A 57671-nucleotide genomic window follows, 5' to 3' on the forward strand; every position below is an offset into this window, starting at 1 on the left:
TGCAATATCCGCTAATGGTTTCCCTGGTAATCTTGTAGAACCATAACGAGCAGGAATAACGCATCCAAACTTCACAATAAAACCCCATTTCTGTTATTCGTGTATCTTATTATTATACACTAAATCTCTAAATTTTCTATGAATTCTTGCTTTCCAGCGATAAACTCAATTCCTATAGATAGCACTAGAATCGGTATTTTTAAGTCTTCAATTGCATGCAATTGACTCAACTTCACCGCATCTTTTTCAGTAATGCAAATAGCGTCTGCCTGATAAGCAAATGCCTCTTTCCAAATATTTACAACATCATCATTTTCAAAATTATGATGATCACCAAAAGGCATTGTATGTACAACATTATATCCAATATCGGTCAATGTTTGTGTAAAAGATTGTGGATTTCCAATCCCACTAACAGCCATAATTCGATGTTTTTGATACGCATCCACAGGAGAACCATTTCCTCCATTAGCCCATTCATCTAATGTATACATACATTGAGGCTTGTGAATCGTTTCATATACAGGTGTATTTGGTAACATATGAGCTAAACGCTTACGAATTCCAGAAACAACACCTGGTGCCACCTGATCAACCTTTGTCAGTATTATAATATCGGCCCTCTGTAAACCACTAATAGGCTCGCGTAATAAACCGCGAGGCAATACATAATCAAAGCCAAATGGATTAGATGCATCAAGCAGAACGATATCAATATCTCGAGCTAATGCACGATGTTGAAAACCATCATCCATAACTAAGCAGTCGGACCCAAGCTCATCTATAGCAATTTGTGCCGATATAGCGCGCTCACGACCGATAATCACATTGGACTTTTGTAATACCTTAGCCAACAGCCAAGCCTCATCACCACTAATGGATGGTTCTACCAACATCGTACCATCTTTAGAAATAATTATATTTTTCTTATTGTCCTCAGCTCGATAGCCACGGCTAAGTACCGTAGGATGAAGCCCTTTTCGGGCGAGTATATCACATATAAATCTCACCATTGGCGTTTTACCAGTACCTCCAGCGGTAATGTTACCAACACTGATAACAGGTACGGTAACTCTAGTTACCCCTTTTCCCGCATCAAAGCGAGCATTTCGTATTGATACAGCCTTTTCGTAACCTTTACTTAGAAAGCCCAAGCTAGAACGAGCTATATCACCTAATATGGATTGATTTTCACCACTAACAATGGATTTGAATAATGCTTCCCCACTCATAGGTGACTCCTCCTATTATGTAATATCATGAATTAATGAAATAAATCATATCTATCTTATGGAACAATATGATGTTTTTCGAATAATTGACGCAACTCTTGTGTATTACGTTGAGTAGCACCTCGATTTTCACGAATAATATCAAGACAATTTTGACCCATTTCCTTCGCCAAGCCTTTGTCTTTACATAAACGTAACACCATAGTGGTTAACTCTTTACCATCCTTTACTTGCTCACAAGCATGACGAGAGTTTAATAAACTAAAAATCTCTTTAAAATTAAACATATATGGTCCTACAAGAATTGGTTTGCCATGTGCTGCAGGTTCAAGAATATTATGGCCCCCAGTTTTTACAAGAGAACCACCTACAAAAATGATATCCCCTAAACTATATAAACGACCTAGTTCACCAATAGTATCTAAAACAACTACAGGTATCCCTTCATGAACTGGCTCTGTCATATCACTACGACAAATAGCATTCAATTCATAATGTTTTGCTAAAGTTTGAACATCATGGCCCCGATATATCTCACGAGGTGCAATTAGCAATCGAGCCTGCGGATATTCTTGCAAGACTTGTTTAAATGTCTCAAAGATAGTTTCTTCCTCACCCTTATGTGTACTACCTGCAATGATGATAGGGTGATTATTGCCAAAGCCAAACTCTTCAAGAAGAGACTGTTTCTCTTCATCTGATACGGTAGCATACGTTTGATCATACTTCATATTACCTGTTACTGTAATATCAGATATTTGGGCACCTAACACTTCAATATGTGCCTCATCAAATTTTGATTGCATACAAAAACGTTCAATAGATCGCAACATTTCCTTTGTAAAAGCACTAATATATTTATAGCGTTTCATACTACGATCAGAAATACGACCATTAACCATCATAACAGGAATATTTTCTGACTGCGCTATACGCAAGAAATTAGGCCAAATTTCTGTTTCTACAAGCAAGATAGCAATAGGTTTAATAATATGTAAAATCTTACGTGTCAAATAAGGCAAATCTAAAGGAAAGAAAATAATTCCTTCCGCCTCAGGTATAATGCGATGTGCCATTGCATGGCCTGTCGCAGTTACAACAGAAACCACTACAACCGCTTCAGGAAATTCCTTTTTTACCTCTTTTACCAACGGACTAGTAGCTACTATTTCCCCTACAGAAGCAGCATGAATCCAAATGGCACGACGTCCTTCAATTTTCTTTAATAATGAGGCGGGCATATAGCCTGCACTCTGTTTAATACGCTCATAAAATCCATCTTCAAAGGCAAGTCGATATAAAATAACCGGAATCAAGCCAATCCAATAAAATATGAGCAATACATTATATATCCAGTACATGGTTATCCTTTGTTGGAGAATTGAACGGAATAGAGATGATTGTACAATCCGCCATCAATAGCTAATAGCTCTTGGTGAGTCCCCTGCTCTACCAAGTGGCCTTGATTAAGTACAACAATTTGATGAGCATTTTGAACCGTGCTCAATCGATGGGCAATAACAAATGCAGTACGCCCTTTCATTAGACGATCTAATGCCTCTTGTACAAGCTTTTCACTTTCTGTATCTAAGGCAGATGTCGCTTCATCTAGAATTAGAATGCGAGGGTCTTTTAAAATAGCACGTGCAATAGCTACGCGTTGACGTTGGCCGCCAGATAAGGAGCTACCTCGCTCACCTACAACTGTATCAAGACCATCAGGCATTTTTTCTACGAATTCAAGTACATTCGCAGCCTTGGCAGCTTCATATACTTCTTCATCACTAGCATCTAAGCGACCATACAAGATATTCTCTTTAATTGTAGCATTAAACAATACTGTTTCTTGTGGTACAAGCCCAATTTGTTCACGTAAAGATCTAAATGTAACGTCTTTAACGTCATAATCATCAATCGTAATAGATCCACCCGTTACATCGTAGAAGCGAGGTAACAAATTCGCAAGAGTCGTTTTACCAGCGCCAGATGGACCAACAAGGGCTACACTTTCACCAGCCTTAACAGATAAAGTAAAGTTTTCGAGCGCCGTTTTCCCCCCATCATAAGAGAAAGAAACATCTTTAAACTCTACATTACCCTTGATAGATGGTAATGTAATAGCATCCTTTTTTTCCACAACATCAGTTTTAGTATCTAAGATTTCAAATACACGATCAGCTGCAGCCAATGCTTTTTGAATATTACCGTAAACTTGGCTTAAGCGTTTAACCGGATTAGACAAGTTGATAGCATAGATCAAGAACGCAATCAAAGAACCAGCTGTAATAGTTCCTGTTACTACAGAGTACCCACCATACCAAAGAATGACTGCCACAGCAATTGCCGCGGAAAACTCAACCATTGGGCTTAGCAAGCTAGTCAACTTAGTCGCTTTAATAACAGCTTTAAAATTTCGATCATTTTCATCTTCAAAACGCTTGCGTTCAAAATCTTCTCGAGCGAAAGATTTTACTACTCGAATAGCGCTGATGACCTCTTGTAAAAGTGCCGTAATGTCTGCTACACGGCCTTGTACATCATGACCTGCTACGCGAAGCTTTTTACCAAATACATTGATAATCAGCAATACCACAGGGACAGTAATGAAGGTAACAAGTGTCAATTTCCAGTCAATGAGAAGCATAGACACGAGAGAACCTATCAGTGTTACAGATTCCGTAATAAAGGAAATTAAATTATCCACTACAGCGGACTGAAGCGCAGCAACGTCATTTGTAAGATTACTCATGATAACGCCTGTTTTACGGCGATCAAAATAAGATAGACTTAATTTTTGTAAATGATTAAAAATGGCTTCCCGTACATCGATGATGACACGCTGTCCAATGTAGGACATATTATAGGTTTGACCATAAGTAGCAAAGCCACGAATCAAGAATATAAGAATAATAGCCCCTACAATAAGGTTCAGCATAAACATATTCTTTTCGTCTAGTACTTGGTCTACTACATTTTTAATAAGCCAAGGAACTACCAAGTAGGCCGCGGCAGCGACGATCATACAGAACACTGCAAAAATCATGCGTTTATAATAAGGCTTTACAAAATATAAGAGCCTAGAATAACTATTCATTACATTTCTCCTTACCGAGATTATATACCAGTTCCGCTACACGCTTCACGGCGCCGGGTTCGCCTAATTTATGATGTACTTCACGCAATTCGCTACGCATAGCTTTGTTGCGCTCAACATCAGTGAGAAGAGGTTCCACCAAAGATACAATAGCCTCAGGTGTTACTGCATCTTGTAAAAGTTCTGGAATCACTTCTTTGCCTGCCACAATATTCGGCAAGCCTACATGCGTCACATTAACAACCATCTTACCAATACCATATGTGATTGGAGATACCCGATATAGCAAAATAGTTGGTAACTCCATCATAGCCGTTTCTAATGTAGCAGTACCCGATGCGGCAAGACATACATCACAAATCTGCATCAAGTCATAGGTATGGTCTTCTGTAATCGTCACAGGCACCTTATGAGCATCAATAAAAGTTTCCAGTTCACTACGGTCGATTGTATGTGCTCGAGGCAAAAAGAATTGGATATCCTCATGGTTAGACATCAATTGCTCACCACTCTTTAACATCGTGTCAAGCAAGGATAAAACCTCTTGTTTACGACTACCAGGCATGAGTAAAACCTTCTTAGCTTCTTTACGAGCTTCAAAATATTCCTCAGCCTCATCTTTAGTCATTGTAGGATGTACAATATCCACTAAAGGGTGCCCTACAAAGTCTACATCACATTTATATTTGCGATACGCTTCTGCTTCAAAAGGAAATATAGATGCCACTTTAGTGACATACTTGCGAATCGTATTACCACGGCTACTATGCCATGCCCAAATTGTAGGAGCAATGTAATATAAAACAGGAATCCCTAATTCATGGGCTACAGCGGCAAGTTTCATATTAAATCCAGGATAGTCTACGCATACGAGAATATCTGGTTTTTCCTTCATCATAACGCGTTTTAAATATGTACGAAGTTTAAAGAATTTGGGTAGTGATTTAACAATCTCTACAATCCCTATAACACCTAGATTTTTAATATCATATACGATGCGAACGCCAGCGCGTTCCATCAAGGTTCCACCCATACCAAACATATCGACTGAAGGATCTATTTCTTTTAGTGCATTAGCAACGCTGGCCGCATGAGTATCACCGGATGCTTCACCGGCGGAAAACATGACTTTCATTATGCATCCTTTCTGGAATTTACAAACTCTTGATCAACAGCACAGATAACAATACCATGTCGATTTGCCAAATCAAGTACATCTTGTTGTTGAACAAATATAGTTTTTTCAGCCTCTACAGCAAGGACTTTACAGCCGCTATCAATCATAGACATTAATGTTTTAATTCCCACAGCAGGTACATCAAAACGCACATCTTGATTTGGTTTTTCTGTTTTAACCACAACAGCCTCACCACGGCCTAATTCACCGCCACGCAAAATGCACTTATCAGTACCTTCAATGGCTTCAATAGCCATAGCCGCTTTGTGTTTAACAACTACGGTTTGTCCAATATCAAGGCCGCCCATTTGTTTTGCTAGTTCAAAGCCAAAGCAAATATCCGCCCATTGCTCATCAGTGGGTTGTGTTTTTGAAAGCACTCCCACCTTTGGCATAAATGGTTTAAGATATACAGTTTGATCTAACACTTTAAACCCTTCTCGCTCAATTTCATCTACAATAGCGAGCATAATAGTATCATCTTTACGATTTTTGAGCCGTTTAAGCACACCTAATGTTTTTAAGTCAGGAAATGTAAGACCTTTAAAGAGAATCTCCTTAGTCACCTTACCTAACATAGTCAGTTCTTCAACATCTTCTTTTTTCAAGGTTTTAAAGATTTTGCCTAGTTTAGCAACACCAATATCATAGAAAGCATCGGCCTCAGCCTTTAAAGCCGGGTCTACATCCGGAACTACGCCGATAACGACTACCTCGTGACCTAACACATGAGCGGCGCGCATGAATTCTACAGGCAAAACTCCAATGCCTGCAATCAATCCTACCTTTGCCAAGACTATACCTCCTAGATGACCTCGTGGTCTATATATCAATTAGTGATTACAAATTTACAATAAATAATGCCTCAAAAAAGACATAATCATATACAATATATTGTACTATAAATGACTTCTTTTTACCATTAAAACACCATGTTTTATGCCTATTTCTTCAACATTTTAGCAGAATTATTTTATTCCCATTTTTACATTTCAAGAACGTAAAAAATATACAAATATTTTTATCTAAATATTTTGTATTTATGAACTACTATAATTTTCATCTAATAAGAAAATATAAAATTCGTAGTCCATAAAAAATAATATCTATGGATTACACAAGGATTACATAAAAAGACCTCGTACGTTGTACGAGGTCTTTAGAATTAGTCGCGACGTGTACGCATAATTCCACGATCGGCATTGCGTAAGAAGCGTAATAAATTTTCAATTTCTACAGAAGAATCAAGTTGCATTTCCATTTCTTCAATAGCCTTGGATAAACTAAAGCCAGAACGATAAATAATACGGAATGCTTGTTTTAAATCTCGGCGTACTTCTTCTGAAATGCCCGCACGAGACAACCCAACAGAGTTAAGGCCAATAACACGTGCCGGTTGACCATCAGCAATAACGTATGGTGGAATATCTTGAACCACCTTAGCCATGCCGCCAACCATAGCATTTCGACCAATTTTAACAAACTGATGGATACCTGCAAGGCCACCAATAACTACGCGATCTTCAACGATAGCGTGACCAGCTAAGCCTGCACAGTTACTCATAATAACATTATTGCCAACGATACAGTTATGAGCCACATGCGTACATGCTTGAAGCAAGCAATTATTGCCCACACGTGTTTCCTCACCTTCTCCAGTAGCGCGGCTAATAGTTACGAATTCACGGATAACCGTTTCATCGCCAATATTACAATAGCTTTTTTCGCCTTTGAATTTTAAATCTTGCGGTTCCAACCCAATAGATGCGTTAGGATAAATCTCACAACGCTTACCAATGGTTGTCCAACCACCAATTACAACATGTGCACCGATTTGTGTGCCATCGCCAATTTCGACGTGTTCGCCGATTACAGCGCCAGGACCTACGATTACATCTTTGCCCAATTTAGCATTTGGATGGACTATGGCTGTACTATGGATGTTGGATTCTGCATTTTCCATGCCTACAACTATCACTACAATCACTCCTCAATTATTATACAAGGGCAAACATGTATTCACCGCTAGCGCACAATTTATCGCCAACATAGGCACGGCCTTCAACCTTACCCATTTTACCTTTGATTTTTACAATATCCACTTCCATACGCACTTGATCACCAGGTTTTACAGGATGACGGAAACGTACTTTATCAATACCTGTAAACATAGGTGTAAGACCACGGTTTTCTTCAGGATATAGCAAAGCTATACCGCCGACTTGTGCAATAGCCTCAGTCAACAATACACCTGGCATCACTGGATTACCAGGGAAATGACCTTGGAAGAACAATTCGTTGAATGTAGCATTTTTTATGCCCACAGCACGTTTCATAGGTTCTAACTCAACGATGCGATCTACTAAAAGCATAGGATAACGATGAGGTAAAATTTCTAAAATGTCTTCGTGATTAAGAATCATGGCTGTGTCTCCCTTATTTCTTCCATTATACTACGAGCCAATCTTGAATTTAATTCATGACTCGATTTCAAAGCAATTACATGACCTTCGATTCGTCCTAACAAGAATAAGTCGCCTACTACGTCTAATGCCTTATGACGAACTAACTCGTCATCAAAGCGAGGTACAGACAAACACTTCTCATCATCATAAACTAATGCATTATCTAGGCTGCCACCTTTTGCAAGACCCATGGCCTGTAATTGTTCTAATTCTTTCATAAATCCGATAGTCCTAGCAGCACTAATATGCGCTTTAAAGTATTCTGGTGAAACTTCAAAATCACAATGTTGCGTACCAAGTAACGGATGACTGTTAACCGATGTAAATGTAATGCGATAGCCATCGTATGGCAAAATAACTACAAAGCGATCCCCATCATAAATAGCATGGGACCGAGTTATTTTATATACATGACATGGCTCTGTTTGTTCTTGAATGCCAGCCTCTTCTATAAGACCTACAAAAACAGCACTACTGCCATCACCTACAGCAGGTTCAGGAGAATCCATCTCGACATAACAGTTATCAATATTCATAGCACTGAACGCAGCCATCACATGTTCTACAGTGAAAACCTTTGCTTCACCATTTTCTAATGTAGTAGCGCGCATAGTGTTCGTCACATTATCAATGTGTGCTCGCACAGAAGGGTTGCCTTCAATGTCCGTGCGGACAAACACAATTCCTGTATTTTCAGGTGCAGGTTTAAAAACCATATTTACTGGTTCACCGCTATGAAGGCCAATCCCTTGATATGAAATAGCCTGTTTAATTGTTTGTTGTGGCTTACTCATAAGAAAGTCCTTTCATAATCTGAATTCACGTTTACTATACACCAATATGTATTATACCCTATTTGCATAGGTGATACAAGAAATTTACCACATATTCAATATGTTAAAGGCCTTTTCACACTGTAAAACTTATATTAATTTGATTATAAATATTACATTATATATAGAGAGAATAAAAAGAGACTTCACAAAACCTAATTCATACGACATGTATAAAAATGTCATGCGAATAGATATGTAAAATCTCTTTATATTAATTAATGATATACGTCTGGCGGCGTTTCAATTTGATCGCCGTAGAAACGACGAGTCCACTTCCAACGGTTATGAAGCCAAAACCAATCTTCAGGGTATCGCCTAATGTAATCTTCAATAAACTCATTCAGTAAAGTTGAAGTTACCGCTATATCACGCTTTTTATCATCTGTACGCTCCACATAAATTGGCGGGTGTACTTCAATCTCATGTTTTTCAGAAAATGGACTATAATGTATAGTCACAAAAATGATTGGTACATCTTGCATTCGAGCTAGTACAGCTGGACCAGCAGCCGTTAATGTTTCATAGCCAAAGAAAGGTACAAGAACACCATCATCACCTGGATCCTGATCCATAATAAGCCCTAAAAAAGCACCTTTTTTAAGTTCATTAATCATTTCACGTACACCAGTTTTATAGGTTACATGTTGATGCATAATCCGACGATATTCATTGATAAACTTATCGGCATCACCATTCTGTTTCATCGCCACAGAAATCAATGGATACCCTTCGGAAGCAAGAACACCGCCAAGAAGTTCCCAATTGCCACTATGAACGGCAGCTAAGATAGCACCTCGACCATTTTCTAGGGCATCATCTAGATACTCTCGATTAATAAACTCCACCATATCTTTGTATTCGCCATCTTTAATTTCTGGATAGCGTAGTACATCAATGATCATACGACCAAAGCGAGTTGTACTAGCTTTCGCAATACGTCGGGCTTCATTAGGATCATCTGTAATATTACAGAATAGAATTTGTCCTATCGCTAAGCGTTTGCGTTTAGGCGGTACCGCTAACCACGCAACTTCACCAAGCAATGTACCAATAGCATATTGCAACCCTTTAGGTAATAAGCAAATAAAGGCACTAAAGATTTTCATAAACCTATACATGGATTATTAGCTCTCCTTAAGCTGTGCTTTCAAAGCGTCAACTTCTTTTTGTAATTGTTTTACAGTTTTCACCATATCTGGCAAACGATTTTCATAAGCAGCCAATTTTAACCATTCTTTATGCGGTCTCATCGGATATCCTGCCATAATAGAGTTGGATGGTACGTTACCAGTAATACCAGTTTTCCCAGCAAACTGTACATTATCTCCAATCGTAATATGACCAGTACAACCTGTTTGTCCTGCAAAAATAACATGGTTACCACATTTAGTACTACCCGCAATACCTACTTGGGCAATCAAAAAGCAATCTTCACCAATTTCAACATTATGACCAAGATGAACTAGGTTGTCAATCTTCGTGCCACGACGAACTAATGTAGACCCCATTGTAGCATTATCAATAGTTGTACAAGAACCAACTTCAACATCATCTTCAAGAATAACATTACCTACTTGCGGAATATGTGTATGCACACCGTTTTCAGTAGCAAAACCAAATCCTTCGCCACCAATGACTGCTTTAGCACGCAATACAACACGTTTGCCTAAAATACAGTTTTCATGAACAATGGCACCAGCATAAATGTCAGAACCTTCACCTACACGCACATTGTGTCCAATATAAACATATGGACGAATGGTTACATTATCACCAATAACTGCATTATCATTAATAACACAATAAGCACCAATGGCAACATTTTGTCCAATTGTTACATTTTCGCCAATAATAGCTGTGCTATGCACTTCTCTAGGAACAACAACAGGTGGATGGAAGAGTTCTAACACTTGTGCAAATGCTACTTTTGCATTATCAACTACGATTTGTGCCATCGGCGCCTCTTTCACTTCAGATTCAACGATGACAGCACCCGCTTGACATAATGCAATATGTTCAACATATTCACCTACTGCAAAAGTTATGGATTGTTTTGCGGCTTGATCAAAGCTACGTGTTTCTGTAATAACAATAGATCCATCGCCTATAACATGACCGCCTACTAATGTTGCGAGTTCCTGTAAAGTTTTTTCCAAGGTAAACTCCTCCCCCTGTGATAATCCTTAATTATTGTGCGCTTTCAGTATTAACCGCTGTAGTTTGACCTGATTGTTGATTATTTTGTTGAGCATCTTGTTGCTCTTGAGCTTTAGCCGCATTTTCAGCTTCTTTAATTTGATCATCAGAAGCTTTACCCATCTTAGTAATCAAATCTTCAGTTACATCAGATCCGCCACCAACAATAGCACCTTTTTCAATAACAACATCAAGTTTTTTCTCTTTTACAAGCTCACCAACTTTTTGTTCTTGATATTGACGATATTCTTGAGCTTTTGCATTGGCAAAGGCATTTAATTCTTGATTAGCTTGATTAAATACATTTTGTTTAGATGCTTCATCTGCAGCTGCAATTTTGGCATCTAGTTCAGCTTTTTTAGCATTAATTTCCTTAGTAATTTCAATACCTTTTTCAGTGCTGTTTGCTACTTTCACGCTATCAACATAACCAATATTGTTAGAACCACAACCACCCAAGATAGCCATAGAAGCTACTAAAGATGCACCTAATACTAAAGATTTAATACGTTTATTCATAATATAACTCCTTATTCAACTCGATAGGACGCCTTGACGGCATCAGTAATATCAAGTCCCTTAATATTACCACCATCATCGATGATGACTAAATCTAAATGTTGTTCCTCTGCAATAATTGCTACGCGCATACGAACATCTTCTAAAATGGCCTCATGAAGTGCACTCACTTCAGCCTCTTTATCCGATAGCTTTTTGGCCCAAGAATCATTCCAATCCTGTGCTACAGGCAAGTTATTATTAGCAATGATAGATTGTGCTTGTTGTTGTACCATTGTATCCCGCTTTACAGCTAATTCCTTTTGCAAGGATGCTGCATATTGGTTAAGTTCTTCTTGACCTTTTTGTTGCATAGGTGCTAGCTCAGCTTGTACCTTAGCTTTAATAGAGTCTACATCAAGATTAGAAGGCTTTCTCTTAGCCAACAGTTCCTTTAATCGCTCTTCTTTCTTAGACTTCTCTGCCATAGCTACCTGTTTTTGTGCATCATCAATATATACACGAGCATCATACGCATATAAATCTAATTGAAGATTTACAATTTCAAGATCATATTCATTAGCACTAACTTTTAACTGGGCTAAATACTTCTGAGTGAGTTCATTTCGCTTTGCATTTAATTGCTGATTCAATTCATTTTCTTTTGTTGCAATACGAGTTTGCAATTCCACCGTAAGTGCATCAGATAAAGTTGAATCTAATGCAAGAGATTTCAACTGTTCCTCTTGTGTCTCTGACTTAGCATTTAGAGCTTGTTGTTCAACTTCATATTGACGTTGCAAAAGATCTAGCTCATTTTTAGCTTGTTTATAATCCTCATAAGAGGGATTAAACTCTAATACATCGTCAATCCGTACAACACCTATTGATACCCCATCAGGACTCTGCTGACGATTTGTCACAAATCCATAGGCCCAAACCATAGCACATAATGCAACAACGAGAAAGATGACAAATCCAATATATCGTTTTTTCCCGTTCATTGTCGTTCTCCCTTACATAGAACTACATTTTATTTTTTTGCATCATTAGCTAATTTTTTCAAAACTTGATCTGTAATATCTACACCACCGTATAATACAGTGTCTTTAGTCATAACCACACTAAGACCTTTAGCATCGCCAACTGCTTTTGCGGCTTCCATTGCTTTATCTTGAACAGATTTAGCAATTTCTTGATCTTTTTTTGCTAGGTTTTGACGAGCTTCTTCAGCAAGTTTTTGTTTAGTAGCATCATCTTGTGCTGCATCTATTTTAGCTTGTGTTTCTTGTTGTAATTGACTTTGATAACTCATATATTCTTGAGCTGCAGAGATATAAATTGGATTATCTTGAGACATCATACGAGATGTATCGATAACACCAATTGTACTATTACCGCTATTTCCACTTGGCGTAGCCATTTGTGTATACGCTAATGCGCCAATACCAATAATAAAAATAGCAGCAATGACGATGGAAAAAATCTTCACATTCGCCTTGTTGTTCATCATTCGCATCATAATAGAGTGCCCTCATTTCCTTAAATTACTACATCAAAGAATGCCATATAGAGATATTGGTGAAAGCCTCTTTAGAAAAGAGGCCTCCACCATATACATTTACTATATTAGAATTGTGTGCCGAAGCTGAAGTGGAATTTATTTTTATGTTTACCCACACCATAATCAAGTTTAACTGGACCAATAGGTGTAGTAATACGAACACCAGCACCAACGCCATAGTTGAATGTTTTCTTGCTATTGTACCAAGAAACATTTGGTGCATCCCATGCATCACCGATATCAGTGAACAATACACCACTAACCTTTTTAACGATAGGGAATCGGAATTCCAATGTAGCATTGTACATATACTTACCACGGAATTGATCATCTTCGTAACCACGTAAGGAATCAGCGCCACCCAATGTAAATAATTGGCTATAAGGTGCATCGCCTTGGATAAAACCACCACGTGCGCGGAATGCCAAAACATTCTTAGCGCCTAGTTTTTTATACATACGTGCTTCAGCTGTAAATTTATAGAAGTCGAAGTCGCCACCTAAACCATGACCAGCCCATTGTGCTGTATAGGAAATACGACGGCCACGTGTTGGTTCATAAATATTATCACGGGAATCGTATACTTTTTGCCATGTAATGGAATTGATACGACCAAAGTTTTTATCTACATATTTGTCATTTGCAAAGTTATAGGAACCATTGTCCCAGTTTTGGCCTTTGCCAGCATTTCTATCATAACGGAAGCCAGAGCTATCGTCATCATCCCATTTGTAGGAATCTTTACGAGATTCAAGGGTCAAGTAATCACGAGTATATTCCCCTGTTTGACGGCCGAAGGAAATATTGAAACCACGAGATTTCTTGTTATATTCAGCTACTTCATTACCATCTTCGTTGTAATCAGTGTATTCATCTTCACGGTTGAAGAAGGAGAAACCAAGGGATGTACCTTTGCTATCGATCCAAGGTTTCAAGTAAGAGATTTGGTAGTTTTTATATTTTTTCTTACCACCAATTTCCCAGTGAACTTTAAATTTATCACCAGTGCCGCGGAAGTTATCTTCACCAAATTCAATGATACCCATCAAGCCATCAGATTTGGAGTAACCAGCACCTAATGTAATAGTACCTGTTTTATGTTCCAAAACATCGATTTCAATGATTACATTATTAGTATCTTGATCACCAGGCAACATACGAACATTTACATCATCAAAGAAGCCAAGGTTGTATACGCGTTCTACAGAACGACGTACCAAGAATTTATTGAAAGGTTTACCTTTCTTTTGAACGAATTCGCGAGTAATAACTTTATCGCGTGTTTTCTTGTTACCAGCAGGAACGATATCTTCTACAATACCTTCTACGATATGAATATGAAGCACACCTTGATCATCTACACGAATACCATCTACATGTGCCAACATATAGCCATCACGAGCATATGCTGCGTTGATACCTTGAACTTTTTGGCCTACATATACAGAGTTAAGAACTTGACCTGGTTGTAAATCCATGAATTTAGTCAACACTTCAGAAGTATAAACTGTATTACCTTCAAAAGCTACACCTGTAGTAATTGGATTTACTGTAACAGCAAAGTCCAATTTAACGCCTTCAGGTACCGTAGTGAATACAGGATTTACTTCAGAGAAATAACCAGTGTTACCAAGATTAGTCACATCTTTAAATACACCGTCAACAGATACAGCATCGCCGATTTTTTCTGTTAAGATAGGCAATAATTGTGCTTGTTGTTCAGCTGTTACGCCAGAAATAGATAAACCAGTAATCAATTTACCTACATATGGATTAATAGACTCTGCATTTGCAGATGTAACATATTGAGCCTCTACAGTTGTAACAGCTTGAGTTTGGCCATTTTCAGCAGCCTTGTCAAGGTCAGTACCACCAGTAGTTTTAGACACCATTTTTACTTGTTTATCATCTGTTTTCAAAGCAGCATTATTTACTGTAACTGTTCCATCAGAACCTTTAACTACAGTGCCATCACTAGATACAGTTGTATCACCACGAGCAGCTAAAATAGCTGCATCAGTTTCATCTTGTGTTGTTGCAGGTGTAGCTGCATCAGCATTGTAAACAGCTTGTGTAGTAGCAGAATCATTAGTAGTTGCTGCACTAGTCGTTGTTGTGTTATTTAAATCTGGAGTATAGCCAGCTTGTACCTCTGCAGCAAATACACTGCCTGTCCCCATGACAGCAGTCAACACAGATGCTGCAAGCATACTTTTATAGGCTTTTGGTTTAAACATAAATTCCTCCTAGAACTCATCCCCATAAAAAGTTTACATCTTGTTTTATAAAGACTAATAAATCTTTATTATTATAGCATAAAATACTGGGAATGAGTACTATATTAAGCAAATTTTATGAAATTAATATGACTAGAATGTGCATATCTATGGGATTTGCACACTCTAGCCATAAACTCAGAAGCTTCTTGTCCAACGGCCACCTAAATAATTGTTTCCTTGCGATGTATGCCATGCAGTGAACTTGAGATTTCGTTTAACAGAATACTCCACACCATATTTATTTTGTTTATTATTAATACCTTGAGAATAAGTAAGCATAACTTTCGGAACAATATACTTGCCAATTTCAATATTATAATTGCCTGCCGTTTCTCTATTAGTTGGTTCATCAGGATCAATGGAACCCGTCGTAATATTGATTCGATCTAGTCCCAATGTATTTTGTAATGCATCTTGTACATAGCCAAAAGCAAACATCTGTAGACCTGCTGTAGCAACCGCATTCACATCATCGTTTGTTAGTGTACTACTATTAGAATCCGCACCACGACCAAAGGTCAACATAGAAATAATTTGCTTTCTAGATAGACTAGGATTAGACGACAAGGTTAAATCCATATGGTCTACGGTACCTTTTACACCAAGCATAATATTATAGTTACCTACATTAGTTTCTGCCTCTAATTGTAAATTTGGTAAATAAGAGCCACCTACAAAGTGTGCATCCCCCTTAGTAATATTAAACACATGGTTTAAATACTTAAACGTACCGGTCTTAACATCAAACTGACCACTAGCAGTTGGATTTTGCAATGTACCACCAAAATGAACATCCCCACCAATAAACATGTTATATAAAGTACGATCATATAGGCGCACTCCCTTGCCAGCGTGAACAGTAACATCAACCCCCATATTGGTATTACTTTCACTAGATTGTAATGAAAGAGGAATTTTGAATTGAATATTCTCGAGATTTAAATTTCCCATTAACGTAGGTAACCCATCACGCTCAGCAATATAAAGTTCCCCATTTAATGGTCCCTTAATATACTCACTACCGATTTCTAAGCCATCTAATTGAACTGCCGCCTTATAATTTGTAAGCTCATGACCAGACCAATTTACCTTAGCAGCTAAACCTGCAGTACCTTTCCCCATTGTAATTCGAGATTGGAAGTCCCCTTGTTGTCCAGAGAATATCAAATCCCCATCAATGTTTGTAATTTCACTATACGCATCAGCAAGCTTCACTGTGCCATTTCGTACAGAAACAGTACCATAAGCCTCAGGTTGATCTATTGTCCCAGTGAGTCTAATAGCCCCTTTCAACGGACCTGTAGCATCCTTAACACGCGTTGTTACTAAAGGAATAACCGCCATGTCTGCTTCGTTAAAGTCAATCGTTACATCCATAGATTTAGCATCACTAGCTTCTAAATAACCAGATGTATAGAGTGCAGCCAATGGGATTTTACCATAAACACTGAGTTTATAGCCTCCCTTTGCACCTTGGATGCGTTGAATCTGAATAACATGATCTTGCATTGTCGCTAATGCAAAGCCCTCATCAATACCAATGCCATTGAAAGAACCAGATTCTACCGCACCAGATAGTTCAACCTTTGGATTTTTGGTTTCTCCAGTAACATTCACAACGCCGGTTACCCACCCAGTAGCTTGAATATCCTTTCCTATAAGTGGCAAGAATGGTACTATATCAACATCCTTCAAGGCAACTTGTAAATCAGCTTTACCATCAAGATCCAATGTACCACCCATGGCAATGAGCCCTTCATCTACAGGTAGTTTCAAGGTAGTAATTTTAAACTTCCGATTAGCTAAACTAGCATCGATAGTCGCATCGCCTACAATCTTATCATCAATACTAACATCATTAATTTTACCGTTAACAGTAACACTTGGATTATCCTTTGTACCACCAATTTCAACAGATCCGTTTAATTTACCATCAAGATGCTCATTTTCACGCTCTAAAAGCGCTAGTAAATTCTTAACACTACCATTAGTAACATCTAAAACACCAAATAGCTGCTTGCTATCATCAAGCTTCATACCACCCTTTGCAACATAACGTCCACCATTTGATTCAGCAAAAGAAAAATCTTGTACATTTACAACAGATTTATCTGCATAGACATGACCATGTATATCTGTCAATAACTGGCCATTGATAGATAAAGCATCAGATAAAATATATCCATTAAACTGAGGGTTATCCATAGAACCTGTTATAGTGCCACGACCGTCTAATAAACCATCTACCTTGTAGTCAGTATTAATGAGTAGTCTACCCATATCAATTTTTTTACCTTCAAAATCAATATTGATAGCATCTTTTGATACAGTACCGCCACCGGTAATAGTCGCACCGTAGCCTTCAATATCGAAACGATATAACTCTAATCTTTCATTTTTATAGTTATATTTTGCAAAAGCATTAGTTACAAGCTTGCCATAGGCAGACCCATCCCACAAATGAGCTCGTCCTTCTACAATAGGATTAGCCGCAGTCCCTGTTATATGGTTATCGGTTTCAAACCATCCTGTAATAGGAATGTCAGTTACAGGGCGAATTAAATTTTCAATACGTACAGCACGAGCTTTAGCATTTAAATCTAATGCATCAGTATTGATATTATACCAACCGGTAATATCATAACCGCCACTACCGTCACCAATATGACCATTGGTAATCGTCAAGACATGGTTATCTAATGTAATATCGCCATGAATATCATTAAAATGAGCGCCCTTATAGAGGACCTCTTGCCCCCATACAGTTCCAGTCACATTAGGGTTATCTAAGGCTCCTTTTACATTAATAGAAGTGCTAACTGTGCCAGCTACATCTTCACCTATGATAGGACTAAGTGATGTCAACGGTAAGGCATTACCAGAAATCGTGGCATCCACTTGACCATTTTGAATCGAACCATATCCACTAAAGGATCCAGTTCCCATATTTCCAACCATAGTTATATTGGTAAGATTATCACTATGGGTCAAATCCGCTTTTACAGAATCAATAACTACACCGCGTACACCAATCTGATGGCCTTGTACAGCCCCTACAAGATCTGTAAGTTGATTATTCTTACCCAAAACGTGGATTTCTCCATCAATGGTTCCCGTAATAGGCATAGTCATATCTTGTGTGAAAGTATCCAACGATAAGGCATGAACATTAGCAACGGCGTCAAAATCACCTGTATCTACGACGTATTGACCTTTAACTTTAGCATTACCAGCGCCAATAGACAATTGGGCATCATCGATACGAACCAATCCATTATCGTATACTACATTTCCTTGTACTCGGTCCACATGGTACCCTTTGTAAGAAATACCATCACCACCGATTGTCGCATCTACGCGAGGCGCTATAGTGGTGCCACCAATATGGGCACGGCCACCAACAACACCAGAAATTCCAACATCGGTAATGGCCTCTAAATCCACTTTATCCGCTACAACACTAAGATTTAAATATTCTTCCTTTTTTCCCAATGTAATGAGACCATTAAGCTTTGCTACCTGATCATTAATACGCCAAGAGCTATGACTAATGACAATTTGGTCGTGATTCAACATAATACGACCTTCACCATCAGTAATAGAATAAATCGTGTTGCCCCGTTTATAAGTACCCGATAGGCCTTTAAAGCCTACATTGCCACTCATAACATATTGTCCATCTTCACTTTTAATATTAAGATGTAAATCTTGTAATTTCCCTTTTGTTACAACTAAATCTTTGCGTAACGGAACAAGGCTCATAATACCTGCCATGTCAATTTCATCAGCTTGTACAAATACGTCAAAATTGGACACATCGTCCATATCTATATTCCCATTTACAAGAACAGATGAACCATCTATATCAGCAGTAAAAGCCCCTTTAGACATACCACTCATATTGAGCGCAACGGTACCATCAAGGTTCTCAACATTACGTTTGATGCCATCTTTAGTACGTAGCACTACACGACCATTATTGAGAGTAATATCGCCATCAAAACTGCCCGACTTATTCGGATCAGATGGTTTTACTAACTTTTCTACACTCCAAGATCCATCGACCAATTGCCATATGTGAAGATCAGGTGACTCCACTGTAACACTCGATATAGCTGTTGCCCCTGATGTATTACCACTAATTATACTTGGCAACGCTGATAATTTAACCCCAACAGATACATCTTGTGCAGTTCCGACTAAATGACCATCCCGATCTTTAATCACCACATCGGATAGAACTACATCGCCATTCCAATTGATACGAAGAGAATCATAGTCCACAGATCCGTTTATGGCATTATTTACTTGTTCTTTAACCATAGGCGCAACATAGGTCCGAGCTATAGGATTTACACTAGCACTAACTGCAGATAATCCTAAAATTGCAGCCCCTATGAGACACCATTTTTTACGGGTCATAATGATCTCCCATACATATTATGAATACTATAAATATATATACTAATCTTACCACAGACGAAGTAATAACTATAGTATTTTAAGGGTAAATTTTATAAAACTAATATAATTTTTTATTAATCATTTTTAGCAATAATGACATATAGAGTCATATTAAATATTACGATGATAAAGAAATAAGAATATATAATGCATCTATATGTAAAAAAATCTATTAAAAAAAAGACGACCGAAGTCGTCTTTTTTATTATATTATTGATTGCCACCAAGTTGTGCTAATTGTTCAGCTGCACCACTGTTTGCAATGATTTCTGCGCCTTGGCCAACTGGTGTATTCAATGGAACACCGGTCAATTGTTCAAGAGCTGCAATGCTAATATTGTAATTATAAAGAGCTTGTACATAGTTATTACGAGCATCTGTTAATTTAGTTTCAGCATCGAGTACATCAAGATTTGTACCAACCCCAGCGCGATAGCGAAGTGTAGCAATACGGAAGCTTTCTTGACCTTGAGCAACTGCAGTTTGAGTGCTTTGGATTGTTTGCTCTGCAGACCGCAAGTTCAAGTATGCTTTTTGCACGGCTAATAATACAGCATCAACAGTAGCTAAATTAGCTTCTTTAGCTTGTTCAAGTTGTGCATTCGCTTTTTTAATCGCATTTTGCGTAGCTCCGCCATCCCATAAACTCCAAGATGCAGTAGCACCTACACTCCAAGATTTTGTACTTGTTCCAAAGTAACCATCTGGATCAGCATAGCCACGACCTGCTTTTACAGCTACAGTTGGTAAATAACCAGATTTAGCGGATTTTACAGCTTCTTCTGCGGATTTTACATCAAGTGCAGATTTCACAAGAGCAGAACGATGAAGCAAAGCATATGCTTTAGCTTGTTCCAATGTAACATTGTAAGGTTTATATTGTAAATCATGTTCCGCTGTATTAATAGCTGTTTGCGCAGGATAAGCAATGACTTGATTCAAGCTAGCCTCTGCTAAATTAGCAGAATTTTGAGTTTTTACAAGGTTTGTTTCAGAGTCAGCAAGATTTGTTTTAGCCGCCAACACATCAGAACTTGCTACCAAGCCAACATTATATTGAGCTTGAACATTTGTTACATGACCTTGATAGTCTTTAACAGCTTGTTGAGCCACATCAACAAGATTACGATTCATAATCAAAGTATAGTAACCACTGATGGCATCATATTTTGCTTGTTGCAATGCTTCTTCATAACTAGCGCCAGTACCTTCACGTGTATAACGTGCAGAATCAATACTTGCATCAAGTTGAGGATTAAATACTGGAGCACTAATGGAGAAGTTATGACTACCGGTTTTACCGCGACCAGTGTCACCGCCTGATTTTTCAGCAGACCAACCATAACTAACGCTAGGATTTTTACCTGCTGCTACTTGACTAACTGCAGATTTAGCAGCTTCATACCCCCATTTAGTTTGTTTTGCAGTACGATTATTTGCTAATGCTAACTCAATCGTACGAGACTCATCGAGATCCAATTTACTCTCATAAGTTTTGCTATCTTGCACAGATTTTTCAGCTAATTGCTTTTGTGTTAATTGAATAGCTTCTTTTTGATATTTGCTTAATTGATCTCCATTATTAACGGAAGTTGTAACTACATCAGCAGCCATTGCACCTGTAGTAGCCAAGGAGAGCATTACACCCAAGGATAGAACCTTTTTATTCATAATATATACCTCCATACTCACCTAACGTGAATGTATTAGTCTTTAAAATACTTGTTTGATACCAAAGTAGGTACCGCCATTCGTGGAACCGAACGGCCTGGTCATTTGAATAACCCCATAAGTATCTTTATGTAAACGTATATCACTACGAATACGATATTTATGATTGTTAAGGTCATACACAGCTGCGGATAATGAAACCGGACCACGTAAATTATAATCAACGCCAATGCCCAATTCACTTTCAAAAATACCGCCACGTACTAGCCATTTAGAGCTAATAAATCGACCTGCATTTAAATCGAATTTAGTGCCATCACCGATATTGGAAAGGCCAAGTTCAGCCATTCCTTTATCGTTGAAAGCACGAACACGACCATTAATGCGGAATTCATCATCTGTTGTGTTATACAACAAATCTACAGATGGCTCAACTTTAGTAGATGACTTTTTTTCAACGTTATTTCCGTCTACAACATTACCATTTACATTGGTTTGATACGCTTTACCACCCATCAATTTATTAATACGAGCTGAAATTTGTGCCGTATTATGTAATGTTTCTTTAATATTTTCTTGTGCTTTAGGATCTGTTACCGTAGATTCCATAGAACGAGCCATATTATCTACACGATCCGTAGTTTGTTTTAAGTTGGTCAAAATAGCTCGCATATCATTGCCTGCATTACCATCCGCATTAAATTGCTGTGCCGCTTGATTTAGCTGTGCTGTTACATCAGCCATATTTTGTGTAATCGCAACAGCATTATCAGCCATCGTCGCAGTAGATTGTAGGGAATATTTAAGTGCATTTTGCGTTGCAGGATCACCAATAATATTATTGATAGACTGCAACATTTTTTCGGTACCATCCATTAACTTTTGAGCGCTTTGCATAGCTTTATCCATAGCATCTGCACCTTCGCCCTTAACAGAATCACCATCTTGTAAATATACCTTAGATTGACCTGGTGAAATTTGAATAAATTTATCACCTAAAAAACCATCTGAGCCTAATGTAAAAGTAGAGTCACTTGGAATTTGTGTTTTTTCATCAAGCTTCATTTTTACTGCCACACCATGCGGCGTAATTTCAATATCAGAAACATTACCGATTGCTACACCAGAGTATTTAACTTGATTACCATTTTTTAAACCATTAACTTGAGCAAAATCACCAGTAATTGTCATTTGCGGCTTAGCCCATATATCAATGCGACCTACAAAAAGTATGCCTGCAATAAATAAAGCTATACCTATAATCGTGAAAGCCCCTACCTTGGCCTCCGTCGTCCACTTCATTATACCTCTCCCATCGCAGATACATTAATTGGTTCTGCTTCACCATGAATAAACTGTTGTACCTTTTTATTTGTAGAATTCTTAAAGTTTATTGTATCAGAAATTTCCACAAATTGCCCCTTATCAAGTAAAGCTATGCGGTCTGCTACATAAAATGCGGATTGCATATCATGCGTTACAACGATAGAAGTACAACCGAGCCGCTGCTGCATTCCCTTAATTAGCATACTAATCGTACCTGAAGTAATAGGATCTAACCCGGATGAAGGTTCATCATAGAGGATTAAACTTGGATCTAACGCTATGGCGCGAGCTAAACTAACACGCTTCTTCATGCCCCCAGATAATTCGTTAGGCATATAGGATTCATACCCTTTTAAACCGACCCAATCTAGTCGTTCTGCTACAATACGTTTTATTTCATCTTCCCTTAAGTCCGTATGCTGCCGTAAACCAAAGGCTACATTTTCACCTACTGACATAGAGTCAAACAATGCAGAGTATTGGAATACCATCCCCATTTTTCTACGTACTGTATTAAATTCATCTTCGGATAATGTTGTAATATCTATGCCATCTACAATAATCTGTCCCGATGTAGGTCGCTGCAATCCAATCAATAAGCGAAGTAGTGTACTTTTACCACTACCGCTACCACCTAATATAACTAACGTCTCCCCATCATCTATGGTGAGATTAATAGAGTCTAGAATCACACGCGACTCATAGGCAACTACAACATTGCGTAGTTCTATCATAAAGTCCTCTAACGTATCTACTAATATAACAAGGTAGATAAAAAGTAATTTAATACAAACACTAAAATAATACTAGTTACTACCGAACTAGTTGTGGAGAAACCCACTGCTTCTGCTCCCATTTTAGTTTGCATGCCCTTATAAGCACCTACCAATGCAATGACAGCACCAAATACACTAGACTTCACAAGACCTAGTGTAAAATCTGAAATAGTAGAAAACATTTGAATAGAATCTAAATAGGTACTCGGCGCAAGACCTTTAATAGCAGTAGCTACAAAGTAACCACCTGCAATACCAATCACTACACCATAAAACGCTAAAATAGGCACCATAATCATACACGCTACTACACGAGGAACCACGAGATAACCAACAGGATCGACAGCCATAACACGGAGCGCATCAATTTGTTCTGTCACCTTCATTGTACCAATTTCAGCCGTGATAGCGGCGCCAACACGGCCGGCCAGTACAACGCCTACTAAAATAGGTCCTAACTCACGCCCCATAGCAACAGCCATAAGGCCACCCACAGTACTTTGAGCACCATATGTAATCAATACATCCGTAATCTGTAGTGTCATAACTGCACCAGCAAACAGCAAGGTTAAACTGATAATCGGCAACGAATCTACACCTAGGTGAGCCATCTGTTGAAATACATGCCACAGATTAATCATTTTTAGTTGTTTTATTGTTTGCCACACTAATAATGTAGCACTCCCCATCTGTGATAGTACGTGCATTACAGCACGTCCTATCGATTCTAGCCAATTCAACAGTCTAGCCCTTTCCCCTTACATTTTCAGCTTATTCAGCTGTATTAGTATCATTTATTTTAGATTCATCCTTTTTGCCAGGTGTCTTTGTGTCTTGTTTATCAGACTTTTTCACATCTTTTTTATTGGATTTATCCTTTTTAGATTGGTCTTCCAATTCTAATTTATGTTCCATCTTGATTTGATTTTTTACTTCTTTTACACGTTTAGCTAATGCTTTATCACGATCAGCTGGCTTCATAACTTGAATTGTAAATTGACCATCACCTTGAACGATGTATTCTGTATCAACAGCAGTCTTTTCAATTTGATTATCGTCATCTTTATTAGAGCTTAAATCTTCTTGACCAGTTTTTTTCTTTACATCCCCTGGCATAGGTTTTGATTCCACATCCTTAAGTTTAGCTTTTTTAACAGATTTGGAACCATCTTCATCAACAAGGCTAATGCCATCTTCTAAAAACTCTACAACAATTTGATTATTTGTATCAGTCTTTTGAATTTCATCATAAAGATCATCAAAATCTTTATGAACCTTTAATCGACGTAAGATTTCGTCAGTTAAATTGTATTTTTGCTTTTCTAATACATAAGGTAATGGAATTTCACCGCCCCCACGTACCTCTAAAGTATACTTACCAATAGCTTGATCCTCAGGAACTTTAAAGAAGATTTGCTTAACAACCTTCTCTCCTCGGAATGGCTCCAACGTTACATCTACAACGATTGTATCACCAGGAGAAACAATGGTGGAGGATGCAGAGGCATCAATAAGCTTTGCTGTTTTCTTATCTTGTGTTACCTCAGTTTCTACAGATATATCAGAGATTTCATAATTAATGAATCGGTTATTCATAAGAACATCGATAACATTGTAGAACTCATCAACAGCTTTCTCTGAAATAGAATCAGAACTATAGAACATATTAGTTCGTGTCAACGGTTTATGTTCTTTACCTCTTGGAGTGATAGTATAAGAAATCGTAGCTGTACCAGCGCCACTACGATCTAATGTTTTATTCAACATATTATATAAAGATGTAGCCGCTAAAGTCGGTGTCATTTCACTATCTTCAATGACCTTAACATAGCTAGTTTTATCACGCCCCATATCAAGGTCTTTCAAATGGAATCGCATAGGAATGCCTGAAGATATCACTCCAGATACACCAGCAATACCGGCACCTCTATCTTCAGTTACAGAACCAACTTCTTTGCCCATAGAACCCAATTTGAAAGCAGCATCATAGCTTTTAACGACTGTAAATATACTTGCATTATGCATGAAGTAGTTTGAAGAACCATGTTTCAAGAATGGATGACCAAAGGCAACAATCTTCTCACCATCTACATAGGTAACAGTACCAATAGCCCCTAGCTTTAGGTCACCATCAACTAATAATGCAGCTACAGATCCACCAGCCTCCAATGGTTTTGCAATTTCATCACCACTGGCACTAGCTGTATCATATGTTTCATATTTATATTGTGGCAGCTTGGATTTGAAATAATCCATGGACGCTGCATCAAAGCCATATGCCATAAGCGGAGTTCCAAGAGGGATCAATTGTTTATCATCCCATGGTTTAGAGAGGTTCTTCTCATATGGAATGTTCCATAATTTCACCATATCTTCGATAGGAGTAATCATCCCAATCGTACCATCAGCAAAGCCCCAACCATAGGCAACAGCACCAACGAGCTTACCATTTATATATACAGGACTACCACTCATGCCATGAGCAATGCCTCCAGTTTTTTCCATAACAGGACCAGAGAACTTTGCCAAAATAAGATGACCAGATGGCCCCTTATCCTTCATGACACCTAGTACCTTTACATCAAAGGTAGAAATGGTATCTCCTACAATTACAGTTTTTGCAATACCTTCCATACCTGTAGTTACATCATTGACAGGCATGAAATCAACAGCCTGTGCAGCTGTAAGTGAAGTACAGAAGAAAAGCGCCAGTATCGCTTTTCTATACCGACGCCAAGAATGAGAAAACTTCATTCCTTCTCTCCTTTATTTACTTTCTACTGTGACAACGATTTGATCACGAGAAACGTCTGAACCCACTGTAACATTAACCGCCGTTACAGTACCAGTTACAGTAGATTTAGCAGCAGCCATAGGGCCAGCCAACGTCTCTACAGTTACCAATGTTTGACCTTCTGTTACAGCAGAGCCAACGGAAACTGTAGAAGCAACTTTACCTGTTAATACACTTTGGTATGATACAGGGGCCGCCATTACAGAGCTAACACTCAAAATACCTAAAGCGGCTAAGGCCAACACTACTCTTTTCATAACGATCCCTCCTTTTACAAAATTAGTTATGTAATTATAGTATACTAAATTATTACTAATATTTCAAACAAAATTGTATGCAACGAATTCATTTTATAATTATAATATCCTCATAGGTCGTAGGATTTGGAGTAGCTTTATGTACGTACGCATCATTAACCACTAAATCAATGCTACCTTGATTTGATAATTCAGCACCATCTACGACGCCTAGCTTAGATAACAGTTTGGCCCCCTCTTGTTGTGTGACCCCTACGGATTGAAGACCTACTTTATCAACAGTAAGGATCACTAAATTATGATCTTTTGTGGTTCCTATGAAACTACGAGCTTTATTATTAGTCCCATCAGCGCCTACATAATTGCCATTCTTCAATACCATAGCGCCCGCTTGTAGTGCTGCACCACCTGTGGTAGTAACTTGTGCTAGCTCCGGTCTATTTTGAATCGTAATCGATGTGCCCACTTTTAATTTACGCAGTGCATCTCTTGATTCCCCATGCCCAGATAATACATATTGGTTTTCTCCAATTTTAGAATTTCCTTTTTGACCACTAACGACCTTACCATTGGCTACAGTCACTTCATAGCCAAAGTCATTAGTTTTTGTAGATGGTCCATATGCTGATGTATATAGAGTCAAGGCATTTTCTTTACGTCCTGTATTAACAGAGGTAATTAGGAAGGTATCTTTTTGCGTTTTAGCTTGTAATAAGGGTCTTTTTTCCTCAATAAAATAACCGCGATTTGGTGTATATCGCAAGGTGCCACGATTAGAGATACGCTCTAAATCAATAGTGCCATCACTAGCTACCGAATAAGGACGATCAAAACTTCCGCCCTTTACCTTTGCTCCAATTACAGCAGTATGAGATTGAATCACAGATGATAAGGCTTTTCCTTCTGGAACATGGGCTACTACCATAGGTGAATCATTATCAACAGATAACGCAAAGGCTTGAATCTTACCTTCTGCTACAGTGTTATTAATCTTGCTATATGTAACGGATTTATTTACATCTTTTGTTGTTTGTTGATCATAGCTAGAAAATAAATCCACTACAATACGCGATGGCTTTTCCAATGTAAACTCATGGTGTTGTACATCCTTATTAGCCGTCAATGTTACTTGTAAAGCACCATTAACAGGTTGCAAGCCAATACCTTTTAAAACACCTGTTTTCGTGTTATTTTGAGCTACAGGTCCAGTCAATCCATTTGTCGTGCCACCTAGGTTAAGGGTAAGAGCATGTGTGGACTCATTATAAGATTTAGTCCAAGATACAGGCATTTCAGATACATCTAATACGATTCGACTTGTACCTTCGTGATTAGATACACGTACACTAGTTAAATTTCCAGCTTCAGCATAAGGTATTGTACTGGCTAGGAAACCTAACACAGCAATAGTCATATATAAATATCGTTTCATTTATAATTCCTCTATAGCGCTAACCCATATTAATAGATTTATATTTATACATCAATTTTATACAATATACTTTTACTATAGTATACATCATAAAGATGAAAATTACAAAAAGGATGTACTAAAAAAGAAGTTACAATCTACCGTTATTCCATTTTTCAATGGCCTATTTATAGATAGTAACTTCCTCAAATTCTACATTATTTCAATAAAATATTTTATTGTAATTCATCCAATGTATCACGCAATTGTGACATTTCATCAAGAGCTTTTGCAACCCCTTTGATAACAGCATATCGCGGAGACTCTACCAAATAAGATGCAACACCGACAGAACGTGTAATAACACGATCTAAACCATCGATGAGAGCACCGCCACCGGTTAGAATGATTCCATGATCATTAATGGCAGCCACTAGTTCTGGTGGTGTTTTTTCTAAAATCGATTTAATACCTTCTAGAATATTCATCACTTGCGCCTCTAAGGCACGTTGAATTTCCAGGGAATTAATTGTAATCGACTTAGGCAATCCAGAGCTTGCATCACGCCCTTTAACCTCTATAGTTCGTTCCTTAGCACGTCGATCTACGGTGCCAACAGAAATCTTTATCTTTTCTGCTGTTAACGGTCCAATAACAAGTCTCTTCTTACGACGTATATAACGGATAATAGATTCATTGAAGGAATCTCCCCCAATACGAAGGGACTCACTCACAACTACGCCGGTATCGCAAAGAACAGCAATATCAGTAGTACCGCCACCTACATCGACAACCATAGCTCCAACTTGTTCAGCATCATTGAGACCTGTGCCCATAGCTGCCGCTAATGGTTCCTCTATAAGAACAGTCTTTTTAGCGCCTGTTCTAAGTAACGCCTCTAAAATAGCACGTTTTTCAACAGGTGTTATTCCAGATGGCACACATACGATAATACGCGTTTTCATCAATCTAGAAGCAGGCACAACTGATCGAATAAAGTATTTTAACATAAACTCCGTCATATCATAGTCCGCAATAGCACCAGCTTGAACAGGGCGAATAACTGATATTCCTTTAGGCGTACGTCCGATCATAGTACGTGCAGCTTCGCCTAATGCTAGAATATCACCTGTTTTATCATCTCTTGCAATATAAGCAGGCTCATCTAAAACTAACCCCTTACCTTTAGCGAAAATAAGAATATTCGCAGTTCCTAAATCGATACCTAAATCAAAGTTTAATGAACGATTTAATCGTCCCATTAAATCGCCAACTTGTTCAGGACGAACTAGACGCTTCAATGTCATAGCAGGGGTCGTTTTAGCAATAGCTACTGTCTCACGATTACGACGCTCAACACGGCGCATTTTGGTGACTTTAACCATTGCTTCGCGCATATTGGAAGCTAAATGGCTAGCTTGCTTTGCTACGCCTTCTGAAAGCTTCGTAGACTTTCGTTTCGTCCTCCGTAATGGTTTACGATTAGAATTAGTTTTAGCATTTTCAACCTTTGCAGCGCCTAAGTTTTGTTGCTCGTTGTATAAAGCCGGCCCTTTTGAGCGCCGGCTTCGTTTCTTTTTATTCTGTTTTGGCTCTGTACTTTTATTCGTCAACCCGAACAATATCAGCACCTAACCTTTGCAATTTACCTACGAAATCATCATAACCACGATCGATATGATGTAGACGACCAACTTCAGTTCTACCTTCTGCAGTCAACGCAGCACAAACAAGAGCCGCACCTGCACGCAAGTCTGTAGCATTAACTACAGCACCATGTAAACGTGGCATACCTTCTACAATCGCTTGACGATTGTCTATATCGATATGGGCACCCATTTTGCGAAGTTCTGCAACGTGCATGAAGCGATTTTCAAATACAGTTTCTGTTACAGTACTTGTTCCTTCAGCGATTGTAGTAAGCGCCATAAATTGAGCTTGCATATCTGTTGGGAAACCTGGGTATGGTAATGTTTTAATATCAACAGCTTTAATGCCTTTGCCAGTACTGATAACGCGAATACCATCAATTTCTTCCTCTACAGTAACGCCAGCTTCTTTTAACTTAGCTACTACTGGTTTCAAATGTTCTGGCAATGCATTTTCTACAAATACGTCGCCACCAGCCATAGCAGCGGCAATCAAATATGTACCAGCTTCGATACGGTCAGGAATAACCGTATGAATTGCACCATGTAATTGAGGGACACCTTCAATGCGGATTACATTTGTACCAGCACCGCGAATATTAGCGCCCATTGCATTCAAGAATGTTGCTAAATCAACGATTTCAGGTTCTTCCGCAGCATTTTCGATAACAGTTTTACCTTCAGCCATGGAAGCTGCCATAATTACGTTTTCTGTAGCCCCTACACTTGGGAAATCCAAGTAGATTTGAGTGCCTTTAAGACCTTCTGGAGCATGAGCATATACATAATCTTCAGTAATTTCAATTTTAGCACCTAGTGCTTCGAACGCTTTTAGGTGAAGATCGATGGGACGTGCACCAATCGCACAACCACCTGGCATGGAGATTTTAGCCTCTCCTTTGCGCGCCAAAAGTGGCCCCATCACAAGGAAAGATGCACGCATTTTGCGTACAAGCTCATAAGGAGCTTCCGTAGCAGTCAATGTAGACGCATCGAAAATAATTTCATCATCTGCTTTATTACGAGTAATTTTAACCCCTAAAGACTCGATAACTTGGCAAATTGTACCTACATCTTCCAAATTTGGAATTTCAAGTAATTTACTAGGTGTTGATGCTAGCAAAGTACCGGCAATAATAGGGAGTACCGCATTTTTAGCACTACTAACACGTACACGGCCTTCCAACCGGTTGCCACCTTGAATGATTAGCTTTTCCAACAGAATTCCTCCTACACTTTATATCGATCATCTTGTATGAACTACAAGACGTTGTATTTATAACGTCATATACTAAATGTTATTATACTATTTTTCGATATATCTCATCAAGAGACTGTAAGAAAATACTGAGAAAAAAGCCCCTCATTTTGAGGGGCCAAATTCTTATTTTGCTTTTAAGGATTTTAACTTGTCATCCATATGCACTGTATCTAAGAAACGAACAGTACCTGTTTTGGAACGCATTACGATAGTATGTGTACGCGCACCACCTGGGAAGTATTGAATAGCATTCAATAAATTACCGCGAGTAATAGCAGTAGCAGCAAAGATAACATCATCTGTACGAACTAAATCATCCAATGTAAGTACTTGATTTACATCGGTAATACCCATTTCATGACAACGACGAATTTCTTCTTCTGTTTCTGGTTTCAAGCGCGCTTGCATATCGCCACCTACGCATTTTAAAGCTGCCGCAGCCAATACGCCTTCTGGTGCACCACCAGTACCAACAACCATGTGCACACCAGAACCTTCAATACAACATTCCATAGCTGGGTTAACATCGCCATCAGAAATTAACATAATACGTGCACCAAGATCACGCGCTTCTTTCATCAAGCCATGATGACGCTCACGATCAAGCATTACAAGTGTAATTTCATCAACATTGCGATTCATTTTTGCAGCTACATTTTTAATATTTTCTGTTAAAGATTTAGTAATATCGATAGCACCTGCACCACGAGGACCAACACAAAGTTTTTCCATATACATATCTGGCGCATGTAACAAACCACCTTTTTCAGCAATAGCCATAACTGCAATCGCACCATTTTGGCCTTTTGCAATCAAGTTTGTGCCTTCGATAGGATCAACTGCGATGTCTACTTCTGGGCCACCCGCACCTACATGTTCACCAATGTAAAGCATAGGTGCTTCATCGATTTCACCTTCGCCAATAACAACTGTACCAGAAATACGAACAGAATCAAATGCTTGACGCATTGCGTCTACAGCCAAACCATCCGCTGCATCCTTTTGACCACGACCGAGCAAACGACCACTGCGCAAAGCTGCCGCTTCAACGACACGAGCAAATTCCAAAGATAATGTACGATCCATAATAGGCCTCCTTATAAGTCCTGTGTGTATTGTAATATGACTCTTACATCGAGCCGAATACTTAACTTATTGATTAGCTTGTTTCCAATCTGCCATGAACTTCTCAAGTCCTGCATCCGTCAATGGATGTTTCATAGCTTGCATAAGTACTTTGAATGGCACTGTAGCAATATGAGCACCCGCTTTAGCACATTGAATGATATGCAATGGTGTTCTCACACTAGCTGCAATAATTTCAGTTTCAATACTATGAATAACAAATATATCTGCAATGTCTTGAATTAATGTAAGACCATTCATGCTGATATCATCAATGCGTCCAACAAATGGACTCACATAGGTAGCACCTGCACGAGCAGCTAACAAAGCTTGGTTAGCAGAGAAGATTAAGGTTACATTAGTTTTAATGCCTTCTTTGCTTAAAACTGCAACAGCTTTAAGACCTTCTGGAGTCATAGGCACTTTAATAACTACATTAGAGCCTAATTTTACAAGCTCATGAGCTTCCGCAATCATACCTTCTGCATCAGAAGCAATAACCTCTGCACTCACAGGGCCCTCTACCAAATTAGCGATTTCAGAAATAACTTGTTTTAAATCGCGTTTAGCTTTCACGATAAGGGATGGATTAGTAGTAACACCATCGATAAAGCCAAAAGCATACGCCTCTTTAATCTCATCAAATTCTGCTGTATCAATAAAGAACTTCATCAAATGCCCCCTCTTATTTTGCTGCCTTGATTACTTCTACGCCACCCATGTAAGGCACAAGGACCTTAGGAATCACAACAGAACCATCAGCTTGTTGGTAGTTTTCCAAGATAGCTGCTACTGTACGACCTACTGCAAGACCAGAACCATTTAATGTATGAAGGAATTCTGGCTTACCTTTAGGTCCACGACGGAATTTAATATTTGCACGACGAGCTTGGAAATCAGTCATATTAGAGCAAGAAGAAATCTCTCTATACTTGCCTTGAGCTGGCATCCATACCTCTACATCATATGTTTTAGCAGAACCAAAGCCAATATCACCTGTACAAAGTGTAATTACACGGAATGGCAACTCCAATAAGCGCAATACTTCTTCTGCATTATCAGTCAATGTTTCTAATTCTTTGTAAGAATCTTCAGGTTTAGCTAATTTAACCATTTCAACCTTGTTGAATTGATGTTGACGGATAAGACCACGTGTATCACGGCCTGCAGAACCTGCTTCAGCACGGAAGCACGCAGTAAATGCAGTATAGTATTTCGGCAATTCCTCTTCGCTCAAGATTTCACCGCTATGATAGTTAGTCAATGTAACCTCTGCAGTAGGGATCAAGAAGTATTCTGTATCCTCTACATGATACATATCTTCAGCAAACTTAGGTAATTGGCCAGTGCCTGTCAATGTCTCACGAGTTACCATATATGGAGTCATCATTTCAGTGTAGCCTTGTTTGTCTACATGAAGATCAACCATAAAATTAATAAGAGCACGTTCTAAACGAGCACCTAACCCTTTATATACAGTAAAACGAGCACCACTCATTTTACCAGCACGATTGAAATCTAATATATCAAGATTTTCACCTAGATCCCAGTGTGCTTGTATATCAAAGTCAAATTGACGTGGTTCGCCCCATTTACGTTGTTCCACATTTTCATCTTCATCAGTACCAACAGGAACAGATGCATCGCACATGTTTGGCAACATCAACGCCGCGTCACGTAATTTTGCTTCTACACCGCGAATACGATTATCAAGCTCAGAAATATCATCGCCTACTTTTTTCATTTCTGCGATTTTATCATCCGCATTTTCCTTATTTCGTTTTAATTGGCTAATTTCTTCAGTTACAGAGTTACGAAGAGCTTTTAATTCTTCCACCTTACCAATTAACTGACGACGTTCATCATAAGCGGATACAAAGGTTTCCAAATCGCCTTTTGTATGGCGATTGTCTAGGTTTTGTTGCACTAAATCAATATTTTCACGGACAAATTTCAAGTCTAACATACTATAAACCTCATCTTCCAACTATGCTACGAACAATATATTTAATACGTTTAAGTATACCATATATTGGTGTATTTATCATTAAATTATAAGTTGTCTACTAGTTTTGTAATTAATTTTTATACTATTCATCATCGTCTTCTTCTAGTAAATAATCTTTAGCCATCCATTTTCTGGTTCCTGTGAAGGAAATCGTTACCCATTTTTCCGAAGGGTTTCCTCCGATTTCTTGATCAATTTCATTGCGAATAGCATCGATTTCTGCAATTGTTTGATACGGAAAGCTCTTACGAACTAAAATATCAATTTCAATAATTCTAGTGTTACCATATACTTGTACACTGGAAACATAATCTTTGAAATTGTACTTTTCCATATAACGATCCATAATTTCCTGCACTTCATTGTGCAACGAAGTCGGTGCCCACCCCAATACTTGTTTTACAGATGGGATGATAATGCGGAACGCAGACGGTATCATTTGTACCGCTAATACAACGAGAACTATCGGGTCAATATAAGATGCCCAATCAGCATACTCAGTTCCTTCTAACATGATAGCCACGACGAAACTGATCAAGATGGCTGCTTCTAACAACGCATCAACATACCAACTTACATTATCAAATTTAATTAGGTTGGACTGCAGACTTTTATTAATGCGACGTACATATAAGTAATATATTGTGTCCGCCACTGTAAAGAAGATGGCATAATAAATAGCGGGTCCAAAATCTACATGACGACCACCCGATATAAGATCTGTAATACCACTAGATAAGGCATAGATTACAATTAGTAATATAAAAAGTCCTTCTACGGCCAATACTAAGGGCTCAAACTGCCAATATCCAAACTGAAAGCGCTTACTTGTTTCACGTGCTATTAACTTAGCTGTCATTAACATCATGATCTTAATAACAACATCAACAAAGGAAAATACACCATCTAATAAGACTGCACTAGATCCCGTAACAATCCCCATTATAGTACCACTTACTGCTACAAGAGCCATCAAACCAACGGATTGCATCAGTAGCTTTTGTTCTATAGAACGCCTTGCGCCTAATATATCCATCAAGTCCCCCACTTTCTTAATTTATATATCGGTTCATTATACACCAAGAAGATTGATGTGCAATATAAGGTCATACTCTTCAATCTAGCGAGATTAACTATATTAAATAGATTTATCATATTCTTTTTTTAATACATAGCTATATGCTTTTTGATAGCCATCTGATTGTTCTGTAATGTATACACCTTGTATTTCTGGTGCAAAACCAGGCAGTTGATTAATACCTTCTTCTAAGGCTAAGAAATAGTCGCAAGCTGTCTTGGACCAACGCTCCCCTGGTTGCACACATATTACCCCTGGCGGATACGGAAGAGCCCCTTCAAGGGCAATACGTCCTTCTGCTTCGCTTAGCGGTATTAAGTCTCCTTTATTTCGTTGGAACTCAAAATTTGCCTCTTGTGGATTCATTACATAGTCAGGGAAGTATTCACGCGAGAATAATCGCTGTTGCAGAAGGCTTACATTTCTAGACTTATAAAAGTCATGCATTTCTTGGCATAAGTGACGAATGTGGTAGCCTTTATATTTCTCTATATGACTATAGTAAATTGATGGCAATACCTCTTCCATCGGTGCATCGCGATCTATGAGTTCTTCAAATCGAATGAGTTCCGCCACGAGTGCATCCATTTTACGCTTAGATTCTGCCGGTGTCATAAGAAATAAGATTGTATTTAAATCACATTTTTCAGGGATAATTCGATTTTCCCGTAAATAATTAGCAAGAATATTCGCAGGAATACCAAATTCTTCATATACTCCAGATTCCACATTGATTCCTGGTGTAATCAGTTGGAATTTGCAAGGATCGATGAAATACTGCCCTTCACCATAGCCCTTAAAAGAGTGCCACTTAGCCTCTGGCTCAAAAGCAAAATAATTTACATCCCCCGCCATATCGTGCGTATTTCCATCTTCCCATTTTTTGTCATGCACTATCGGTGGTACTAAAGGTCGGAGATATTTGCATTGTTTCAATACGTCTTTACGAGCATCAATAGCCACTTCAACACATTCACGCCATAGTTTTTGTCCCAACTCACCTTCATGGATTTTTGCATTTACATCGAGAGATGCAAACAGTGGATAAAATGGAGAAGTAGATGCATGCATCATAAAGGAGTTATTAAAACGTTTATGATCGACATAACGATCTTGCCCTTTTATATGGCAATCCTTTTTATGAATTTGAGATGTTTGTGAAAAGCCAGCTTGTTGCTTATGCACTGATTGAGTGACTAAAATTCCAGGATCATTTGGACCTAATTCTAACAGCAACGGACTACAATCTTTCATCATAGGGATAAACTGTTCATATCCGACCCAAGCAGAGTCAAAGAAAATATAATCACAAAGATGACCTATTTTATCTACTACTTGACGAGCATTATAAATCGTACCATCATAGGTTCCCAATTGAATAACTGCTAATCGAATAGGGCGCTTTGAATTTGCTTTTTCAGGTGATTTTTCAGCCACTAATTGACGTATATAACTTTCATCAAAGCAATGATCTAATATACCCCCAATAGAGCCAAAGGGATTACGTGATGTTTCAAGATATATAGGTGTAGCACCAGACATAACTAAACCACCATGGCAGATAGATTTATGATTGTTACGATCATATAAAATAATATCCCCTGGAGTTAAAAGAGCATTCAGTACTACCTTATTAGCTGAAGATGTACCATTCAACACAAAATAGGTTTTATCAGCATTATAAACTTTGGCTGCATGAGCTTGCGCATCATAAGCATAGCCTTCATGAATTAAGAGATCCCCTAATTTTACATCTGCATTACAAAGGTCTGCTCTAAATATGTTTTCTCCAAAGAAATTGTAAAAAGCACGACCTGTAGGGTGTTTATAGAAGAACTGACCACCTTGATGTCCCGGGCAATCAAACTGCAAATTTTGGTCTCCCACATAATCAGATAAAGCACTAAAAAATGGTGGTAAAATAGATGCTTCATAATTTGTCACAAGTTTCTCTATCTCTAATGTACAGTCATCGATACTTATAGATGAGAGCTCTATAATGGACGTGATACGATTTTCATAAAGAGATATATCTTTAGATACATCAGATGTATCAAATCTTAGGACAATAAGAGGGATACCAAAGGAGCTAATTTGATTATTATTCACAAGCTCTAGCTCACCATCGCCGATAACAACGGCACCTACATCTGTAAAATCTGTTTCAAAAATACCAACACATGTACGTCCCTCTATAGATTTAATTTTGGATTGTACGAAATCAGATAAAGCAACCTTTAAATGTTTCACAGCCTCCTCCTTTCATAACTTTGGATTTCACTCTACATATACTATCAGAATACATATAAAATAAATCACAGTATTCAAAACATATAATGAATAAAAAAGCCCCCTACTCAAAGAATAGGGAGCCTTTTGCTTTTAGATTATTCAGCTGCTTCTTCTTCAGCTTCAATATGCTTAGGAGCTTCTGGTTTCATCAACGGGAACAACAATACATCGCGGATGGATGCAGAGTCTGTCAAGAACATAACAAGACGGTCAATACCAACACCTAAACCCGCTGTTGGAGGTAAACCGTATTCAAGAGCTGTAACAAAGTCTTCATCCATTCGATGAGCTTCATCATCGCCAGCTTCGCGTTCTTTCAATTGATCCAAGAAACGTTGTTTTTGGTCGATTGGGTCATTTAACTCGGAGAAGCCATTTGCTAATTCACGGCCATAAATGAATGCTTCAAAACGTTCTGTAGCCAATGGATTTTCACGACTTGCTTTCGCAAGTGGAGAAATTTCTTTCGGATGACCATATACGATAGTTGGTTGAATCAAATTTTCTTCTACATAATCTTCGAAGCAAAGATTTAAGATTTTACCAACACCATCATTTTCTGTGTATTCTACATTTAAACGATCGGCAATAGCACGAGCTTCTTCTACTGTAGTAACTGCATCAAAGTCTTCACCAGTGTATTTTTTTACACCTTCAGCCATTGTGATACGATTCCAAGGTGGAGTCAAATTGATTTCTGTACCTTGATATGTAATTTCTTGTGTACCTAGAACTTCTTGAGCACAGTAAGACACAAGATTTTCAGTTAAGCGAATTGCATCCTCAACATCGCCATAAGCTTGGTAAGATTCAATAGTAGTGAACTCTGGGTTATGACGGTTGTCGATACCTTCGTTACGGAAACAACGGTTCATTTCGAATACGCGATCCATACCACCAACGATCAAACGTTTGAGGTACAATTCTGGTGCAATACGCATGTAAATATCGATATCAAGCGCATTATGGTGTGTGATAAATGGACGAGCAGCAGCACCGCCAGGGATAGCATGCATCATTGGTGTTTCTACTTCCATGAAACCATCACGCATCATGTATTCACGAATTTTAGCAACGATTTGGGAACGTTTAACAAATGTATCACGCACTTCAGGATTTACAATCAAATCAACATAACGTTGACGGTAACGAAGTTCTGTATCTTTTAAACCATGCCATTTTTCAGGTAATGGACGTAAAGATTTAGACAACAAGGTTAATTTATTAACTTTAATTGTAACTTCCCCCGTATGAGTTTTAAATACGTGACCTTCTACACCGACGATATCACCGATATCGAGCATTTTTACGTATTTATAGTTATCTTCGCCCAAGACATCTTTACGGAAGTATACTTGAATATCACCAGATTTATCACGCACATTCGCAAATGCCGTTTTACCATGGGAACGAATTGTCATCAATCGACCTGCAATAACTACAGGTTGACCGTCATATTTCAAGAAGAAGTCATCTTTGATTTCTTTTGCATTATCTTTTACAACAAAACGTTGACCAAATGGATAGATACCATCTGCTTCGTATTCAGCCAATTTGTCGCGGCGAATTTGCATTTGCTCATTCAGCTCTTCTTGTACATTTTTAATTTCTTCACTCATGTTATCGCCTCTTCGTCAGTAAATGAAAATTATTGGATTGCTAACACTTTGAATGTAACAGGGCCATCTGGTGTGGATACTTCTACTTCATCACCTGTACGTTTACCCAAAATAGCCTTGCCTACAGGAGATTCGTTAGAGATACGATTGTTGAATGGATCCGCTTCAGAGGAGCCAACGATAACATATTCTAATTCATCATTGTACATTGTATCTAGTACAGTTACTTTGCTACCTACAGATACAACATCACCTTTTACAGATTCGTCGATGATTTTCGCAGTGTTAATTTTATTCTCAAGCTCTACAATATGACCTTCAATGAAAGCTTGTTCGTTTTTTGCATCGTCATATTCAGAATTTTCACTAATATCGCCATATTCAATAGCAGTCTTAATACGTTCAGACACTTCAATACGACGTACAGATTTATAATATGTTAATTCTTCTTCTAATTTCTTTAAACCTTCGGCGGTAAGTAATGTTTCTTTTACGTCTGCCATGGGTACCCCACTCTTTCTACCTATAAATTAAATAAGAAAAAAGTGCCATAGTAAGATGACACCTTATCTTTTATTTCTAAATTATCTTAACCATTATATAAAAATACTGTACATTTGTCAATCTGACTACATTTCAGACAGTATTTTACGATATGATTCAAGCTCATTGTGAAAGCTTGTTACGGCATGAATTGTATTCACACGATTTCGCCAATATGCAGATTCAGGGAGTCCCTTCATATACCAGCCTGCGTGAGTGCGTATTTCCTTAACAGCCATACTCTCACCTTTGTATTGACATAATAGATCAAAATGCTGTAACAACATGTCGAGACGTTCAATATCGGTCGGAACTGGTAACACTCCACCAGTCGCTAAATAGTGGTGAATGCGATCAAAGATCCACGGATTTCCCTGTGCACCACGACCAACCATTACCGCATCACAACCCGTTTCATCGAGCATGCGTTTCGCATCCTCCGGTTCCACTATATCACCATTGCCAATGACTGGGACAGACACAGCCTCTTTTACAGCCTTAATATAGGACCAGTCCGCATGACCGCTGTACATTTGTTCCTTTGTACGGCCATGTACGGCGATAGCTGCGACCCCTGTAGATTCTATACGTTTTGCAAAGTCCACTACATTGATAGATTCACTATCCCAACCAATGCGCATTTTCACCGTTACAGGCACATCAACAGCCTTAACAGCTGCCTCTGCTACGCGTGCAGCTAAGTCAGGATTCTTCATAAGTGCAGAGCCATCACCAGAGGAAACAACTTTTTTAACAGGACAGCCCATATTAATGTCTACAATCTCTGCTCCCGCATCGGCTACAACCTTTGCACCGATTGCAATAGCTTCTGGATTAGATCCAAAGATCTGCATAGAAACAGGGCGTTCTACTTCTTCAATGCGCAACAATTCATGAGTGCGCTCATTTTTATATTTAATACCCATAGCACTTACCATTTCGGTACATACTAAGGCGGCACCATGTTCTTTGGCTAGTAGACGATAGGCAATATCGCTAACCCCTGCCATTGGCGCTAATATAGCCTGACCATCTATTGGGACGGACCCTATTTGCCATTGTTTATTATTCATATAATTCTATATTCCCTAACAAAAAGGGTACAGCATAAGCTGTACCCGAATGTACACTACTTCATTACATATATGTAACTATATTATAGTAGCATTATTTATTTCTTTCGTAAATAAGGCGTAATCCCTCTAATGTAAGCATGGGTTCTACATGGTCAATACAATCTGTGGCACTGCTAATAAGTTGTGCCAAACCACCTGTAGCTACAACAGTTACATGATCACCCATCTCTGCTTTCATACGAGATACGAGACCTTCTACTTGACCTACATACCCATAGAACATACCAGATTGCATAGAGGATACAGTGTTACGGCAAATAACTTGACCTGGGTCTCTTACATCAATACGTGGTAATTTTGCAGCCCTTTGGAATAGAGCCTCTGCAGAAATTGTAACACCTGGTGTAATTACCCCACCTATATAATCGCCATTACCTCGTACCGCACAATAGGTTGTAGCCGTACCAAAGTCGATAATAATTAAGTCACCTTTATATTGTTCATGTGCAGCAACAGCGTTTACAATGCGGTCAGCCCCTACTTCACGAGGATTGTCATATTTAATCGCAATACCAGTCTTAGTGCCAGGCCCAACAATAAGAGGATTTACATTGAAATAGCGCAAGCATACGCGTTCTAATGTAGGCATCAATGGTGGCACAACTGAGGAAATAATGATATCTTTAATATCTTTCACGTCCACCTTACGGTCGTGGAAAAATAAGTTCATCATCAACATGCCATATTCATCGGTGGTCCGTACGCGATCCGTGGAAATACGCCAGTGACCTACAAGCTCTGTCTTGTCGTATACACCGAGAACAATATTGGTGTTCCCCACATCAATTACTAATAACATGAATGCCTCCTATTTGCGAGGACGAATTGACACGTCCCCTGCCACAACACGTTTAATTGTCCCATCAGGGATTTTTACTAATAAATTACCATCTTCATCAATATCTGTAGCTACTCCTTCATAAGTATTTCCTGGCGCTCTCACTTCAATTTCCTCACCAAGAGTTACCGATAATTGGCGCCATTCATTGAGAGTTTCCTCAAAGCCACTATCAAGAACTTCATAATATTGCTGTTCTAAAGATTCTAATATAATTTTAAAAGCTTCTGTCCGTTCAATCTCAATACCTTCCATTGTTAAGGACGTAGCAATCAACTTCAATTCTTCGGGCAACTCTTCTTGTTTTAGTTTAATATTAACACCTATGCCCATAATAATATAGGAAATTTCTTCCATAGATCCAGACATTTCAGTTAAAATCCCCACTAATTTACGACCGTTTACAAGAATATCATTAGGCCATTTGATGCCCGCATCGGTGAGTCCCATTTTATGGAATGCTTTAGTCAATGCAACAGCAGCCATCAACGTACACTTGGGTGCATCTACAGGTGCAAAATCAGGGCGCAAAATGAGACTAAACCATATACCTTTACCGAATGGAGAATACCATCCACGAGATAAACGACCACGGCCAGCAGCCTGTTCCTCTGTCACAACTACAGTGCCTTCCTCTGCACCTTGTTGTGCTAAACGACGAGCTTCTAGGTTAGTAGATTCGGTAGTATCCATATAGACATACCGCTTTCCAAATACATCTGTTTTTAAGATTTGCTTCATTGCTAATGGACTCAACAAATCAGGTTCCTCCAATAATCGATACCCCCTCTTGGTATAAGATTCTATTTTGTAGCCTTTTTGACGTAATGCCTTGATATGCTTCCAAATAGCTGTACGTGAAACATGACATGCTTCCGACATATCTTGTCCTGATACGAAACTACCTTGGTTTTGTCTCAAGAATTCTAATACTTCATCACGCATAGTTTAGAGCCCCTTTCTTTGTCAACCTAGGTTTACAATTCGATTGTACAAGTGTACCCTATAAAATGCAAGGGTTATTTAAAATAATTAATGGTATAATATATGTAGTATTAAGTTATACCGTATGCAAAAGATGACAATAGTATGGTCTATCATTATCTAGGGAGATATATGCGACAATTTACATTAGAAGAAAAAAATGAGGTTCTAGAGAATCCCTTTATCCATATTCATAGAAAACTTGATGTCCTATTAAACATAGGCAAACTACTCATGGAATGTGGTGCCGATACAAATCGAATCATTGAAGAAATGCTTAAAGCCGCCACATTTATGGGTATTCCTCATGATTATTTAAATATACATATTTCCTATACTACGATTATGGTCAATTTACTGCATAAAGAACGATCTATTACCGTATTTAGAAAAACACCTGTCCATGTACCCAATATGGCCATGATCAATGCCGTATCTAAACTCACATGGCGCGCCTTTGAACGACATTATTCTCTCACTACCTATGAACAGCTGATTTCCAGATTAGATTCTACTATTCCAGTATATCCTGATTGGGTAAAAGGTATTGCCTGTGCTCTTGGTTCAGCAGGCCTTGCTTTTTTATATAGTGGAGATGCAATTGCCTTTATAGTAACAATTATTTGTTCTCTAATCGGTTATTTTACGCGTACACTATCCGTTCGTTTAGGTTGCAATGAATATGTAGGTATTGCCTTAGGTGGATTTGCCGCTATGGTTTCTGCCTATGGTTTCTATTCACATATTGAGCAAGATTCACTAGTTTATGTTCTCGTATGCTGTACCTTATTTATGATACCTGGTGTACCTCTTATAAACTCCGTTATCGATACCATCAACAACCATATTTTATCGGGAATTACAAGAGCCATTAGAACGATCCTTATCGTTGGTAGCATGACCTTAGGCATGGCCATGGCATTATACTTTAGCCCTATACCGACCTTTAGCTTTGTAGATATTAAGCCTCATGTATTATCCATTGAGCAAATTATAGGGGCTTTTACAGCAGCCGCATCCTTTGCAGTACTATTTAACGCTCCTGTACGGTTACTAGTATCCATTGGTATTGGTGGTGTATTATGTGTATTTATCCGCAATTTATTAGCTGTTGAATTTGGCTTCTCCATTCCAGGTGCTACCTTTGTAGGTGCTGCTGTAATGAGCGTGATCTATGTAAAAGTTTCTACTTGGCTGAGAACATCTAGCACAATTATCATCGTCCCATCTGCTATAGCTTTAATGCCTGGTATTTTATATTACAGATTCCTCTTTGATATGCTTCATATCAACGCACTATCAGAATCTGGCTTACTTCATATGGTCCAAAACGGTGTAACAGGCGTCCTTACTATTGTAGGTATTGCGGTTGGTGTAGCGATTCCAAATGTACTAGCTCAAAAATATTTGAAAGCATTAAAAGAACGTAGAATTCAACAGCACTTGGCAACACGTCATATTAACGATGGCCAATAGATATGCCTCACCAACTACATAACTAGCTTCACAACTTAAATAAAATACTAAGTAATTATAGATAGTAATAAGTAATTATAATTAAAAGAACATATATAAAAAAGAGCTGGCCCTCAACGAGGCCAGCTCTTTTATTTAGATATCTCATTATTTGATTTCATTAGAAGGTGTTTCACTAGAATCATCCACTGTAGCAGTGTTCTCTTTAGCTTCAACCACCTCTGGTACTACAATACCTGCCGCTTCTAACGTAGCTTTAGGTTCCTCTATTTCAGGAGCTTTTGTTGTACCATATTTGTAAAGATTATCTACCGCTTTTGCATCGATGGTTTCTTCCTCTAATAGAGCATTTGCCATATCATGTAAGAATTTCTCGTTATCGCTAAGAAGTTTTGTTACATCTTTATAAGCTTCTTCAACAATACGATGAATTTCAGTATCGATTTTTGCAGCAATTTCTTCACTGTAATTGCGTTCATGTCCAAGGTTTTTACCCAAGAATACTTGTTCTTGTTGTTCACCGAACACGATAGGACCAAGCTCATCGCTCATGCCCCAACGCGTTACCATAGCACGTGCCGTATTCGTTACACTTTGAAGGTCACCAGAAGCACCTGTACTGATTTCATCTAAAATCAAGGCCTCTGCAATTCGACCACCAAGGGCTACGCGAATATCTGCCAATAATTGAGATTTTGTTTTGTAGTTTTGTTCCTCTGTAGGAAGCATCATAGTGTAACCACCTGCTGCACCACGAGGAATGATTGTTACCTTATGAACAGGATCTGCATGAGGCAACAAATGTGCCACGATAGCATGACCAGATTCATGGTACGCTGTTAACTTACGGTCTTTTTCGCTCACAATGTGACTGCGGCGTTCAGGACCCATGCTAACCTTTTCACTAGCTTCTTCAACTTCAGCCATGGTAATAACTTTTTTGTTAAAACGAGCAGCTAAGAGAGCCGCTTCGTTTAATAAGTTATTCAAGTCAGCACCAGTAAAACCTGGAGTCTTCTTCGCAATTGTTTTTAAGTCTACATCGTCAGCTAACGGCTTATTACGAGCATGAACTTTAAGAATTGCTTCACGACCACGTAAATCTGGACGCCCTACAATAACTTGACGGTCAAAACGACCTGGGCGCAAAAGCGCTGGATCAAGAATATCTGGGCGGTTTGTAGCAGCGATGGTAATAATACCTTCGTTAGCACCGAAACCATCCATTTCAACGAGTAATTGGTTCAATGTTTGTTCACGTTCATCGTGACCACCACCAAGACCTGCTCCACGTTGGCGACCTACTGCATCAATTTCATCGATAAAAATAATGCATGGCGCATTCTTTTTTGCTTGCGTGAAAAGATCTCGTACACGAGATGCACCAACACCTACGAACATTTCTACGAAGTCAGAACCAGAAATCGTAAAGAATGGTACCCCTGCTTCACCAGCAACGGCTTTTGCAAGTAATGTTTTACCTGTACCTGGAGGTCCCGCTAACAATACACCTTTCGGAATTTTAGCCCCAATAGCTGTAAATTTACCTGGATCCTTCAAGAATTCTACTACTTCTTCTAATTCTTGTTTGGCTTCTTCAGCACCAGCTACATCTTTAAAGCTAACCTTTACGTTACCTTCTCCCATCAATTTAGCTCGGCTTTTACCAAAGTTCATTACTCGGCCACCGCCACCTTGTGTTTGTTGCATGATGAAGAAGAATAACACAACCAAGATAATAATAGGAATAGCAGAACCTAAAAGGCTCATCCACCAAGCAGGTTGCTCAGGTGGAGCTGCTGTAATTTCTACGCCATTATCTTGTAATGTTTTAATTAATGTTTCATCACTTGGCGCATAAGAATTGAACTCTGTTCCATTTTTTAGTTTACCTTTAATACCATGATCATTGGTAATCGTTACGGACTCAACCTTTTTCTGTTGTACTTGTTGAATAAATCCTGTGTAACTAAGCTCAGATTTATTCGCACTTTGACCAGAGAAAGCGTCAATGGCGATAACGAAAGCGGCAATGATAAGTAAATAAAGGACGATATTTTTTGTAAATCGACCCAAAAGATTACCCCTTTCAATAGTAATTTAGTTGTATAAACGAATTGAGTACATCTCATTGAGAGATGTACCCATATATTATATCATATTTTTAATTTTGATACATTTCTTCCTTTAAAATACCGATATATGGTAAATGGCGATATTTTTCTGCAAAGTCTAACCCATAACCGATAACGAAGTAATCAGGGATAACAAAACCCACATAATCTACCTCTACATCCATCTTACGGCGTTCAGGCTTATTTAATAATGCTGCAAGGCGTACGCTTTTGGCGCCACGAGCATGTAAATTTTCTAATAAGTAATGCAATGTTGTACCCGTATCTACGATATCTTCCACAACAAGTACATGCTTACCCTCTACAGATCGATCCAAATCTTTCAAAATTCGTACTACCCCTGTACTAGTTGTGCCACTACCATAGCTAGAGCAAGAAATGAAATCAAAGCTTACATCTACGCTATCATCAATAGAGCGAGCCAAGTCTGTAAAGAAAACAACAGCTCCCTTTAACACCCCTACGAGTACTACAGATTCATTTTTGTAGTCTTCGCTAATTGCTTTACCTAACTCGGCTACACGAGCCTGTAATTGTTCCGATGTATATAAAATCTCTTTTGCATCTTGATGCATCTATATGACCTCCACGATTCATATTAATGTTTGCAATATACCTTTATTGTATCACATTGAGCAATTACTTTTATACTTTTTATAGTGAAAGTTTTCTTTTCCCCTGTGTTAACAATGTCCAGTAATTGCTCTTGATGAGCTGATGTAAGCGTTAGATCAGAGTCAATAGTACTTACTAAACGCTGCCATAATCTCCGTTGTATTGCCAGTGGCTCCTGTCTCAAGGCACGGCGAGAGATGCTCACCTCATCCTTACCAATCGACACTAATTTATCAAAGGTTCTGGATGTTAAATCAGAGATAACCATTACATCTTCATTTACAGAACTTCCTAGTCGAACTATGGCATCTACCACAGCAGGGTTAACAGCTTCCAATTCAGGTATAATACAATGACGAATTCTATTTCGTTGGTATCGTACATCCTCATTTGTAGAATCTACACAATACGAAATATGTTTTGTCCCTATATAGGCTAGTAAGTTTTCTTTTGTTACGTCTAACAGCGGTCTAACTACAGGAATAGCATATTCAGATTGTACTACAGACATGCCAGTTAAACCATTTAGACCAGAACCCCTAATGATATGTGCCAAAATCGATTCTGCTTGATCGTCTTTGTGGTGAGCTACTGAAATATAATCATACCCCTCAGACTGAGCAATTTCATTTAACCATTGATAACGTACTTGGCGGCCTATAGTTTCTTCAGACTTCTTATATTCCTTACTTAGGCGCGGTACATCAAAGGTAGCGGAATAAAATGGCAGACCTAACTCTTCCACTTGATGTTGGAGCCACAAGACCTCATCCTTACTTTCAGGGCGAATACAGTGATCTACAATGGCTACACCTATTTTGTACGTTGTATGACGATGCGTAGCAATATCTTGCAACAAATACAATAGAGCCATTGAATCGGGTCCACCAGAGCAAGCTACTAGAATTCGACTATTTTCAGGAAATAGATTATGTGATTTTAAGGTGTGATTAATGGTTCGAATAAGTTCTTTCACATTCACGAGCCATCGCCTCCATACCATCTTGGTCGCTCACAAATACATGAGGAACCTCATAAGCATCCATAAAGGACGTTAAAATTTCTGCACCAGCTACGATGATATCAGCACGTCCTGCAGGTAAACCTTTTACTTGTAATCGCTCATCGCGACTCATGTAACGTAAGTTTAGAATGATGCCCTCTACTGTTTCACGACTTAATTTATGACCTTGTACCTTCGTACCATCATAGTTTTCAAGGCCTAAATCAATGGCCGCTAGCGTCGTTAGCGTACCACCGATACCAATGAATTCACCAAATTCACCTTGAATCATCATGGGATCCCAAAGGAATCGAGTTTCTTCCCATACTCGTTGAGGACCTTCATCAGACATAGATTGAAGGCGTACAGCCCCTACAGGATAAGATCGACTCCAGTAAACGCCGTCCTTATTGCCTAATGCTAGCTCTGTACTACCGCCACCGATATCGATAGTTGTATAGTGACGACCATCATTCAACTGAGCTCCTAAGGCACCATTAAAGCCATAAATAGCCTCTTCATCGCCCGTGAGAATACGCCATTCCATCGGACAATATTCGCTAATGCGGTCCATAAATTCAAGGCCATTAGATGCTTCACGAACAGCGCTCGTTGCAAAACCAAAACAGTATTCCACCCCATATTGGTCTGCTAGTTTTTTTATTTCTGTAAAAGCTTGATAGGACGCTTCCATCGATTCAGTGCGCAATGTACCATCTGAATTACGTTGGCCTAAACGAGTAGTCCACAACTGTTTCGGCTCATAGTGCCATATATTATTTTCATAAGTAGCCAATAATAAGCGTACTGAATTTGATCCAATATCAATAATAGCTAACTTCATAATTGCTCCTTACATAATTAGTATGCCTCTAACACTATTATACTGTTAAGGCCTATACATAAGTAAAGAGATGGCTCAATGCCATCTCTCACTATTAATCTCGACGACCGCCTCGGCCTCCGCGTTTACCTTCTGTATTGCGTTTTAAATCGTGTAAGCGTTCATTGCTATCGCGCAAGAATGATTTCATCTTTGCTTCAAAAGCCTCTGTGCTTTGTTTAGATTGAACACGACGAGAACGTCGCTCTTCACTTGCTGTCTCTTTAGGTTGTGTTTGACGAATAGAAAGGCCTATTTTATTGCCTTCAACAGATAAAACCTTAACCTTTACTGGATCTTCAACCTTTAATACGGTATTAATATCTTCGACATACCCATGAGCTACTTCAGAAATATGAACTAGGCCTGTTTGCTTCTCTCCTAAATCAACAAATACACCGAATTTTGTAATACCTGATACGGTACCATCAATAATGTTACCAACTTCGATTGCCATGCAACCTCCTAATTAATGCGGAAACCTCAAACTACAAACTAATGCGAATCTAAATTACTACAGTCAAACCTATTTTACATAAGGTACTTCACCAGGTTTTACAAGGCCGAGCTCCTCACGAGCCACCCCCTCAATGGTCTTTGGATCTTGCAACTTAGCCTTTTCCTGTTCTAATTCTTCATTTCGCTGTTTTAATTCTTGCAATTGTTGCTCAATATGTTGTTTTTCTTGATATACAGCCACCAAGCGATAGGCTTGCCCTAATAATAGCAGCACCATAATCCCTATACCAATTCGCTTGATCCACATGAGGATAATACGTTGATCCTGCGCTTTGCGATTAGGTCTAACCCGTTTGCGCGGCTTTTTTGGACGTTGTACTTCCATAGTGTCTTGAGTCATAATATCCCCCAAAAATATTCATCATCTGTATACTGTCATTTTTTAATTATATCACAGAACCTCGTTAGGGACTAAATAAAATTATCTATAGTTTACCTTATATCTATCATATAGTTAAAGAGGTCTTATCAAAGATAGACTTATTAGCAACAGCTACTATGGCCTTATAAAGTCTCTGCTTTATGAGCATATTCACGAATTACTGCACAAGACTTTTTAAATAAAGCTAATTCATCTTCAGCAAGCTTCAATTCAAATACATCTTCGATACCATCTTTGCCAATAACTGCTGGAGTCGATGCAAAGATTCCTTCTTCACCATATTGGCCATCTAGATAACAAGAACATGGCAACACTTTCTTTTCGTCATGGAATACAGCACGAATTAATTCTGTTGTTGCACTAGCAATACCAAACTCTGTAGAGCCTTTACCAGCCAATACATGGTAACCACCAATTTTTACATCATCTAGCACTTGAGTATAATCAAGTGTAGGGAATCTATGAGGCAATTCTTGTTGTAATTGTACCAACGGTTTTCCTTGTACATAAACATGAGACCATGGCACCATAGCACTACCGCCATGTTCACCTAAACAATACGCTGTAATTGTACGGTTACTAATATTAAAAATGCGCGCCAATTCTTTTTGTAATCGAGCTGAATCTAAAGCTGTACCACTGGAAATAATACGTTTTGGGTCCCAATTTAAATGTTTACATAAATAAGTAGCAACAACATCAGCAGGATTAGAAATAGAGATAATAAAACCATCAAAGCCGGACTTTTTAATTCGAGGAATAACATCCTTTAAAACCTCTACTGTATCACCAAGACTTTCTAAACGATCTTGATATAAATTTGGTAAAGGACCAGCGCTAAATACGAGAATATCACAATCCCCACAATCTTCAATAGGACCTGCAGTAGCTGTTACTTTATGAGGAATATAGCTAACAGCATCATTTATGTCCATTGCTTGTGCTTTAGCTTTTTTCTCGTCAATATCCATCATATATAGTTCATTTACTTCACCTTGTAGAGCAAGAGAAAATGCTACATGAGAACCTACATGTCCAGTGCCAATAATACCTACTTTACGTAATTTCATAAGGGCCTCCTACGATTCGCACTAAAAGATATACATCTTCTAATACAATTCCACTTAAACCAGCGATTGCCATTATATGAATCGACAATGTTAAGTTATATTAAAACATATTGCTTGTAAAATACATAAACTATTATATACCTATTTTCTCATAGGTATATAAGAAAATAGATTTATAGCGATAAAAAAAGACTATTATAGGAAATCCTATAATAGTCCTTCTATCATATAGTTAGTCTCGTCCAGTAAAGAAGCTTACTACAGCAATAACTATAACTGCACCAACGATGGACGGAATTAATGCCATGCCTGCAAGACTTGGTCCCCAAGTACCAAGCAAAGCTTGACCTACAGAAGCCCCTACTAAACCAGCAATAACACGAAGAATAATCCCCATGCTTTGCGCCTTTTTAGTAATACGACCAGCTACAAAACCAATGAAACCGCCTACAATAATTGACCAAAGCATAATATACCTCCTATAAAGTCATCTCATCAAGATTAAGCGGGAATAAATCCTTATTCTCCATCACTTGTGGTGACTTTTCTAAATATTGTTTTCGCATTGACCATAAAATCTCTAAATCCTTTGGATCTAACTTGGACAATGCATAGATCATCGTGAAATCTGAACCATAATGGCCACGCAAGCTATCGGGTACTCCTTTGGGGCCTTCTCCACCTAGACGATTATTAAAGAACCCTTGAATACGGCGACTATCTAAATCAATGATAATAAACCCTGACGCATCATATACATACAATGTATGATTTATACGCTTTAAAGCTCGTACCGTATTCGTTATAAAATACTGGTCCTTCATGTCAATGAGGGATGACTCATAACCGGAATGGTAAAAGTCTCCATAATAATGAGCTCCTCTATCTGTAGATTCCAACAAATCCTTGAGTACGGATTGTTCTGGACCACTAAAATCAGAGAAAGTTTTTACCATAGTAATCTCTCGTAAACCACGTTGGTAATTCTCGGTCTTCGGTGGCTCTATATGTTGACCGCGAAAGGTAATAGGCATCAACCGAAGTGTATTATCAGCTAAATTATAAATACCATACCCTTCATAACCTAGAAAGTACACTTGTGAGTCGATGGACTTCATCGCTAATATTCGTTTTGAAATGATGGCATCACTAGAATTTACTAATGTATGCTCTTCTGGGTCTATGCGTACTGTTTTACTGTCGTAATTCCCACCTACTGCAAGCCAATAGGACAGCCCCACTACAATTAATGCTAGTATGCACAAACCGATACGTTTTATATTCATTTATACTCCCTATGAATCCCCAAGCATAAAACGTAATAATATATTGCCATTACAGTAAGTCCTTATTAATATAATCCCAATTCTAGGTATAACTGTAAATTTTATTTTTAATATTTTTGTGGATTTCTATGCCAAACTTAATGTAGCTAATCGCTCACTAATTGACATACCCTTAAAGGTAAAAGTTGGTAACAACTCATGTAAAGGTTCTAAGACAAAGGTTCTATCCCAAAAATAAGGATGCGGTATAGTTAGAGTTTCATCACAAATGGAAATCATAGAACCGGCCTCATCAAAAGCCAAAATAATATCTAAATCTAATGTACGTGGTCCCCAGTGAATGAGTCGTTCACGACCAGCCTCTTGTTCTAAGGACTGAAGGACACTTAACATTTCATGAGGATTCAAAGTACTTTTACAAGACCACATGCCATTAATAAATGACGCCTGATCTGTATATCCCCAAGGTTCCGTTTCTATCAAAGAAGAACTAATAACCTCTGAAACGGCCTCATGCCCTTGTAATAGCTGAAAAGAGGAATTAATATAGCCTCTTTTATCACCTATATTTGAACCTACACTGATGTAATAGGTATACATCAAATTTGACCTCTTGTAGTGACAACCTCAACATAATCTAGGATACCAGCAATAGGTACAGATGGTTTGCGCACCGTTACAGATAAGCCAACGATACCTTGATAATGTTGGTATAAAGAGTCGGCAATAAGTGCACCTAAACGCTCTAATAAATTATGTTTTTCGCCAGTCATAACAGATTCCACAAGCTCATATACTTCTACATAATTGATAGAATCCTCTAACTGGTCACTTTGACCGGCCTTTGTAAGATCCGTAGTAATTTCAACATCTACAAAAAAGCGCTGTCCTTGCTCTTGTTCCGATGTCAAATTACCATGATATCCATAGAATGCCATGTTTTTTAAAACGATTTTATCCATTATTCACCTCGTAATAGGCCATCTGCTACGGCCAAGGCGCGTTTGTGCATTTTCACATTATGAACACGCACCATATCAACACCTTGGAATACACCTGTAATACAAGCGGCTACAGTGCCTTCATCGCGTTCTTCTGATGGCAAACCGCCCAACATAGACCCGATAAAACCCTTACGGCTAGGTGCCAACAAAATTGGATACTCATAAGCCGTTAACTCACCTAAACGTTGCATAACTTCAATATTTTGTTCTTCGGTTTTACCGAAGAAGCCAATACCTGGGTCGAGCCAGATTTGTTGAGGTGTAACACCCTCTTTTAAGGCTTTATCGATAGCAGAGAAGAAAAATGCTTTCATATCTTCAATGATATCACCGTAGTTTGTATCATTGCTATTATGCATAATGATTACAGGCACCTTGTATTTTGCAGCTATTGCTGCCATATCAGGATCATAATGTAAGCCCCAAATATCATTTAAAATATGAGCGCCCTTTGAAAGTGCATAATCAGCAGTTTTAGCATGATAAGTATCGATAGATACAGGCACTGTAGATGCATTTAATACAGGTTCTATCAATAGAGATAAACGTTCAATTTCTTCATCTGCTGTTAATGGTGTACAGCCTGGACGCGTAGATTCTACGCCTAAATCGATAATATCAGCACCATCATTAATCATTTGCGTTACATGGGCTGCTGCTGCTTCTGGAGTATTGAATTTACCACCATCAGAGAAAGAGTCAGGCGTACCATTTAGTATCCCCATAATAAGGGTACGATCGCACAAAGATAAACTTTTGCCATCATTCCATGTATAATTTCTACGTTTAAACATTTACCTGTCCTCCACCTAACATTGCTAACGCTTCGTCTCTTAATGTGCCTTTTTCGGCTAACACGCCTCGGCTTTCTAATGTAATAACCTTTGAATCTTGCTGCATGGTACCTTTGATGAGCATACACAACTGTGTTGCTGTAATGCGTACAAATACGCCATGAGCGGATAAATCATTCATAATAGCATCTGCTAATTCAGATGCCAACCGCTCTTGTAATTGCGGTCTACGGCTAAGAATATTAACGATATCTTGGAACTTGCTAAGCCCTGCAACACACCCATCCTTAGGTTGGTACACAATATCTACAGTACCAAAGAAAGGTAATAAATGGTGCTCGCACATGGAATAAAATGGAATTCCTGTAACTGCCACAAGGCCTTTATAGTCTGTGCTAAAGGTTTCTCCCCATGCAGATTTTGTATCTAATCCTACGCCACTGAATAATTCACTATATAATTCTGTTACACGACTTGGTGTCTTCTCTAACTCTGGTGCCTCTGTATCAACAGATAAAGCCTCTAAGAATTGCTTTATCCCGTCCTTTGCACGTTGATTCATCGGTCCTCCTAAACGATTTTTGTCGTCCAATCCTCAATATTCCAAATATCCGTAACCCACCCTTGATAGAATTCAGGTTCGTGACTTACTAGTACAATAGTACCTTTGAAATCACGTAATGCACGGCTCAATTCTTCCTTCGCATATACGTCTAAATGGTTAGTCGGTTCGTCTAAAACCAACACATTGTACTTATTCTGCATGAGTTTGCATAGGCGAACCTTAGCATTCTCACCACCAGATAATACACGCATTTGAGATGTAATATGTTCATTCGTAAGGCCACAACGAGCAAGGGCTGCACGTACTTCTGCATTTGTCATTGCTGGATATTCATTCCAAATATAATCTAAGGCAGTTTCAGAATTGGATGGTGTATCTTCTTGAGCAAAATACCCAATTTGTAAGAAATCACCTTTTACCAACTCACCACTTACAGGCTTTAATAACCCTAAAATTGTTTTCAATAATGTTGTTTTACCTAGACCGTTAACACCACGAATGGCAATTTTTTTATTTCTTTCAATTTGAAAGTCTACTGGTCTAGTCAATGGTTCATCATAACCTAATTCCAAACCAAAGGCTTCTACAATAAAACGACTTGGCGTACGACCTTCTTTAAAACCAAAACTTGGTTTAATGTACTCTTTTGGCTTTTCCAAAATTTCCATTTTCTCTAACCGTTTAGCTCGAGAATTTGCCATACCACGCGTTGCGACGCGAGCTTTATTGCGCTGGATAAAGTCTTCCATGCGCTCAATTTCTTGTTGTTGTCGCTCATAAGCCTTAGCCGCTTGCGCTTTTTTTACTTCATAAGCCGCTTGGAACTGATGATAGTCGCCAGTATAACGCGTTAAAACTGCTTGCTCGATATGATAAATCACGTTGACTACAGAATTTAAAAACTCCATATCATGAGAAATCAAGATGAACGCATTTTCATAATTTTGTAAATAGTTTTGCAACCATTGGATATGCTCTACATCAAGATAATTTGTCGGTTCGTCCAAGAGCAAAATCGTTGGTTTTTCTAGTAAAAGTTTTGTAAGTAAAACCTTTGTACGCTGGCCACCGCTAAGCTCCGTAACATCTCGGTCAAGCCCAATATCCATAAGGCCCAAACCTGCAGCTGTACGCTCAATAACCGCATCAATTTCATAGAAGCCACGCTGCTCTAGAATTTCTTGCCACTCCCCTACTTGCTCGAGAAGCTTATTCATTTCATCTTCAGACACATCACCCATGCGATTGTACGCATCGTTAATGTTTTGCTCCATTACAAACAAATCATCAAAAGCTCGTTGCAATACATCGCGAATGGTCATGCCCTTTTCGAGAACCGCATGTTGATCCAAATAACCTACAGTTACTTGGTTGGACCATTCAATTTTACCTTCATCAGGAGGTATTTTACCTGTAATGATATTTAGGAATGTAGACTTGCCTTCACCATTAGCACCAATTAACCCTACATGTTCACCTTTCAACAAGCGGAATGATGCATCATCTAAAATTTGTCGCGCTCCAAAACCATGGGTTACATTTGAAACGGTTAAAACACTCATATCTATCTCCACCGGAATAAAAGCCGTCTTGTTGAAGACGGCTTGTTTCATACTTACTTAAATATTATATCTATTGTACCTTTTTGACCTCTATATGTCAAAAATTGAACATCACTTACCCACTGCATAACGCAATGCTACCACAGCCATAATCTTAGCGCCCTTAATCGCTTGCTCCAATCCATAGTCGGAACCTGCTGCACAAGTGAACTCTGGTGTATGAGCCTCTAAACCTAACCCAATCTGCAAAGTAGGCTGTGCTGTTGGTATTTCGTAAGATACATTTCCTACATCTGTACTACCATCAGCCTCATCATCAGGCAATATACGAGGCTTTTCACCAAATTCAGTCATCACAGTTTTAAAGAGATCTAATAGTTGTTTATCTTGACGCATATCCTTAAAGAGAGGCTCATAATGATGCATCTCAACACGAGCGTCATAAGATGCTGCAATCTCTTGAGCAGACTCTTTGATAGCAGGCAAAATAATACCTTCTAAATCGTCCACCGTACTACCGCGAACAGTCATGCGAATCGTAGCCTTAGGAGTTACTACGTTTGGCGCTGTACCAGCTTCGGTGAAGATGGCCCCTACAATAGCTCCTTTAGGGAATGTTTTCTTTAACTCTTTTATTTTTTGATATAAATCCACAGCACAGTCTAAAGCATTAATACCAGAGTCAGTTAATGATGCTATATGACAAGACCGTCCATGATAAGTCACCTCTAGTGGATGTGTGGCTAAGGATGTGCCACCTACCTCATTTTCACCGCCCGGGTGAATGATGAGCGCCGCCTCATAGCCCTTAAATAAACCGGCCTCAGCCATATATACCTTACCGCCAATAGTTTCCTCTGCCGGACAGCCAAAGAAGGTCGTGCCCCAATCCTGTGGTGCACTTTGACTGAAAGCAACAGCAGCGCCTAAACTCATCATGGCGATAAGATTATGGCCGCAACCATGACCGAGTTCAGGTAACGCATCATACTCTCCTAAGAATGCTATTTTATGTTTTGCCTCACGGTTATAATCACCACGTAATGCCGTTTGTAATTCAGGATAATCTGTTAATCCTACTTGAGATATAAAATTCTGATTTTCTAAGAATTGGTGAATCACCTTAACTGCTTTATGCTCGTCTAAGCCCAATTCTGGATTATCGTGTAAATATAAGGAGATATCGCGCAATTCCTCTGCCATACTATCTATGATGGCACAGGCACGATTCTCTCGTTCTTGTAATGTCATAACTTCCCTTTTTAACTTCTAATTTATACTGTTTATTATTTATTCTATCCAAGAAGAATATATCTATTTCGTATAAGGCTGAACAATTATGGTATTTGAAATATACCTAAAGTTAATCATCGCTCCTAATGGTAATGTTTGATGCGGCGTTCCATGACCTGTTGGGACATAACATACAAAAGGCTCCAATAATTCAGGGTCTCTATTTTCCTCCATGTAGCGTAACGCTTCATAGCCTAAATCATAATCACACTCATCATCGTCGCCTTCACAATCTGTAAAAGTACCAATCACTAAACCTTTAATACGACTCAATAAACCACTAAGACGAAATTGTTGCAGCATACGATCTAGCTTATAAGGGGCCTCTCCTACATCTTCAATGAATAGTAATGTATCCTCCCAAGATGTATCCTCTAAAAAATACGGTGTTCCTGACAACATAGATAACATCGTCATATTGCCGCCCCGTAAAATACCTTCTCCTAGCTCAGTACCAATAGCACCACGAGACGGTTCAGGTAAAGGTTCTATGACTTGTAATTTACCTTCT

52 protein-coding genes (2 of these 52 cut by a window edge) are annotated in these 57671 nt (G+C 38.6%); 1 reads left to right on the forward strand and 51 read right to left on the reverse strand.

Annotated features, from left to right (window positions below; all coding sequences use genetic code 11):
• The 35 genes from kdsB to RWP19_RS05140 form a co-directional block, all read right to left on the reverse strand.
• A protein-coding gene (gene kdsB, locus RWP19_RS04970; RefSeq protein WP_314356704.1) for a 3-deoxy-manno-octulosonate cytidylyltransferase crosses the window boundary here: on the reverse strand, positions 1–75 show its start. 657 nt of this gene lie to the left of the window's left edge; 75 of the gene's 732 nt are visible here — the first part of the coding sequence; its start codon is at positions 73–75; its stop codon lies beyond the left edge, outside the window.
• A gap of 44 nt (positions 76–119) precedes the next feature.
• On the reverse strand, positions 120–1232 hold the full coding sequence (gene lpxK, locus RWP19_RS04975) for a tetraacyldisaccharide 4'-kinase (protein ID WP_314356705.1): 1113 nt from the start codon (positions 1230–1232) through the stop codon (positions 120–122).
• Positions 1233–1288: 56 nt separating this feature from the next.
• Positions 1289–2593 carry a 3-deoxy-D-manno-octulosonic acid transferase gene (locus RWP19_RS04980; protein WP_295288223.1) on the reverse strand — a complete coding sequence of 435 codons (1305 nt, stop codon included), beginning with the start codon at positions 2591–2593 and terminating at the stop codon, positions 1289–1291.
• A gap of 2 nt (positions 2594–2595) precedes the next feature.
• Entirely contained in the window at positions 2596–4326 is a 1731-nt protein-coding gene (locus RWP19_RS04985; RefSeq protein ID WP_295286096.1) for an ABC transporter ATP-binding protein, read from the reverse strand.
• Positions 4319–5461 carry a lipid-A-disaccharide synthase gene (gene lpxB, locus RWP19_RS04990; RefSeq protein ID WP_314356706.1) on the reverse strand — a complete coding sequence of 381 codons (1143 nt, stop codon included), beginning with the start codon at positions 5459–5461 and terminating at the stop codon, positions 4319–4321. The genes RWP19_RS04985 and lpxB overlap by 8 nt, the downstream gene beginning before the upstream one ends.
• Complete coding sequence (locus RWP19_RS04995) at positions 5461–6297, reverse strand: UDP-2,3-diacylglucosamine diphosphatase LpxI domain-containing protein (RefSeq protein ID WP_314356707.1); 837 nt, start codon at positions 6295–6297, stop codon at positions 5461–5463. The genes lpxB and RWP19_RS04995 overlap by 1 nt, the downstream gene beginning before the upstream one ends.
• A 371-nt stretch (positions 6298–6668) precedes the next feature.
• Positions 6669–7481: an acyl-ACP--UDP-N-acetylglucosamine O-acyltransferase gene (gene lpxA / locus RWP19_RS05000; RefSeq protein WP_174683260.1), complete on the reverse strand. Its 813-nt coding sequence runs from the start codon at positions 7479–7481 to the stop codon at positions 6669–6671.
• A 19-nt stretch (positions 7482–7500) separates the two neighbouring features.
• On the reverse strand, positions 7501–7926 hold the full coding sequence (gene fabZ, locus RWP19_RS05005; RefSeq protein ID WP_004695477.1) for a 3-hydroxyacyl-ACP dehydratase FabZ: 426 nt from the start codon (positions 7924–7926) through the stop codon (positions 7501–7503).
• Positions 7923–8762 carry a UDP-3-O-acyl-N-acetylglucosamine deacetylase gene (gene lpxC / locus RWP19_RS05010; protein ID WP_314356708.1) on the reverse strand — a complete coding sequence of 280 codons (840 nt, stop codon included), beginning with the start codon at positions 8760–8762 and terminating at the stop codon, positions 7923–7925. The genes fabZ and lpxC overlap by 4 nt, the downstream gene beginning before the upstream one ends.
• A 257-nt stretch (positions 8763–9019) precedes the next feature.
• The gene (locus RWP19_RS05015; protein ID WP_314356709.1) at positions 9020–9922 is read right to left on the reverse strand and encodes a lysophospholipid acyltransferase family protein; all 903 of its coding nucleotides are present in this window, start codon (positions 9920–9922) and stop codon (positions 9020–9022) included.
• 6 nt (positions 9923–9928) lie between these two features.
• A complete protein-coding gene (gene lpxD, locus RWP19_RS05020) occupies positions 9929–10960 on the reverse strand; it encodes a UDP-3-O-(3-hydroxymyristoyl)glucosamine N-acyltransferase (protein ID WP_314356710.1) in 1032 nt (343 codons plus the stop codon).
• A 31-nt stretch (positions 10961–10991) separates the two neighbouring features.
• Complete coding sequence (locus RWP19_RS05025; RefSeq protein ID WP_295207232.1) at positions 10992–11519, reverse strand: hypothetical protein; 528 nt, start codon at positions 11517–11519, stop codon at positions 10992–10994.
• Positions 11520–11530: 11 nt separating this feature from the next.
• The gene (locus tag RWP19_RS05030) at positions 11531–12502 is read right to left on the reverse strand and encodes a hypothetical protein (RefSeq protein WP_295207235.1); all 972 of its coding nucleotides are present in this window, start codon (positions 12500–12502) and stop codon (positions 11531–11533) included.
• Positions 12503–12531: 29 nt separating this feature from the next.
• Positions 12532–13020: an OmpH family outer membrane protein gene (locus tag RWP19_RS05035; protein WP_105086180.1), complete on the reverse strand. Its 489-nt coding sequence runs from the start codon at positions 13018–13020 to the stop codon at positions 12532–12534.
• 107 nt (positions 13021–13127) lie between these two features.
• Positions 13128–15299 carry a BamA/TamA family outer membrane protein gene (locus RWP19_RS05040; RefSeq protein ID WP_314356711.1) on the reverse strand — a complete coding sequence of 724 codons (2172 nt, stop codon included), beginning with the start codon at positions 15297–15299 and terminating at the stop codon, positions 13128–13130.
• Positions 15300–15476: 177 nt separating this feature from the next.
• Entirely contained in the window at positions 15477–19763 is a 4287-nt protein-coding gene (locus tag RWP19_RS05045; protein WP_314356712.1) for a translocation/assembly module TamB domain-containing protein, read from the reverse strand.
• Positions 19764–20015: 252 nt separating this feature from the next.
• Positions 20016–21476: a TolC family protein gene (locus tag RWP19_RS05050; RefSeq protein ID WP_314356713.1), complete on the reverse strand. Its 1461-nt coding sequence runs from the start codon at positions 21474–21476 to the stop codon at positions 20016–20018.
• Between the two features lie 42 nt (positions 21477–21518).
• Positions 21519–22778, reverse strand: coding sequence for an MlaD family protein (locus RWP19_RS05055; protein ID WP_314356714.1), 1260 nt, complete (start codon positions 22776–22778; stop codon positions 21519–21521).
• A complete protein-coding gene (locus RWP19_RS05060; protein ID WP_314356715.1) occupies positions 22778–23536 on the reverse strand; it encodes an ABC transporter ATP-binding protein in 759 nt (252 codons plus the stop codon). The genes RWP19_RS05055 and RWP19_RS05060 overlap by 1 nt, the downstream gene beginning before the upstream one ends.
• A 20-nt stretch (positions 23537–23556) precedes the next feature.
• Positions 23557–24318, reverse strand: coding sequence for an ABC transporter permease (locus RWP19_RS05065; protein ID WP_314356716.1), 762 nt, complete (start codon positions 24316–24318; stop codon positions 23557–23559).
• A 31-nt stretch (positions 24319–24349) separates the two neighbouring features.
• Positions 24350–26332: a SpoIVB peptidase S55 domain-containing protein gene (locus RWP19_RS05070; RefSeq protein WP_314356717.1), complete on the reverse strand. Its 1983-nt coding sequence runs from the start codon at positions 26330–26332 to the stop codon at positions 24350–24352.
• A 12-nt stretch (positions 26333–26344) separates the two neighbouring features.
• Entirely contained in the window at positions 26345–26629 is a 285-nt protein-coding gene (locus RWP19_RS05075) for a biotin/lipoyl-containing protein (protein ID WP_005387253.1), read from the reverse strand.
• An 88-nt stretch (positions 26630–26717) separates the two neighbouring features.
• Complete coding sequence (locus RWP19_RS05080; protein ID WP_314356718.1) at positions 26718–28061, reverse strand: phosphodiester glycosidase family protein; 1344 nt, start codon at positions 28059–28061, stop codon at positions 26718–26720.
• A 215-nt stretch (positions 28062–28276) separates the two neighbouring features.
• On the reverse strand, positions 28277–29662 hold the full coding sequence (locus tag RWP19_RS05085) for a rod shape-determining protein (RefSeq protein WP_314356719.1): 1386 nt from the start codon (positions 29660–29662) through the stop codon (positions 28277–28279).
• Positions 29643–30908: a UDP-N-acetylglucosamine 1-carboxyvinyltransferase gene (gene murA, locus RWP19_RS05090; RefSeq protein ID WP_105086170.1), complete on the reverse strand. Its 1266-nt coding sequence runs from the start codon at positions 30906–30908 to the stop codon at positions 29643–29645. The genes RWP19_RS05085 and murA overlap by 20 nt, the downstream gene beginning before the upstream one ends.
• A gap of 165 nt (positions 30909–31073) precedes the next feature.
• Positions 31074–32036, reverse strand: a complete 963-nt coding sequence (glpX, locus tag RWP19_RS05095; protein ID WP_285365438.1) for a class II fructose-bisphosphatase — start codon at positions 32034–32036, stop codon at positions 31074–31076.
• Positions 32037–32102: 66 nt separating this feature from the next.
• Positions 32103–32747, reverse strand: coding sequence for a fructose-6-phosphate aldolase (gene fsa / locus RWP19_RS05100; protein WP_314356720.1), 645 nt, complete (start codon positions 32745–32747; stop codon positions 32103–32105).
• A 13-nt stretch (positions 32748–32760) separates the two neighbouring features.
• Positions 32761–34041 (reverse strand): serine--tRNA ligase, encoded by a 1281-nt coding sequence (gene serS / locus RWP19_RS05105; protein ID WP_314356721.1) that lies wholly within the window; start codon positions 34039–34041, stop codon positions 32761–32763.
• A gap of 124 nt (positions 34042–34165) precedes the next feature.
• Positions 34166–35119 carry a cation diffusion facilitator family transporter gene (locus RWP19_RS05110; RefSeq protein WP_314356722.1) on the reverse strand — a complete coding sequence of 318 codons (954 nt, stop codon included), beginning with the start codon at positions 35117–35119 and terminating at the stop codon, positions 34166–34168.
• 102 nt (positions 35120–35221) lie between these two features.
• Positions 35222–37411, reverse strand: coding sequence for an ornithine decarboxylase (gene speC, locus RWP19_RS05115; protein WP_314356723.1), 2190 nt, complete (start codon positions 37409–37411; stop codon positions 35222–35224).
• A gap of 137 nt (positions 37412–37548) precedes the next feature.
• Complete coding sequence (gene lysS / locus RWP19_RS05120) at positions 37549–39072, reverse strand: lysine--tRNA ligase (RefSeq protein WP_295258235.1); 1524 nt, start codon at positions 39070–39072, stop codon at positions 37549–37551.
• A 29-nt stretch (positions 39073–39101) separates the two neighbouring features.
• Entirely contained in the window at positions 39102–39575 is a 474-nt protein-coding gene (greA, locus tag RWP19_RS05125) for a transcription elongation factor GreA (protein ID WP_295207284.1), read from the reverse strand.
• A 126-nt stretch (positions 39576–39701) separates the two neighbouring features.
• A complete protein-coding gene (dusB, locus tag RWP19_RS05130; RefSeq protein ID WP_314356725.1) occupies positions 39702–40688 on the reverse strand; it encodes a tRNA dihydrouridine synthase DusB in 987 nt (328 codons plus the stop codon).
• Positions 40689–40782: 94 nt separating this feature from the next.
• On the reverse strand, positions 40783–41550 hold the full coding sequence (locus RWP19_RS05135; RefSeq protein WP_314356726.1) for a type III pantothenate kinase: 768 nt from the start codon (positions 41548–41550) through the stop codon (positions 40783–40785).
• 9 nt (positions 41551–41559) lie between these two features.
• On the reverse strand, positions 41560–42534 hold the full coding sequence (locus RWP19_RS05140) for a biotin--[acetyl-CoA-carboxylase] ligase (RefSeq protein WP_314356727.1): 975 nt from the start codon (positions 42532–42534) through the stop codon (positions 41560–41562).
• A 171-nt stretch (positions 42535–42705) separates the two neighbouring features.
• On the opposite strand from RWP19_RS05140, the gene RWP19_RS05145 reads away from it, so the two are divergent.
• Positions 42706–44049 (forward strand): threonine/serine exporter family protein, encoded by a 1344-nt coding sequence (locus RWP19_RS05145; protein ID WP_314356728.1) that lies wholly within the window; start codon positions 42706–42708, stop codon positions 44047–44049.
• Between the two features lie 147 nt (positions 44050–44196).
• Here the strand turns inward: RWP19_RS05145 and ftsH are convergent, their stop codons facing one another.
• From ftsH to RWP19_RS05225, 16 genes are all read right to left on the reverse strand, one after another.
• Complete coding sequence (gene ftsH / locus RWP19_RS05150) at positions 44197–46125, reverse strand: ATP-dependent zinc metalloprotease FtsH (RefSeq protein WP_314356729.1); 1929 nt, start codon at positions 46123–46125, stop codon at positions 44197–44199.
• An 88-nt stretch (positions 46126–46213) separates the two neighbouring features.
• On the reverse strand, positions 46214–46759 hold the full coding sequence (gene hpt, locus RWP19_RS05155) for a hypoxanthine phosphoribosyltransferase (protein WP_295207302.1): 546 nt from the start codon (positions 46757–46759) through the stop codon (positions 46214–46216).
• A 23-nt stretch (positions 46760–46782) separates the two neighbouring features.
• Positions 46783–47781 (reverse strand): tRNA lysidine(34) synthetase TilS, encoded by a 999-nt coding sequence (gene tilS / locus RWP19_RS05160; RefSeq protein ID WP_314356730.1) that lies wholly within the window; start codon positions 47779–47781, stop codon positions 46783–46785.
• Entirely contained in the window at positions 47750–48646 is an 897-nt protein-coding gene (locus tag RWP19_RS05165) for a phosphatase (protein ID WP_314356731.1), read from the reverse strand. Before RWP19_RS05165 ends, tilS begins: the two co-directional genes overlap by 32 nt.
• Before the next feature lie 94 nt (positions 48647–48740).
• Entirely contained in the window at positions 48741–49142 is a 402-nt protein-coding gene (locus RWP19_RS05170; protein WP_314356732.1) for a S1 RNA-binding domain-containing protein, read from the reverse strand.
• A 69-nt stretch (positions 49143–49211) separates the two neighbouring features.
• The gene (locus RWP19_RS05175) at positions 49212–49544 is read right to left on the reverse strand and encodes a septum formation initiator family protein (RefSeq protein WP_005387230.1); all 333 of its coding nucleotides are present in this window, start codon (positions 49542–49544) and stop codon (positions 49212–49214) included.
• A gap of 164 nt (positions 49545–49708) precedes the next feature.
• Complete coding sequence (locus RWP19_RS05180; protein ID WP_314356733.1) at positions 49709–50656, reverse strand: L-lactate dehydrogenase; 948 nt, start codon at positions 50654–50656, stop codon at positions 49709–49711.
• Positions 50657–50888: 232 nt separating this feature from the next.
• Positions 50889–51125, reverse strand: a complete 237-nt coding sequence (locus RWP19_RS05185; protein ID WP_005387228.1) for a GlsB/YeaQ/YmgE family stress response membrane protein — start codon at positions 51123–51125, stop codon at positions 50889–50891.
• 10 nt (positions 51126–51135) lie between these two features.
• A complete protein-coding gene (locus tag RWP19_RS05190) occupies positions 51136–51942 on the reverse strand; it encodes a hypothetical protein (protein ID WP_005387227.1) in 807 nt (268 codons plus the stop codon).
• A 126-nt stretch (positions 51943–52068) separates the two neighbouring features.
• Entirely contained in the window at positions 52069–52542 is a 474-nt protein-coding gene (gene folK, locus RWP19_RS05195) for a 2-amino-4-hydroxy-6-hydroxymethyldihydropteridine diphosphokinase (RefSeq protein WP_314356734.1), read from the reverse strand.
• Positions 52542–52904 carry a dihydroneopterin aldolase gene (gene folB, locus RWP19_RS05200; RefSeq protein WP_005387223.1) on the reverse strand — a complete coding sequence of 121 codons (363 nt, stop codon included), beginning with the start codon at positions 52902–52904 and terminating at the stop codon, positions 52542–52544. Before folB ends, folK begins: the two co-directional genes overlap by 1 nt.
• Positions 52904–53740, reverse strand: a complete 837-nt coding sequence (gene folP / locus RWP19_RS05205; RefSeq protein WP_314356735.1) for a dihydropteroate synthase — start codon at positions 53738–53740, stop codon at positions 52904–52906. Before folP ends, folB begins: the two co-directional genes overlap by 1 nt.
• A complete protein-coding gene (gene folE, locus RWP19_RS05210; protein ID WP_314356736.1) occupies positions 53733–54302 on the reverse strand; it encodes a GTP cyclohydrolase I in 570 nt (189 codons plus the stop codon). Before folE ends, folP begins: the two co-directional genes overlap by 8 nt.
• An 8-nt stretch (positions 54303–54310) precedes the next feature.
• Positions 54311–55867, reverse strand: a complete 1557-nt coding sequence (locus tag RWP19_RS05215; RefSeq protein WP_009352645.1) for an ABC-F family ATP-binding cassette domain-containing protein — start codon at positions 55865–55867, stop codon at positions 54311–54313.
• A gap of 111 nt (positions 55868–55978) precedes the next feature.
• Positions 55979–57118, reverse strand: a complete 1140-nt coding sequence (locus RWP19_RS05220) for an amidohydrolase (RefSeq protein ID WP_314356737.1) — start codon at positions 57116–57118, stop codon at positions 55979–55981.
• A gap of 63 nt (positions 57119–57181) precedes the next feature.
• Positions 57182–57671 carry the 3' portion of an LD-carboxypeptidase gene (locus tag RWP19_RS05225; RefSeq protein WP_314356738.1) on the reverse strand. Its footprint extends 449 nt past the window's final position, so the window shows 490 of its 939 coding nt (coding positions 450–939); the start codon falls outside the window, past its right edge — the gene reads right to left on this strand; the stop codon is at positions 57182–57184.

This window comes from uncultured Veillonella sp., assembly GCF_963522475.1.
Classification (GTDB): domain Bacteria; phylum Bacillota; class Negativicutes; order Veillonellales; family Veillonellaceae; genus Veillonella.

Coding starts and splice junctions, on each gene's coding strand:
- lpxK (WP_314356705.1), bottom strand. CDS start 1,232: ATGAGTGGGGAAGCATTATTCAAATCCATTGTTAGTGGTGAAAATCAA.
- RWP19_RS04980 (WP_295288223.1), bottom strand. CDS start 2,593: ATGTACTGGATATATAATGTATTGCTCATATTTTATTGGATTGGCTTG.
- RWP19_RS04985 (WP_295286096.1), bottom strand. CDS start 4,326: ATGAATAGTTATTCTAGGCTCTTATATTTTGTAAAGCCTTATTATAAA.
- lpxB (WP_314356706.1), bottom strand. CDS start 5,461: ATGAAAGTCATGTTTTCCGCCGGTGAAGCATCCGGTGATACTCATGCG.
- fabZ (WP_004695477.1), bottom strand. CDS start 7,926: ATGATTCTTAATCACGAAGACATTTTAGAAATTTTACCTCATCGTTAT.
- lpxC (WP_314356708.1), bottom strand. CDS start 8,762: ATGAGTAAGCCACAACAAACAATTAAACAGGCTATTTCATATCAAGGG.
- RWP19_RS05015 (WP_314356709.1), bottom strand. CDS start 9,922: ATGTATAGGTTTATGAAAATCTTTAGTGCCTTTATTTGCTTATTACCT.
- RWP19_RS05025 (WP_295207232.1), bottom strand. CDS start 11,519: ATGAATAAACGTATTAAATCTTTAGTATTAGGTGCATCTTTAGTAGCT.
- RWP19_RS05030 (WP_295207235.1), bottom strand. CDS start 12,502: ATGAACGGGAAAAAACGATATATTGGATTTGTCATCTTTCTCGTTGTT.
- RWP19_RS05035 (WP_105086180.1), bottom strand. CDS start 13,020: ATGATGCGAATGATGAACAACAAGGCGAATGTGAAGATTTTTTCCATC.
- RWP19_RS05040 (WP_314356711.1), bottom strand. CDS start 15,299: ATGTTTAAACCAAAAGCCTATAAAAGTATGCTTGCAGCATCTGTGTTG.
- RWP19_RS05045 (WP_314356712.1), bottom strand. CDS start 19,763: ATGACCCGTAAAAAATGGTGTCTCATAGGGGCTGCAATTTTAGGATTA.
- RWP19_RS05050 (WP_314356713.1), bottom strand. CDS start 21,476: ATGAATAAAAAGGTTCTATCCTTGGGTGTAATGCTCTCCTTGGCTACT.
- RWP19_RS05055 (WP_314356714.1), bottom strand. CDS start 22,778: ATGAAGTGGACGACGGAGGCCAAGGTAGGGGCTTTCACGATTATAGGT.
- RWP19_RS05060 (WP_314356715.1), bottom strand. CDS start 23,536: ATGATAGAACTACGCAATGTTGTAGTTGCCTATGAGTCGCGTGTGATT.
- RWP19_RS05070 (WP_314356717.1), bottom strand. CDS start 26,332: ATGAAGTTTTCTCATTCTTGGCGTCGGTATAGAAAAGCGATACTGGCG.
- RWP19_RS05075 (WP_005387253.1), bottom strand. CDS start 26,629: ATGAAAAGAGTAGTGTTGGCCTTAGCCGCTTTAGGTATTTTGAGTGTT.
- RWP19_RS05080 (WP_314356718.1), bottom strand. CDS start 28,061: ATGAAACGATATTTATATATGACTATTGCTGTGTTAGGTTTCCTAGCC.
- glpX (WP_285365438.1), bottom strand. CDS start 32,036: ATGGATCGTACATTATCTTTGGAATTTGCTCGTGTCGTTGAAGCGGCA.
- fsa (WP_314356720.1), bottom strand. CDS start 32,747: ATGAAGTTCTTTATTGATACAGCAGAATTTGATGAGATTAAAGAGGCG.
- serS (WP_314356721.1), bottom strand. CDS start 34,041: ATGTTAGACTTGAAATTTGTCCGTGAAAATATTGATTTAGTGCAACAA.
- RWP19_RS05110 (WP_314356722.1), bottom strand. CDS start 35,119: ATGGATATATTAGGCGCAAGGCGTTCTATAGAACAAAAGCTACTGATG.
- lysS (WP_295258235.1), bottom strand. CDS start 39,072: ATGAGTGAAGAAATTAAAAATGTACAAGAAGAGCTGAATGAGCAAATG.
- greA (WP_295207284.1), bottom strand. CDS start 39,575: ATGGCAGACGTAAAAGAAACATTACTTACCGCCGAAGGTTTAAAGAAA.
- dusB (WP_314356725.1), bottom strand. CDS start 40,688: ATGAATAATAAACAATGGCAAATAGGGTCCGTCCCAATAGATGGTCAG.
- RWP19_RS05135 (WP_314356726.1), bottom strand. CDS start 41,550: ATGTTATTAGTAATTGATGTGGGGAACACCAATATTGTTCTCGGTGTA.
- RWP19_RS05140 (WP_314356727.1), bottom strand. CDS start 42,534: ATGCGTGATGAAGTATTAGAATTCTTGAGACAAAACCAAGGTAGTTTC.
- RWP19_RS05145 (WP_314356728.1), top strand. CDS start 42,706: ATGCGACAATTTACATTAGAAGAAAAAAATGAGGTTCTAGAGAATCCC.
- hpt (WP_295207302.1), bottom strand. CDS start 46,759: ATGCATCAAGATGCAAAAGAGATTTTATATACATCGGAACAATTACAG.
- RWP19_RS05165 (WP_314356731.1), bottom strand. CDS start 48,646: ATGAAGTTAGCTATTATTGATATTGGATCAAATTCAGTACGCTTATTA.
- RWP19_RS05170 (WP_314356732.1), bottom strand. CDS start 49,142: ATGGCAATCGAAGTTGGTAACATTATTGATGGTACCGTATCAGGTATT.
- RWP19_RS05175 (WP_005387230.1), bottom strand. CDS start 49,544: ATGACTCAAGACACTATGGAAGTACAACGTCCAAAAAAGCCGCGCAAA.
- RWP19_RS05180 (WP_314356733.1), bottom strand. CDS start 50,656: ATGAAATTACGTAAAGTAGGTATTATTGGCACTGGACATGTAGGTTCT.
- RWP19_RS05185 (WP_005387228.1), bottom strand. CDS start 51,125: ATGCTTTGGTCAATTATTGTAGGCGGTTTCATTGGTTTTGTAGCTGGT.
- RWP19_RS05190 (WP_005387227.1), bottom strand. CDS start 51,942: ATGAATATAAAACGTATCGGTTTGTGCATACTAGCATTAATTGTAGTG.
- folK (WP_314356734.1), bottom strand. CDS start 52,542: ATGTATACCTATTACATCAGTGTAGGTTCAAATATAGGTGATAAAAGA.
- folB (WP_005387223.1), bottom strand. CDS start 52,904: ATGGATAAAATCGTTTTAAAAAACATGGCATTCTATGGATATCATGGT.
- folP (WP_314356735.1), bottom strand. CDS start 53,740: ATGTTTAAACGTAGAAATTATACATGGAATGATGGCAAAAGTTTATCT.
- folE (WP_314356736.1), bottom strand. CDS start 54,302: ATGAATCAACGTGCAAAGGACGGGATAAAGCAATTCTTAGAGGCTTTA.
- RWP19_RS05215 (WP_009352645.1), bottom strand. CDS start 55,867: ATGAGTGTTTTAACCGTTTCAAATGTAACCCATGGTTTTGGAGCGCGA.
- RWP19_RS05220 (WP_314356737.1), bottom strand. CDS start 57,118: ATGACATTACAAGAACGAGAGAATCGTGCCTGTGCCATCATAGATAGT.